The organism is Skermanella rosea (genome assembly GCF_016806835.2).
Classification (GTDB): Bacteria; Pseudomonadota; Alphaproteobacteria; order Azospirillales; family Azospirillaceae; genus Skermanella; species Skermanella rosea.
In genome coordinates, this window is record NZ_CP086111.1 from 1,685,001 (window position 1) to 1,742,671 (window position 57,671).

The 57,671-nt window shown below is 68.2% G+C and carries 45 protein-coding genes and 2 rRNA genes (2 of these 47 cut by a window edge); 14 read left to right on the forward strand and 33 right to left on the reverse strand.

All coding sequences use genetic code 11. The annotated features are described in order from the left end of the window. The 4 genes from JL101_RS07785 to JL101_RS07800 form a co-directional block, all read left to right on the forward strand. Nucleotides 1-2,261: ribosomal RNA gene (locus tag JL101_RS07785) — 23S ribosomal RNA — on the forward strand; it begins 483 nt to the left of the window's first position. Between the two features lie 130 nt (nt 2,262-2,391). After that, nucleotides 2,392-2,506, forward strand: a 5S ribosomal RNA gene (rrf, locus tag JL101_RS07790). Nucleotides 2,507-2,728: 222 nt separating this feature from the next. Next, on the forward strand, nt 2,729-3,226 hold the full coding sequence (locus tag JL101_RS07795; RefSeq protein WP_228435344.1) for a TRAP transporter small permease subunit: 498 nt from the start codon (nt 2,729-2,731) through the stop codon (nt 3,224-3,226). A gap of 52 nt (nt 3,227-3,278) precedes the next feature. Further along, nucleotides 3,279-4,631, forward strand: coding sequence for a TRAP transporter large permease (locus JL101_RS07800; protein ID WP_228435476.1), 1,353 nt, complete (start codon nt 3,279-3,281; stop codon nt 4,629-4,631). A gap of 5 nt (nt 4,632-4,636) precedes the next feature. Here JL101_RS07800 and JL101_RS07805 read toward each other — a convergent pair whose 3' ends face one another. The 13 genes from JL101_RS07805 to tsaE form a co-directional block, all read right to left on the reverse strand. After that, on the reverse strand, nt 4,637-5,977 hold the full coding sequence (locus tag JL101_RS07805) for an ABC transporter permease (protein ID WP_203099266.1): 1,341 nt from the start codon (nt 5,975-5,977) through the stop codon (nt 4,637-4,639). Continuing rightward, nucleotides 5,974-6,657 carry an ABC transporter ATP-binding protein gene (locus JL101_RS07810; RefSeq protein WP_228435345.1) on the reverse strand — a complete coding sequence of 228 codons (684 nt, stop codon included), beginning with the start codon at nt 6,655-6,657 and terminating at the stop codon, nt 5,974-5,976. The genes JL101_RS07805 and JL101_RS07810 overlap by 4 nt, the downstream gene beginning before the upstream one ends. After that, the gene (locus JL101_RS07815) at nt 6,654-7,976 is read right to left on the reverse strand and encodes an efflux RND transporter periplasmic adaptor subunit (protein ID WP_203099265.1); all 1,323 of its coding nucleotides are present in this window, start codon (nt 7,974-7,976) and stop codon (nt 6,654-6,656) included. Before JL101_RS07815 ends, JL101_RS07810 begins: the two co-directional genes overlap by 4 nt. Before the next feature lie 97 nt (nt 7,977-8,073). Continuing rightward, nucleotides 8,074-8,838 carry an arginyltransferase gene (locus tag JL101_RS07820; protein ID WP_203099264.1) on the reverse strand — a complete coding sequence of 255 codons (765 nt, stop codon included), beginning with the start codon at nt 8,836-8,838 and terminating at the stop codon, nt 8,074-8,076. 10 nt (nt 8,839-8,848) lie between these two features. Next, nucleotides 8,849-9,823, reverse strand: a complete 975-nt coding sequence (locus JL101_RS07825) for an alpha-E domain-containing protein (protein ID WP_202682579.1) — start codon at nt 9,821-9,823, stop codon at nt 8,849-8,851. Next, entirely contained in the window at nt 9,816-11,273 is a 1,458-nt protein-coding gene (locus tag JL101_RS07830; protein WP_203099263.1) for a circularly permuted type 2 ATP-grasp protein, read from the reverse strand. Before JL101_RS07830 ends, JL101_RS07825 begins: the two co-directional genes overlap by 8 nt. Before the next feature lie 336 nt (nt 11,274-11,609). Then, a complete protein-coding gene (gene trxA, locus JL101_RS07835) occupies nt 11,610-11,930 on the reverse strand; it encodes a thioredoxin TrxA (RefSeq protein WP_203099262.1) in 321 nt (106 codons plus the stop codon). 226 nt (nt 11,931-12,156) lie between these two features. Beyond that, nucleotides 12,157-12,816 carry a terminase small subunit gene (locus JL101_RS07840; protein WP_203099261.1) on the reverse strand — a complete coding sequence of 220 codons (660 nt, stop codon included), beginning with the start codon at nt 12,814-12,816 and terminating at the stop codon, nt 12,157-12,159. A 225-nt stretch (nt 12,817-13,041) separates the two neighbouring features. After that, nucleotides 13,042-16,512 (reverse strand): double-strand break repair helicase AddA, encoded by a 3,471-nt coding sequence (gene addA, locus JL101_RS07845; RefSeq protein WP_203099260.1) that lies wholly within the window; start codon nt 16,510-16,512, stop codon nt 13,042-13,044. Nucleotides 16,513-16,695: 183 nt separating this feature from the next. Next, on the reverse strand, nt 16,696-19,683 hold the full coding sequence (gene addB / locus JL101_RS07850; protein ID WP_203099259.1) for a double-strand break repair protein AddB: 2,988 nt from the start codon (nt 19,681-19,683) through the stop codon (nt 16,696-16,698). Nucleotides 19,684-19,879: 196 nt separating this feature from the next. Further along, nucleotides 19,880-20,608, reverse strand: a complete 729-nt coding sequence (locus JL101_RS07855; protein WP_203099258.1) for a nucleotidyltransferase family protein — start codon at nt 20,606-20,608, stop codon at nt 19,880-19,882. Then, a complete protein-coding gene (locus tag JL101_RS07860; protein WP_203099257.1) occupies nt 20,608-21,642 on the reverse strand; it encodes an aminoglycoside phosphotransferase family protein in 1,035 nt (344 codons plus the stop codon). The genes JL101_RS07855 and JL101_RS07860 overlap by 1 nt, the downstream gene beginning before the upstream one ends. After that, nucleotides 21,639-22,133 (reverse strand): tRNA (adenosine(37)-N6)-threonylcarbamoyltransferase complex ATPase subunit type 1 TsaE, encoded by a 495-nt coding sequence (gene tsaE, locus JL101_RS07865; RefSeq protein ID WP_203099256.1) that lies wholly within the window; start codon nt 22,131-22,133, stop codon nt 21,639-21,641. Before tsaE ends, JL101_RS07860 begins: the two co-directional genes overlap by 4 nt. 118 nt (nt 22,134-22,251) lie before the next feature. Between tsaE and JL101_RS07870 the strand changes: the two genes are divergently transcribed. Together JL101_RS07870 and JL101_RS07875 are read left to right on the forward strand one after the other, a co-directional pair. Further along, entirely contained in the window at nt 22,252-23,274 is a 1,023-nt protein-coding gene (locus JL101_RS07870; protein ID WP_203099255.1) for an NAD(P)/FAD-dependent oxidoreductase, read from the forward strand. A 64-nt stretch (nt 23,275-23,338) separates the two neighbouring features. After that, nucleotides 23,339-23,500 carry a hypothetical protein gene (locus JL101_RS07875; RefSeq protein WP_202682570.1) on the forward strand — a complete coding sequence of 54 codons (162 nt, stop codon included), beginning with the start codon at nt 23,339-23,341 and terminating at the stop codon, nt 23,498-23,500. Between the two features lie 10 nt (nt 23,501-23,510). Here JL101_RS07875 and JL101_RS07880 read toward each other — a convergent pair whose 3' ends face one another. The 12 genes from JL101_RS07880 to purD all read right to left on the reverse strand — a co-directional run bounded on the left by JL101_RS07880 (nt 23,511) and on the right by purD (nt 37,545). After that, nucleotides 23,511-25,022, reverse strand: coding sequence for an AMP nucleosidase (locus tag JL101_RS07880; protein ID WP_203099254.1), 1,512 nt, complete (start codon nt 25,020-25,022; stop codon nt 23,511-23,513). A 7-nt stretch (nt 25,023-25,029) separates the two neighbouring features. Next, entirely contained in the window at nt 25,030-26,139 is a 1,110-nt protein-coding gene (ftsY, locus tag JL101_RS07885) for a signal recognition particle-docking protein FtsY (protein WP_203099253.1), read from the reverse strand. Then, nucleotides 26,133-27,392, reverse strand: a complete 1,260-nt coding sequence (gene mtaB / locus JL101_RS07890; RefSeq protein ID WP_203099252.1) for a tRNA (N(6)-L-threonylcarbamoyladenosine(37)-C(2))-methylthiotransferase MtaB — start codon at nt 27,390-27,392, stop codon at nt 26,133-26,135. The genes ftsY and mtaB overlap by 7 nt, the downstream gene beginning before the upstream one ends. Further along, nucleotides 27,389-28,237, reverse strand: coding sequence for a diaminopimelate epimerase (dapF, locus tag JL101_RS07895; protein ID WP_203099251.1), 849 nt, complete (start codon nt 28,235-28,237; stop codon nt 27,389-27,391). The genes mtaB and dapF overlap by 4 nt, the downstream gene beginning before the upstream one ends. Before the next feature lie 89 nt (nt 28,238-28,326). Further along, complete coding sequence (locus tag JL101_RS07900) at nt 28,327-30,009, reverse strand: methyl-accepting chemotaxis protein (RefSeq protein WP_203099250.1); 1,683 nt, start codon at nt 30,007-30,009, stop codon at nt 28,327-28,329. 124 nt (nt 30,010-30,133) lie between these two features. Next, nucleotides 30,134-30,973, reverse strand: a complete 840-nt coding sequence (locus JL101_RS07905; protein WP_203099249.1) for a DUF4344 domain-containing metallopeptidase — start codon at nt 30,971-30,973, stop codon at nt 30,134-30,136. An 80-nt stretch (nt 30,974-31,053) separates the two neighbouring features. Beyond that, nucleotides 31,054-31,857, reverse strand: a complete 804-nt coding sequence (locus tag JL101_RS07910; protein WP_203099248.1) for an undecaprenyl-diphosphate phosphatase — start codon at nt 31,855-31,857, stop codon at nt 31,054-31,056. Nucleotides 31,858-31,928: 71 nt separating this feature from the next. Further along, complete coding sequence (locus JL101_RS07915) at nt 31,929-32,333, reverse strand: GtrA family protein (RefSeq protein WP_203099247.1); 405 nt, start codon at nt 32,331-32,333, stop codon at nt 31,929-31,931. After that, nucleotides 32,330-33,400 carry a glycosyltransferase family 2 protein gene (locus tag JL101_RS07920; RefSeq protein WP_456115342.1) on the reverse strand — a complete coding sequence of 357 codons (1,071 nt, stop codon included), beginning with the start codon at nt 33,398-33,400 and terminating at the stop codon, nt 32,330-32,332. The genes JL101_RS07915 and JL101_RS07920 overlap by 4 nt, the downstream gene beginning before the upstream one ends. 23 nt (nt 33,401-33,423) lie before the next feature. Continuing rightward, complete coding sequence (locus JL101_RS07925; protein WP_203099246.1) at nt 33,424-35,088, reverse strand: hypothetical protein; 1,665 nt, start codon at nt 35,086-35,088, stop codon at nt 33,424-33,426. Between the two features lie 97 nt (nt 35,089-35,185). Beyond that, nucleotides 35,186-36,145, reverse strand: a complete 960-nt coding sequence (locus JL101_RS07930) for an Rpn family recombination-promoting nuclease/putative transposase (protein WP_203099245.1) — start codon at nt 36,143-36,145, stop codon at nt 35,186-35,188. A 110-nt stretch (nt 36,146-36,255) separates the two neighbouring features. Continuing rightward, nucleotides 36,256-37,545, reverse strand: a complete 1,290-nt coding sequence (purD, locus tag JL101_RS07935) for a phosphoribosylamine--glycine ligase (protein ID WP_203099244.1) — start codon at nt 37,543-37,545, stop codon at nt 36,256-36,258. 121 nt (nt 37,546-37,666) lie between these two features. Here purD and xseA point away from each other — a divergent pair, with 121 nt between their 5' ends. Next, nucleotides 37,667-39,238: an exodeoxyribonuclease VII large subunit gene (xseA, locus tag JL101_RS07940; RefSeq protein WP_203099243.1), complete on the forward strand. Its 1,572-nt coding sequence runs from the start codon at nt 37,667-37,669 to the stop codon at nt 39,236-39,238. 12 nt (nt 39,239-39,250) lie between these two features. Here the strand turns inward: xseA and JL101_RS07945 are convergent, their stop codons facing one another. The 5 genes from JL101_RS07945 to JL101_RS07965 all read right to left on the reverse strand — a co-directional run bounded on the left by JL101_RS07945 (nt 39,251) and on the right by JL101_RS07965 (nt 44,301). Next, nucleotides 39,251-40,141 carry an LpxL/LpxP family acyltransferase gene (locus JL101_RS07945; RefSeq protein ID WP_203099242.1) on the reverse strand — a complete coding sequence of 297 codons (891 nt, stop codon included), beginning with the start codon at nt 40,139-40,141 and terminating at the stop codon, nt 39,251-39,253. Continuing rightward, nucleotides 40,131-41,132 carry a tetraacyldisaccharide 4'-kinase gene (lpxK, locus tag JL101_RS07950; RefSeq protein WP_203099280.1) on the reverse strand — a complete coding sequence of 334 codons (1,002 nt, stop codon included), beginning with the start codon at nt 41,130-41,132 and terminating at the stop codon, nt 40,131-40,133. The genes JL101_RS07945 and lpxK overlap by 11 nt, the downstream gene beginning before the upstream one ends. Then, nucleotides 41,129-42,409 (reverse strand): 3-deoxy-D-manno-octulosonic acid transferase, encoded by a 1,281-nt coding sequence (locus JL101_RS07955; RefSeq protein WP_203099241.1) that lies wholly within the window; start codon nt 42,407-42,409, stop codon nt 41,129-41,131. Before JL101_RS07955 ends, lpxK begins: the two co-directional genes overlap by 4 nt. 78 nt (nt 42,410-42,487) lie before the next feature. Beyond that, on the reverse strand, nt 42,488-43,510 hold the full coding sequence (locus JL101_RS07960) for a glycosyltransferase family 4 protein (protein ID WP_228435346.1): 1,023 nt from the start codon (nt 43,508-43,510) through the stop codon (nt 42,488-42,490). Beyond that, the gene (locus JL101_RS07965) at nt 43,507-44,301 is read right to left on the reverse strand and encodes a UDP-2,3-diacylglucosamine diphosphatase (protein WP_228435347.1); all 795 of its coding nucleotides are present in this window, start codon (nt 44,299-44,301) and stop codon (nt 43,507-43,509) included. The genes JL101_RS07960 and JL101_RS07965 overlap by 4 nt, the downstream gene beginning before the upstream one ends. 321 nt (nt 44,302-44,622) lie before the next feature. Here JL101_RS07965 and hppD point away from each other — a divergent pair, with 321 nt between their 5' ends. Further along, nucleotides 44,623-45,702 (forward strand): 4-hydroxyphenylpyruvate dioxygenase, encoded by a 1,080-nt coding sequence (hppD, locus tag JL101_RS07970; protein ID WP_203099239.1) that lies wholly within the window; start codon nt 44,623-44,625, stop codon nt 45,700-45,702. On the opposite strand, the gene JL101_RS07975 is transcribed toward hppD, so the two are convergent. Beyond that, complete coding sequence (locus JL101_RS07975) at nt 45,687-45,878, reverse strand: hypothetical protein (RefSeq protein ID WP_203099238.1); 192 nt, start codon at nt 45,876-45,878, stop codon at nt 45,687-45,689. The two genes, hppD and JL101_RS07975, sit on opposite strands and share 16 nt — an antisense overlap. 96 nt (nt 45,879-45,974) lie before the next feature. Between JL101_RS07975 and JL101_RS07980 the strand changes: the two genes are divergently transcribed. Both JL101_RS07980 and JL101_RS07985 read left to right on the forward strand, forming a co-directional pair. After that, nucleotides 45,975-47,606, forward strand: coding sequence for a sensor histidine kinase (locus JL101_RS07980; RefSeq protein WP_203099237.1), 1,632 nt, complete (start codon nt 45,975-45,977; stop codon nt 47,604-47,606). Next, the gene (locus tag JL101_RS07985) at nt 47,603-47,989 is read left to right on the forward strand and encodes a response regulator (RefSeq protein ID WP_203099236.1); all 387 of its coding nucleotides are present in this window, start codon (nt 47,603-47,605) and stop codon (nt 47,987-47,989) included. Before JL101_RS07980 ends, JL101_RS07985 begins: the two co-directional genes overlap by 4 nt. 21 nt (nt 47,990-48,010) lie before the next feature. Here JL101_RS07985 and JL101_RS07990 read toward each other — a convergent pair whose 3' ends face one another. Continuing rightward, complete coding sequence (locus JL101_RS07990) at nt 48,011-48,847, reverse strand: polyphosphate kinase 2 family protein (RefSeq protein ID WP_203099235.1); 837 nt, start codon at nt 48,845-48,847, stop codon at nt 48,011-48,013. A 185-nt stretch (nt 48,848-49,032) separates the two neighbouring features. Between JL101_RS07990 and JL101_RS07995 the strand changes: the two genes are divergently transcribed. The 3 genes from JL101_RS07995 (at nt 49,033) to JL101_RS08005 (ending at nt 55,453) form a co-directional block, all read left to right on the forward strand. Next, on the forward strand, nt 49,033-52,389 hold the full coding sequence (locus tag JL101_RS07995) for a maltotransferase domain-containing protein (protein ID WP_228435348.1): 3,357 nt from the start codon (nt 49,033-49,035) through the stop codon (nt 52,387-52,389). A gap of 157 nt (nt 52,390-52,546) precedes the next feature. Next, the gene (locus JL101_RS08000) at nt 52,547-54,676 is read left to right on the forward strand and encodes a bacteriohemerythrin (protein ID WP_203099234.1); all 2,130 of its coding nucleotides are present in this window, start codon (nt 52,547-52,549) and stop codon (nt 54,674-54,676) included. Between the two features lie 96 nt (nt 54,677-54,772). After that, nucleotides 54,773-55,453: a DedA family protein gene (locus tag JL101_RS08005; RefSeq protein ID WP_228435349.1), complete on the forward strand. Its 681-nt coding sequence runs from the start codon at nt 54,773-54,775 to the stop codon at nt 55,451-55,453. A 376-nt stretch (nt 55,454-55,829) separates the two neighbouring features. Here JL101_RS08005 and JL101_RS08010 read toward each other — a convergent pair whose 3' ends face one another. Beyond that, complete coding sequence (locus JL101_RS08010) at nt 55,830-56,462, reverse strand: TIGR02466 family protein (protein ID WP_203099232.1); 633 nt, start codon at nt 56,460-56,462, stop codon at nt 55,830-55,832. Between the two features lie 249 nt (nt 56,463-56,711). Here JL101_RS08010 and lepA point away from each other — a divergent pair, with 249 nt between their 5' ends. Further along, on the forward strand, nt 56,712-57,671 hold the 5' portion of the coding sequence (gene lepA, locus JL101_RS08015) for a translation elongation factor 4 (RefSeq protein ID WP_203099231.1). Its footprint extends 843 nt past the window's final position; 960 of the gene's 1,803 nt are visible here — the first part of the coding sequence; it begins with the start codon at nt 56,712-56,714; its stop codon lies beyond the right edge, outside the window.

The following is a 57,671-nucleotide window of genomic DNA, read 5'->3' on the forward strand; positions in this document are numbered from 1 at the left end:
TGAAACAGACCTGAAACCGGATGCCTACAAGCAGTCGGAGCGGCCCTGTGCCGTGACGGCGTACCTTTTGTATAATGGGTCAGCGACTTAGAGTATGCAGCGAGCTTAAGCCGGTAGGTGGAGGCGCAGCGAAAGCGAGTCTGAACAGGGCGTTTCAGTTGCATGCTCTAGACCCGAAACCTGATGATCTAGCCATGGGCAGGTTGAAGGTGCGGTAACACGCACTGGAGGACCGAACTCACGCCTGTTGAAAAAGTCGGAGATGACCTGTGGCTAGGGGTGAAAGGCCAATCAAATCAGGAAATAGCTGGTTCTCCGCGAAAGCTATTTAGGTAGCGCGTCGGATGATTGCCCACGGGGGTAGAGCACTGGATGGGCTAGGGGGCCTCACCGCTTACCAAACCTAACCAAACTCCGAATACCGTGGAGCACAGTCCGGCAGACAGACGGTCGGTGCTAAGGTCGATCGTCAAGAGGGAAACAGCCCAGACCGCCAGCTAAGGTCCCCAAGTGGTGGCTAAGTGGGAAAGGATGTGGGAAGGCCATGACAACCAGGAGGTTGGCTTAGAAGCAGCCATCCTTTAAAGAAAGCGTAATAGCTCACTGGTCTAGACAAGCCGGCCTGCGCCGAAAATGTACCGGGGCTCAAGCCACCCACCGAAGCTGCGGGTGCACGCAAGTGCGCGGTAGCGGAGCGTTCCGTAAGCCTGCGAAGGATGTCCGCGAGGCCATCTGGAGGTATCGGAAGTGAGAATGCTGACATGAGTAGCGACAAAGAGTGTGAGAAACACTCTCGCCGGAAGTCCAAGGGTTCCTGCGCACGGTTAATCCGCGCAGGGTGAGCCGGCCCCTAAGGCGAGGCCGAAAGGCGTAGTCGATGGGAACCTGGTTAATATTCCAGGGCCTGGCAGAGGTGACGAATCCCGAAGTGCGTGCGGCCTTATCGGATTGGCCGTGCGCTGGAGGGGTTCCTGGAAACAGCCCTGCCATACAGACCGTACCCGAAACCGACACAGGTGGACAGGTAGAGCATACCCAGGCGCTTGAGAGAATGGTGTTGAAGGAACTCGGCAAATTACCCTCGTAACTTCGGGAGAAGAGGGCCCCGTTCCTGCGCAAGCAGGGGCGGGGGGCACAGACCAGGGGGTGGCGACTGTTTACTAAAAACACAGGGCTCTGCGAAGTCTGGCATGACGACGTATAGGGTCTGACGCCTGCCCGGTGCCGGAAGGTTAAAGGGAGGGGTGCAAGCTCCGAACTGAAGCCCCGGTAAACGGCGGCCGTAACTATAACGGTCCTAAGGTAGCGAAATTCCTTGTCGGGTAAGTTCCGACCTGCACGAATGGCGTAACGACTTCCCCGCTGTCTCCAACACCAACTCAGCGAAATTGAATTCTCCGTGAAGATGCGGAGTACCCGCGGTCAGACGGAAAGACCCCGTGCACCTTTACTCCAGCTTTGCAGTGGTGCCAGGGTTCCCATGTGTAGGATAGGTGGGAGGCTATGAAACGCAGGCGCCAGCTTGCGCGGAGCCATCCTTGAAATACCACCCTTGGGATCTCTGGCATCTAACCGCGCTCCCTGAACCGGGAGCCGGGACCCTGCATGGCGGGGAGTTTGACTGGGGCGGTCGCCTCCCAAAGAGTAACGGAGGCGCGCGAAGGTTGGCTCAGAGCGGTCGGAAATCGCTCGACGAGTGCAATGGCATAAGCCAGCCTGACTGCGAGACCGACAAGTCGAGCAGAGACGAAAGTCGGCCATAGTGATCCGGTGGTCCCGCGTGGAAGGGCCATCGCTCAACGGATAAAAGGTACGCCGGGGATAACAGGCTGATCTCCCCCAAGAGTCCACATCGACGGGGAGGTTTGGCACCTCGATGTCGGCTCATCACATCCTGGGGCTGGAGCAGGTCCCAAGGGTTCGGCTGTTCGCCGATTAAAGTGGTACGTGAGCTGGGTTTAGAACGTCGTGAGACAGTTCGGTCCCTATCTGCCGTGGGTGTCGGAGTGCTGAGAGGCGCTGTCCCTAGTACGAGAGGACCGGGATGGACGCACCTCTGGTGTACCGGTTGTGGCGCCAGCCGCATCGCCGGGTAGCTAAGTGCGGACGGGATAACCGCTGAAAGCATCTAAGCGGGAAGCCCCCCTCAAAACAAGCACTCCCCTTAGAGCCGGGATAGACCATCCCGTCGATAGGAGGCGTGTGGAAGCGCGGCAACGCGTGAAGCTAAGCCTTACTAATCGCTCGATCGGCTTGATCCCGACCGAGCCCTCCGGACGCCATACGCAGCGGCAAGGCCGCACGGCGGCGATCCATCGAGGACATGCATCACTTCCGTCCAAGGTCACTTGAACTCATCCTCGACAGCCCGGCGCCCCTGCGCCTGGCCGACCTGGTGGTCATAGCGAGGGGCCCGCACCCGATCCCATCCCGAACTCGGCCGTGAAAACCCTCCGCGCCAATGGTACTGCGTCTCAAGACGTGGGAGAGTAGGTCGCCGCCAGGTCCGCCAGACGCAGACGTGCCGCAAGGCAATCACGATCGGATCCGACACCACCAAGGGCGGGAAGCTTCAGGCTTCCCGCCCTTTTTGTCTGGTCATGCCCCGTCCGTTCCGCTACGACCACGGCCAAACCGTTCAACATCGTGATGGGGGAGGGCGCGTTTGTCGGCGCTGGCTTTCTTTGTGCGCGGAGTCAATCAGCTCAACGAATGGATCGGGCGGGCCGTGTCATGGCTCACCCTCGGAGTCGTGCTGATCTGCTTCTCGGTGGTTGTGCTTCGCTATGTCTTCAACATCGGCTTCATCTGGATGCAGGACATGTATGTCTGGCTCCATGCGGCTGCCTTCACTCTCGGCGCCGGTTACGCACTCCTCCACGACCACCATGTCCGCGTCGACATCCTCTACAGACCTGCCAGCGAGCGCTACAAGGCCTGGCTGAACCTGCTCGGCGTCCTCGTGCTGCTCCTTCCGTTCGTCACTCTTCTGGTCTACTGGGGCTGGGGTTACGTGATCCGCTCCTGGGAGTTGCAGGAACGCTCGCAGAATGTCGGCGGCATGCCGGGCCTGTTCATCGTCAAGAGCTGCCTGATCGGGTTCGCGGTGCTGGTCGGCCTCCAGGGCCTGTCCATGGCGGCCCGGAGCGTCCTGATCCTCACGGGCAATGCCGCATTGCTGCCGGCCAGGGATCTGCCGCCCGCCGAAAACCTGGAAGGGGCATGATCCCGTGGAGTCCCTCGATCCGATCCTGATCGGCGAAATCCTCAGCGTCGCCATGTTCTTCGGCGTGATCGTCGTCCTGATGCTGGGATTTCCCGTCGCCTTCACCCTTGCGGGCACGTCGCTGATCATCGCCGGCATCGGCTGGCTGCTGGATGCCTTCCAACCTGCGCTGTTCGGCACCCTGGCCTCGCGCTATGTCGGCGCCATGACCAACGAGGTGCTGGTCGCGGTGCCGCTGTTCGTCTTCATGGGCGTGATGCTCGAACGCTCCCGGATCGCCGAGCAACTCCTCGTCACCATGGCGCAGCTGTTCGGCACCTTGCGCGGAGGGCTCGGGCTGTCGGTCATCATGGTCGGAGCCCTGCTGGCCGCCTCGACCGGCATCGTCGGCGCGACCGTCGTGACCATGGGCCTGCTGAGCCTGCCGGCGATGCTGAGGGCCGGCTACGACCCGAAGCTTGCCTGCGGCATCATCTGCGCGTCCGGCACCCTCGGGCAGATCATCCCTCCCTCGACCGTCCTGATCTTCATGGGCGACATCCTGCAGGGAGCCAATGCCCAGGCACAGATGGCGCTCGGCAATTTTGCACCGAACCCGGTCTCGGTCGGCGACCTGTTCGTCGGCGCCTTCATCCCGGGCTTCATCCTGGTCGGCCTCTACATGGGGTGGACCATCCTCCTTGCGGTCGTGCGGCCCAAATCCGCCCCCGCCATGGTGATGTCCTCCGACGACCGGCGGGACCTGCCGAAAAACGTGGCCGTGGCGCTCGTCCCGGCGCTGGCATTGATCGTGGCGGTGCTCGGGTCGATCCTGGCCGGCATCGCCACGCCGACGGAATCCGCGTCGGTCGGCGCGGTCGGCGCCATGGTCCTTGCCGCCGCGCGCCGGCAGTTCAGCTACGCGATCCTGCGCCATTGCATGATGGCGACCATGCAGATCACCTCGATGGTGTTCGTCATCCTGTTCGGCGCGTCCATGTTCGCCCTGGTCTTCCGGACGCTCGGCGGAGACGCCCTGCTGGAGGAGTTCCTGACGGCGCTGCCGGGCGGGGCCACCGGGGCGATGCTGTTCGTGATGGGCCTGATGTTCGTCCTGGGCTTCATCCTGGACACGTTCGAGATCATCTTCATCGTCATGCCGCTGACCGCGCCGATCCTGCTCCAGATGGGAGTCGATCCGGTCTGGCTGGGCGTGATGGTCGGCATCAATCTCCAGACCAGCTTCCTGACCCCGCCGGTAGGCTTCTCGCTGTTCTACCTGCGGAGCGTCGCCCCGCCGTCGGTCACGACGAGCCAGATCTATCGCGGCGTGATCCCCTTCGTCCTGCTTCAGATGGTCGGGCTGGCGATGGTGTGGTGGATCCCGCAACTCGCCACTTGGCTGCCCGGCATCGTCTTCGACTAGGAAGCTCAAACCCGGCGCAGGGCCACGATCGGATCGAGCCTGGAGGCCTGCCACGCCGGATAGAGGCCGAAGACCACCCCGATCGCGCCGGCGCCGGCGAAGGCGCCGAGCGCGGTCAGAGGATCGATCGCCGGCCCGATCTCGGTCAGGGCATCCACCGCCAGGACGCCGCCGAAGCCCAGCAGCACGCCCAACAGGCCGCTGACCAGGGCCAGCGCCGCCGCCTCGATCAGGAACTGGGACAGGATATCCCGCCGGCCGGCGCCGACCGCCAGCCGCAGCCCGATTTCCGCCGTCCGTTCGGTGACGGATACCAGCATGATGTTCATGATGCCGATGCCGGCGATCAGGAGCGACAGCGCCGCGATGCCGATCAGCAGGACCGTGAGCATCCGGGCGGAGGCTGCGCGGGCCTCGGCCACCTCCGACAGGTTCCGGATGTCGAAATCGTCCGGCTCGTCGGGCGTCAGGCCGTGCCGCTGGCGCAGCAGTTCCCGGACCTCCGCGGTGGTCGCCTTCAGGCTCGCGGCGTCTTGGGTCTGGATCATCAACGCGTTGACCGCCCCGGCGAAGATCACCGACGGGTTGGCTTTCAGCTGCTCGACCTTCTGGAAGCCGCTGGTGCCGGTCCCGTCGAAGCGCTTCTTGCCGGTGATGGCGCTGACCGCCTGCACCTTGGGCGCCGGCTTGTTGTTCAGCCGCATCCGCGCCGTCGTCAGGGGAACAAAGACGACGTCATCCTGATCCGTGCCCTGGGCCGACTGGCCTTTACGCTCCAGGACGCCGACGACCTGGAACGGCACGTTGCGCAGCCGGATCACCCGGCCGACCGGGTTCTCTCCGGGCTCGAACAGCCGCTCCAGGACGGTCTGCCCGAGCAGCGCCAACTTGGCGACCGCGGCATCGTCCTCCTCCGTCAGGGTGCGCCCGGCGATCACCGGCCATTCCCTGACGTCCAGGTAGCCGGCCGAGATGCCGTGCATCCGGGACCAGGAATTCCTGTTGCCATTGATCGACTGGCCGCTCCCCCACCACATGGCGCCGACTTCCCGCACCGACGGGATCTCGGCGCGGATCGCTTGCCCGTCGTCCTCCGTCAGAAGCACGTTGGCATCGCCGCTCAACCGGACGCCGCCCGGCCCGATCCGCTGCCCGGGCACCACCATGATCAGGTTGGCGCCCAGGTTCTGGATCTGGGCGATCACCTTCTCCTGGGTGGCCGTGCCGATCGCCACCATCAGGATCACCGCGGCGATGCCCACCGCGATGCCGGTCATGGTCAGGAGGCTGCGCAGCCGGTGGAGCCAGAGGGCGCGGACCGCGGTCCGCAGGGCCATCAGGTTCATGACGCGCTGTCCTCCACCACCTGCCCGTCGCGGAACGCGATGCGCCGCGTCGCATGCTCCGCCACGCCGCGGTCGTGGGTGACCAGCACGATGGTTCGCCCCTCCTCGTTGAGGGAGCGGAACAGCGCCAGGATCTCCTCCCCCGTGGCCTGGTCGAGCGCGCCGGTCGGCTCGTCCGCCAGGAGGATGCGCGGGTCGTTGACCAGCGACCGGGCGATGGCGACGCGCTGCTGCTGCCCGCCGGACAGCTCGGCCGGCCGATGGTGAGCCCGCTCGGCCAGCCCGACCGAGGCGAGATGGCGGAGCGCCCTTTCCCGGCGCTCCCGCTTGCCTACGGCCGCATAGGTCAGCGGCAGTTCGACGTTCTCCAGCGCGGTGTGGGTCGGCAGCAGGTGGAAGCTCTGGAAGACGAAGCCCAGCTTGCCGTTTCGGATGCGGGCGCGCTGAGGCTCGGGAAGGCTGCCGACCTCGTCGCCGTCGAGCCGGTACTGCCCGCCGCTGGGAGTGTCCAGGCAGCCCAGGATGTTCATGAAGGTCGACTTGCCGGACCCCGAAGGGCCCATCACCGCGACATACTCGCCGGACTCGATCGCGAGGCTGACGCCGCGGAGCGCGTGGACGGTCTGGCCGGCCATGCTGTAGGTCTTGGCCAGGTCGATCGTCCGGAGCAGGGCGGTCACGTTCCCGCTCCGGCGCGGCGGCCGATCACGACCTGCTGGCCCTCGCTGAGGTTGCCACCGGTGATCTGGGTGAAGCCCAGGTCGGCGATCCCGGTGGAGACCGGCACGGCGGTGAAGGTGCCGGCCTTGTCGAGCACATAGACCTCCCCCTGGTTGGCCGGCCGCGGCGAGCGGGGCAGGCCCGCCGGGCGGGACCCGGGCTCCGCCGGGGCCGGCCTGAACCGCAGCGCGGCCGAGGGCACCCGGAGCGCGTCCGACTGCTCGGTCACCCTGATATCCACGGTGGCGGTCATGCCGGGATAGAGCTGGAGGGAATCGTTGGCCGCGGTGATGATCACCACGTAGGTGACCACGTTCTGGATCACCTGCGGCGCCTTGCGGACCTGGGACACGGTGCCGTCGAACCGCTGGCCCGGAAAGGCCGAGACCGTGAATCCTACGGACTGGCCGGGCTGGACCGCGCCGATATCGGCCTCGTCCACGAAGGTCTCCACCTGGAGCCGGCGGAGGTCGCGCGCGATGGTGTAGAGGACCGGAGCCTCCAGGCTGGCGGCGACGGTCTGCCCGACATCCACGTTCCGCTCGATCACCACGCCGTCGATCGGCGAGCGGATCGTCGTCCGGTCCAGGTCCACCCGGGCCTGGGCCAGGGCCGCCTCCCGCTGCGCCAGGGTCGCCCGGGCGACCAGCACTTCCGCCTCGGCCTCGCTGACCGAGGCGTCGGCCCCCTGGATCACGGTCGCCTGGGCCGCTTCCTCCGCCTGGGCCGCGGCGAGTGCCGCCTGGGCCTGGTCGAGCGCGCTGGCGGCCCGCTCCCGCTCGGCCACCGCGACGAAATCGGCGCGGCCCGAGGCGAAGGCGCGCTGATGGTCGCGCCGGGCCTGCTCCGCGACCGACTGCGCGCTGAGCGCCTTGGCCTTGAGGACCTGCCGGGCCGCCCGCGCGTTCTCCGCCTCGGCCCGCGCGCGGGCCAGCTTGGCGGTCGCCGCCGCGATCCCGGAGGCGGCGACGTCCCGCTCCGCCGTCGCCTCCGCGACCTTGGCGGCGAAGCCGGCGGGGTCGATCTGGGCGACCGTCTGGTCACGGGTCACGGTCGAGTTGAAATCCGCGTCGAGCGACTGGACGCGGCCCGACACGGCGGACCCGACCTGGACCAGCCCCACGGCGTTCAGGGTACCGGTCGCCGAAATGGTCCTGACGATGGTCCCGCGATCGACCGTCGCCAGCTCCACGTCGGGAATGTCGTGCCGGTCCTCGTCAAGGGCGGCATAGCCGCCGACCGCTCCGGCCAGCACGGCCGCGCCGACGGCTATCCACATTACGACGGCACGTCCCACGCTCTCGTCCTCCGCCTGATCAGGAGAGCATCATCCTGAAGGAACATGGCGTTGGCATGGCGGTATCAAGGTGGCGGTGTCAAGGTGCCGCTGCCGCGGGCGCCTGGGTGACGTCGTCGAGATCGAGGCGGAACCAGCCTTCCGGCCCCAGCGCCTCCAGAGGTTGGAAGCGCGCCTTGTACGCCATCTTCCGGCTGTTGCGGATCCAGTAGCCGAGATAGACGTACGGGATCCCCTCGGACAGCGACTGGGCAACCAGCGACAGGATCATGAAGGTCCCGAGGCTGCGCTTCTCCTGGTCGGCGTCGTAGAAGCTGTAGACCGCCGACAACCCGTCGCGCAGCCGGTCGGTCAGGATCGCGCCGACCAGCCGGTCCCGCCGGTCGCGGACTTCGAACAGGCAGGTCTCCGCGCGCCCCTCGTCCACCATCGCGCTGTAGTCGCCCAGGCTCATCCGCGCCATGTCGCTGTCGCCGTGGCGCGACGACTGGTAGGCGTGGAACAGCCTGAACTGCTCGTGCGTCGCGATGGCCGGGACCTCCGCGACGCTGAGATCGGCATTGGCCTTCAGGATCTTGCGCATGCTGCGGCCGGGCCGGAAGTCCGCCACCGGGATGCGCACCGGCACGCAGGCATTGCAGCCGGGGCAGACGGGCCGGTACACGATGTCGTGGCTGCGGCGGAACCCGGCCCGGGACAGGGTCGAGTTGACTTCCGACGCATAGGGCGTGCTGAGACGGGTGAACAGTTTACGCTCGACCCGGCCGGGCAGGTAGGGGCACGGCATCGGGCCTGAGCGGAAGAATTGCTGCAACGGCCGCGGCGGCGGCGGAATGACGGACATCGCTCCTGACCTATTGCTCCGCCATCGCCTCGGCCGGAACCGCGCCGAAGTAGGCTTTGCTGATCTCCGACGTTACGGCGTTCAGATGCAACTGCAACCAGTCCAGATACTCGTGAAGACCGGTCCTGATCACGTCCTCCACCGTCCGGGAGTGGAGCGCGGCCTGGACCTCGTCGACCCGCTCCATCGCCACGCTTCCCCCCTTCAACATATAGCGCGACTTCAGCCTGACCAGCAATCCGTCGATCTGACGGACGCAGGTGGTCACGGACCGGGGGAAGCTCTCGTTGTAGAGCATGAAGCCGGCCACCGCCGCCGGCGTCATGCCGCGCGGGTAGACCCGGCGGAAGGCGTGGTAGCCCGCCGCCGAGCGCAGCACCGCGTTCCACTGGCTGACGTCCAGGGCGGACCCGACGTCGTCGGAGACCGGCAGGAGGGTGTGGTACTTGATGTCGAGCAGGCGGGTGGTCTGGTCGGCGCGCTCCAGGTACTTGCCGAGCTGGTAGAAGTACCAGCCCTGGTCCCGGTAGAAGGTGCCCTCGGTGATGCCGGTATGGGCCTGGCACGCCTCCTTCACCATGCTGCACAGCCGGGTCAGGTTGTGCGGCGCTATGTCGGACGGGCCGAGCGCCAGAAGCCGGTTGTAGAACACATTGATCTGCGTCCACATCTCCGTGCTGATCAGGGGCCGCAGGGTGCGGGCGTTCTCCCGCGCGGACCGCACCGCCGACACGATCGAAGTCGGGTTCTGGGTGTCGAGCACGTAGAAATTGACGACGTTCTGGGCCGTCGCGGACTGGTACCGGGCCAGGAAGCGCTTCTCGTCGGCGTTGAGCTGGACGATCGACATCCAGTTCTTGGCGCCGCGGGTATCGCGCGAGAAGGTTTCGTGGACGTCGAGGATGCGGGCGAGATTCTCGGCGCGCTCCATGTAGCGCGCCATCCAGAAAATGCACTCCGCGTAGCGGGCAAGCAGACTACTCAAGGACCCACGTGTCTTTCGACCCGCCCCCCTGCGAGGAGTTGACGATCAGCGTGCCCTTGCGCAGGGCGACGCGGGAGAGGCCGCCGGGAAGCACCCAGGTGCTGCGCCCGGTGATGGCGAACGGCCGGAGATCGACGTGCCGCGGCTCGATGCCTTCCTCCACCAGGGTGGGGCAGACCGACAGGGGGATCATCGGCTGGCTGATATAGTTGGCGGGATCGGCCAGCAGCTTGGCGCGGCAATCCTCCAGCTCAGCCTTGGTGGCGCGCGGCCCGATGGTGATGCCGTAACCGCCGGCTTCGCCGACCGGCTTGACCACCAGCTCGGACAGCCTGTCCAGGGTCAGCGCCAGTCCCTCCGGCTCCCGGCAGATGTTGGTCTCGACGTTGGGGATGATCGCGTCCTGGTCCAGGTAGTACTTGATCATGCGCGGGACGTAGCAATAGACCGCCTTGTCGTCCGCCACGCCGGTGCCGATCGCGTTCGCCAGCGTCACGTTGCCCTTGCGGTAGGCCTCCATGATGCCGGGCACGCCCAGGTGGCTGTCGGGCCGGAAGGCCAGGGGATCGAGGAAGGCGTCGTCGACCCGGCGGTAGATGGTATCCACTCGCGCCAGCCCGTTGGTCGTCTTCATGTAGACCCGGTCGTCGCGGACCACGAGGTCGCGCCCCTCGACCAGCGGCACGCCCATCTCGCGCGCCAGGAAGATATGCTCGAAATAGGCCGAGTTGTAGGAGCCCGGCGACAGCAGCACGACCTGGGGGTCCTGGATGTCGGCCGGCGCCACCTCGCTCATGGCTTCCAGCAGCTTGACGCCGTAATTGTCCACCGGCCGGATGCCGATGTCGCTGACCAGGTCGGGGAACGCGCGCATCATCATGTGCCGGTTCTCGACCACGTAGGACACGCCCGACGGCACGCGGGCATTGTCCTCCAGCACGCGGAAGATGCCCTGGCCGTCGCGCACCAGATCGACGCCCATGATGTGGACATAGGTGTTGAACGGCACGTCGATGCCGATCATCTGCGGCCGGAAATTCTGGTTGCCGGTGACCAGGTCGGCCGGGATGATCCCGTCCTTCAGGATCTTCTGGTCATGGTAGATGTCGTGGAGGAACAGGTTGAGCGCGGTGACGCGCTGGATGACGCCGGCTTCCACCGCGGCCCATTCCCGGGCCGAGATCACGCGCGGAATCACGTCGAAAGGCAGGATCCGGTCCACGGCGTCCTGGTCGGAATAGACCAGGAAGGTGATTCCGAGGTTGTAAAGCTCCCGCTCGGCATCCTTGGCCCGGCGCTGGAGATCCGCGAAATCAAAACTGGAGAGACGTCCCCGGATCGCCGACGTATGCTCGGCCGGACTTCCCGGTCCGCCGAACAGCTCATCGAAGAATCCACCTGGGTCGTAGTTCGCGAGTAAGTCCGTGGGGACGGTACCGGATGGGTTCACGCTTGTTCCTCGGGGCTTGGACGCACGCAACGGGTGAAAGGCCCGCAGCCGAGCTGTTGTTCCCCAATTATGACCCGATTTTTTGGGTATTGACCAGAGTTTCTAAAAGGATTCTGCGGTGCAGCAAAAGTGCCGCAACCGACCCTTCTAAATGCTGGCAGGGGAAACCATCGAGCGTGGGAACAAGGTGTGTCGTCGAGCAAGCAGCCGAGCTTGCCGAACCCAGGTATCCGGGTCCACAAGGCAGCGATCGCCGGGACGGATCGCGGGACTCGGGTTGCTCCCACCGGCACGGACAGCCGGAGGGAGCAGCCGCGAAGGAAGATCAGGTCCGGCTTACAGGACCGATTCGACCCACTGGTACAGGGCGCCCTTCGGCAGGGCGCCGATCTTGGTGGCGGCGACCTTGCCGTCCTTGAACAGCATCAGGGTCGGAATGCCGCGCACGCCGAACTGGCCGGGGGTCTTGGGGTTCTCGTCGATGTTCAGCTTGGCGACAGTGATCTTCTCGCCGTATTCGGTGGCCAGATCCTCCAGGGCGGGAGCGATCATCTTGCAGGGTCCGCACCATTCAGCCCAGAAATCGACCAGAACCGGGCCGGGCGCCTTGAGGACGTCAGACTCGAAGCTGGCGTCGGTGATCTTGGTGGTGCTCATGTTACCTCATCTTCGTCAATGGTGCGGCGGCCAGAACATCCGGCAGGGATGGTGGCGGCACCCTCGTCTTCGTTGAAATGTAGGGGTGCCCCGTGCCCCGGGTCAAGCAGCGGGGCGTTCCCCATTTCCGCATGTGTGGAATGCCCTGACGGCGTGACGATTGTCACTGTGGAAATTCACCTGAGGGAGAATGCTTCCGGTCGGGACTCCGCCCAGCGGCGCGGGCTCATCGCGCAACGGCGGCCGGCGTCCGGAAGGGCGGCACCGGCGCCGAAAGGAAGGTGGAGCCGAACAGGGCCGCCGCCTTGGGGGAGGTCACTATCGGGAGGGCCGAAAGGTCACTATTCCGCTTGGCGGCGGGCCGGAGAGGGTTGGGAGCCTTGCCCCGCGCCGGCTCGGGCCGTGGCGCCGAGGGCTTCGCCGGGACGGCGTGGTCGGCCTCTTCCTTTGGGTCGCAGTCCAGGTTCTCCAGGTCGGCGTCGGGATGCGGCCCATTGCCGAGATAATGGTGCGGGATGCGCTTGTCCTGCACCACGCCGCGCAGTTTCGTCCATAGTTCGACTGCGCGCAGCGTCAGCCCGAGGCTCTTCCGCTCCAGCGCCTCGTACATGATCGTCTTGACCAGGGCGGCCGCCTCGTCCAAGTCCGCCTGATGGCCGGCGCGGCGGTCGGCGCGGAGCTGGTCGATGCGGACGCGGATCTCCGGCTGGCCCATCAGGACAGTGCCGCGCTGCTTCGCGCCCTTCGGCGAGTAGCCCGCCCGCCGCGCCGCCTCGGCCCCGCCGACGCCGCAGGCCATTGCTTGGCAGAAAGCTTCCTGTCGGGGCGGCAGCACGATCACGGGTTGGGTGGAGGCGGCGGGTGTCGAGGGCTGATGGTCGAGCATGGCTGGAACGCCTTGGTCGGGAGGGGAACAATGCATGAACATTAGCTCGAACTCGTGCTAGATGCAATGCATGGTGGAGGGTGCGCGTCCCGCGCACCGTGGGCGGCGTCCCGCCGCCCCTCCGCGTGGTTCCCGCTGACTTGGTGCTGACCCCCCTCACCCCGACCCTCGCCCCCTTTGGGGGCGAGGGTCGGGGTGAGGGGGCGGGCGGAAGAGTTTCGCGGGTCAGGGGGCGTGGGCGTCCAGGAGGGCTTCCGAGAGTTCCATCAGGCGGGGGCCGTCGGTCCAGAGCAGGACGCAGCGGACGGGGCGGTCGGGGTAGATCGCGCCGATCGCGGCGCGGTAGGCGGCCATCTGGCGCAGATAGACCGGCGAGACCTGGGATTCCACCAGCGGCGGCGGGCGGTTGGTCTTGTAGTCCACGATCCAGACCTCCTTGTCCGTCACCAGCAGGCGGTCGATCTGGCCGGACAGGGCGCGGCTGGAGACAAGGCCGACCACCGGCACCTCCGCCCGGCTGCCGGGGCCGAACAGGGGGGCGAAGGTCGGGTCGGACAGGACGGCCAGGGTTTCCGCGGCGATCATCTCCTGTCCCTCGGCCGTCAGGTTGTGGGCCGGGCGGGCGAGGAAGCGGCGGCAGGCGGCTTCGCGCAAGGCGGGGTCCAGGTCGGGCAGGGTCTGGAGCAGGCGGTGGATCAGGGTGCCGCGCAGGAAGCGGGCGCCGTCGTCGTTGCCCAGGGGAGAGCGGACGGCGGGTTCGGCCTCCTCCGGGCGGGAGGGGGTCAGCGGGCGGGAGGGGGTCGGCTCCTCCGGGGCGGTGGCCCGCGCCCATTGGGGCAGCGGGGCCGCGTCCAGGGCGAGGTCGTCGTCGCGATAATCGTCCTTGGCCGGCACTGTCTGGGGGCCGCGCAGCCGCCAGCCCTCGCCGGACCAGCCGTCCTGCGGGGAGATCGCGGTGAAGTCGAAGCCGCAGGGCTCGCCGATCTCGCGCATCGCCTGTTCGGCCAGCCGGTACCAGCAGGCGTCGGCCGGGTCGCGCTTGCCCTGCCAGCCGCAGATATACAGCCGATCCTCGGCCCGGGTCAGGGCGACGTAGAGCAGCCGGCGGTATTCCTGGTCGCGCTTCTGGTCGGCGACGGCGCGGATCCGGGCGCACATGCCATCCTCCAGCGCGCGGCGGGGGGCGAACAGGGGCACGCCGTCGGCGCTTTCCGGCCACAGGATGCGGGGGCTCTGGTTCGGGACGCCCATGCTGTCGGGCAGGAAGACGATCGGCGCCTGCAAGCCCTTGGAGCCGTGGACGGTCATGATGCGGACGCGGTCGCCGCCCTGTTCCAGCTCGCGCTTGATCTCCGCCTCGCTGGCGTCGAGCCAGTGCAGGAAAGCCTGGAGCGAGGGCGGGTGGCTGCGCTCGAACGCCAGGCAGGCGGACAGGAACTCGTCCAGCGGGTCCTGGGCGTCGGGTCCCAATCGCTTCAGGATGGCGCGCCGGCCGCTGACCGGGTCGGCCGGGCAGGGCGCGCTGAGCACGCGGGCGAACAGCTCGAACGGCCGGATGAAGTCGGTCTCGTTCTGGAGGGCGCGCAGATAGTCGCGGGCCGGGCGGAACAGCAGGTCCGCCTCGGCGCGCTTGCGCAACGCCTCCCACAGGTGGCCGCGCCGGCCGTGGGCGATGTCGAAAAGCTGCTCCTCGGTCAGGCCGATCAGGGGACTCTTCAGGATCGTGGCGAGCGTCAGGTCGTCTTCCGGAAGCAGCAGGAAGTTGGCGAGCGCCATCAGGTCCATGATGCTGAGCTGCTGGGTCAGCACCATGCGGTCCACGCCGGCGACCGGCACCTCGCGCTCCTTCAGGGCGCGGACCAGCTCCTCGACGAAGCCGGTGCGGCGGCGGACCAGAACCATCACGTCGCCCGGCCGGATCGCCCGGCCGCGCGCCGGCAACTCCTCCCCGCGCGCCAGCCAGTCGCGGACCGTGTCGGCGATCACGGCGGCCAGCCGGGCGGGCGGGCTGTCGGTGCGCTGGCGGGTCAGCGGCGGCTCCCACGGTGCCGGGGCCTCCTGCTCGCGCGGGGCGACGGGCGGCCAAAGCTCGACCAGCCCGGCATGGCCGCGCCGGAAGGCGACGTGCCGGATCGTGGTCGCCGTCTCGAAGGCGACGCCGTCGCGGGCGGTCTGGAGCGAGAAGACGGCGTCCACCGCGTCCAGCACGGCTGATGTCGAGCGGAACGAGATCTCCAGGTCGATCTTCTCCCAGCGGCCCGCCGCGATCCGCACCCGCTCCTGGAAATGGGAGCGCATGCGGGTGAACTCCGCCGGGTCGGCCCGCTGGAAGCTGTAGATCGACTGCTTCTCGTCGCCCACGGCGAACAAGGTCCGCGCCCGGTCGGAGCCGGCGGCCCCGGCGAAGAACTCCTCCGCCAGGGCGGCGACCACCTGCCACTGCTCCGGGTTGGTGTCCTGGGCCTCGTCGATCAGGATATGGTCGAGGCCGCCGTCCAGCTTGAACAGCACCCACGGCGCCACGCCGGGCTTGGTCAGCAGGTGCTGGGCCGCCAGGATCAGGTCGTCGTAGTCGAGCCGGGAGCGATCCTCCTTGAGCCGGGCGTAGGTCTCGATCAGGGCTTCGGCGAGCACCAGCAGGGCGGCGGTGGAGTTGGCGACTCCGGCCGACTTGATCCGGTCCAGCACCTCGCACAGCCGCTCCGCCTCGGCCACGAGGGCGGCCAAGGCGGCCGGGTTGGCGGTGGCGGGCTTCTTGGTCAGCAGGGTCTTGCGGGGGGCGCCCTCGGCGGTCAGGAAATGCCTGACATAGTCGCGGAAACGCTCGACGCGATCCTCCGCGGCGTCCAGCCAGGCCTGGACCGCGATGCCGCGCTCCTGGTCGGTGCCGCTGCCGCCGGACAGGGCGCGGCAGGCGTCGCGCAGGCTCGGCACGTCGAAGATGTCGTCGCGGCAGGCGCGTTCGAGGATCGCCGCCTCGTCGGCGCCGGGCGGGACCTTGAGGTGGCCGAAGACCTCGGCGATCGTGGCGCCCAACCCGCCGTGGCGGTCGATGATTCGGCGGATGCGTCCGCGCTCCATCGCGATGGACTTCAGGATATCGCCGAAATCGTCCTGCTGGATCTCGTTGGTCAGGCGGGCCAGCGCCTTGCCGAGGTCGCTGTCCGGCTCGAACCGGGAGCGGGCCAGGACGGTGTCGCGCGCGGCGGCCAGCAACTCGTCGGCGGTACGCTCGTCCATCACGTCGAACTGGGGCGCCAGGTCGGCTTCCAGCGGGAAGCGGCGCAGCAGCGACTGGCAGAAGGCGTGGATCGTCTGGATCTTCATGCCGCCGGGGCAGTCCACGACCTGGGCGAACAGCCGGCGGGCGCGGGTCCGCATGTCGGCGTCGGGCCGGGCGCCGGTCAGGTCGGCCAGGCGGTCCTCCAGCCGGGCGTCGGTCAGGGTCGCCCACTGGGCCAGCGTGTTGTTGATGCGGATCGACATCTCCGCGGCGGCGGCCTTGGTGAAGGTCAGGCATAGGATGCGCGAGGGCTGGGTGCCGGCCAGCATCAGCCGCAGCACGCGGTCGGTCAGGACCTTGGTCTTGCCGGTGCCGGCCGACGCGCCGACCCAGACCGAGCATTCCGGATCGGACGCGCGGCGCTGCTTGACGTTGGGGTCCATCGGGCGGGAGGGGAGCTCGACGACGTTCATGGGCTGGTGCTCATGCCGGGGGCAGGTCGGAGGAGGGCATCGGGCGTTGGCGCCGACAAGGGAAACCGGGGTCAGCCCACCATTTCCAAGTTGCTTTTCCATCCGCCGGCCTTCCGGGGAAATGGTGGTCTGACCCCGGTTTCCCGGCTCCGGCCATCCTGTCGAACGGGATTCCCATCGGTGTCACTCCACGGGCTCGCCGCCGGCGGACCATTCCTGGACGCGGGCCAGATGGCCGTAGTCGGTGTAGCGGGGCGCCCAGTCCGGGCGGGGGCGCGAGCGGTAGGGGGTCGCCGGATCGTCGAAGGTGCGGATCAGGTCGATCAGGCCGGCGCGGGCCTGCTCGGCCAGCAGGGCGAGGTCGCCCTTGACGGGGATCTCGGCGCCGGCCGGGTCGCCGCCCGACAGCTTCCAGAAGGCGAGGTCGCCCACCGGAGCTGCGTCCACCGTCTCGAACCCGCCGGCAGCCGCCATGACGGCTTCCAGCGGCAACTGGGGCGCGAAACCCAGGGCGACCTCCAGGTTCGACGGGGGCGTGCCGGTCTTGTAGTCGATGATGGCGAGGCCGCCGTCGGGCAGCTTGTCGATGCGGTCGGCCTTGGCGCGCAGCGTGAAGGGGCCGGCGGGGCCTTCCAGCTCCAGCTTGCCCTTGATTTCGGTCGCCAGGGGGCGGACCGTGCGGCGGCGCTCCGTCTCGAACTGGATGAACCAGGCGGCGACCCGCTCGAAGCGGGGCCACCAGAAGGCCCAGACCTCGGGCTGGCTCAGCAGCTTGCCGAAGGCGTCGCGGCCCAGCTCGGTCAGTTTCTCGACCGCCGCGCCGGGCAGGGCGCTGGGATAGGTCTTGGTGAAGGCGTCCAGCGCCTGGTGGATGAACTGGCCGCGCTCGGAAGCTCCCGGATCGGCGGCGATCGGCTCCAGCGCCTCCAGCTTCAGGATCCGGCGGGCGTAGATCGCGTAGGGATCGCGCATCCAGGTCTCGATCTCGGTGACCGACAGGCTGCGCGGGCGGGCGGAGAGCGGCGGGCGCGGCTCGGGCGCCGGGAGCGGGCGGACGGCGTCGGGCCGGTCGAGCTGGTCGACCCAGGACAGCCACTGCTCCGTCTCCATCTCGATGATGCCGTTCAGGTCCAGGCCGCGCAGCACGGTGTCGAGTCGCAGCAGCCAGCGGGACGGCACGGTCGGCGTGCCGTCCACCCGCTCGGCGCGGGACAGGACCACCCGGGCGCCGCCTGCGGCCTGGACGAAATCATGGGCGGCGACGCCGACCAGCCGCTCGGGCACGGGCAGCCCGAAGGCCTTGCGCATCGGCCGCGACAGCCAGGGGTCGGAGGCGGCATCGGGCGGCCAAGTGCCCTCGTTGAGGCCGCCGAGGATCATCACGTCGGCATGCTGCAACCGGGCTTCGAGCAGTCCCAGGATGCTGAGGCGCGGGTGCCGGCCGTAGCGCGGGCGGACCACGTGGGCCGCCATCAGGGCTTCCAGGAAGGCCGGGTACTGGGACGCCGCGATCGGCGGGAAGTCGCCGGCCGCCTGGCGCAGCTCGTTCACGAAACCGGCCGCCGCCTCGCCGTCCTCGTGGCGCCACAGCCGGTCGGGGCCGGACAGGTCATCGCTGGCGGCCAGCCGTTCGGCAAAGGCGACGTGCAGGGTCAGCCACTCGGCCGGGGGCTGCGGGTCGGGCGCTTCCATGGCGTCGAAGAAGGGGGCGGCCATGGCGTGCAGGTGCTCGACATACTGGACCAGCTCGCGCCTCGTGTCGCCGCCGCGGTCGAAGCGGTTGTTCTCGGCCTCGTCCAGGGCGGCGAGAAGGCCGCGGAAGCCGGGCGCCGGGCGGGGGCCGCGCAGGACGGCGCGTTCCAGGTCGCGGGCCTGGGTGCGGAACCACAGCGGGTTGAGCCCGCCGCCCGCCAGCGGGTGCTTGAGCACGGCCAGGAGCGGCAGCGGGTCGGCCCGTTCGACCGCGCAGGCGGCGGTCAGGCGCAGGTAGGTGCCGACGGCGGTGTCGGCCAGCGGCCGGCCGCCGGAATCGTCCACCGCGATGTTCCAGCGCTCCAGCGCGGTGGCGACCCGGCGGGCGAGGTTGCGGTCGGGCGTCACCAGGGCGGCGGTGCGGTCGGGGACTTCCAGCGTCTGGCGCATCATCAGGGCGATGACGGCGGCCTCCTCCTGGGAGGTCGGGCAGTCGATCCGGGTTATGCCGTCGAGCGCGCCTTCGTCGATGCCGTCTAGCCCCCGCCAGGCCTCGGTCGTCGCCGCGGGCCGCATCGCCTCGCTGAGCAGGCGGGTGCGCGCCGGGTTGCCGGGGGTCAGCGGGCAGTCCCAAGGCTCGACCCGGTCGCGCGGCAGGTCGAGCTTGCGCAGCAGGCTGGCCATGCCGTGCTGGGGGTGGCCGTCGTCGGACGCCGCCGCGTCCCAGCTCGTCTCGTCCATGTCGGTGTCGAGGCCGGGAAGGACGACGCAGCCGTTGGGCATGGTCGCGACGACGGCCAGGAGTTCGGCGGTCGCCGGGATGGTGCCGGTCGAGCCGGCGGCGATCACCGGGCCGGCCGGCGGGTTGGCCCGCCACGCCTCGGCCTGGGCCTTGAGGACGAGGTTGCGCCGCTCGGCGGCGTCGATGGCGCCTTCCAGCTCCAGGATGGTCGGCCAGACATGGGTCAGGATCTTCAGGAATTCCAGCGTGACCTGCCAGTGCTGGGCGTATTCCTCCGGCACCAGCCCTTCGAGCCGGTCGAACGGCACGCCCTCGGTCTGCACCTGGTCGAGCAGGCGGGCGAGGTCGGCCGCCAGCCGGGCGGCTTGGTCGGCGGTGATGGACTTGCCGTCCTTCCTGAGGATGGCCTGGGCCAGGAGGAGCTGGCGGCGCAGGCTGGTCAGGGCGGGAGGCAGGTCGAGCGCGCCGGCGAGGCCGGGGATCTCCTCGATCGCGAGGCTGAGCTCGTCGGCGTCGATGTCGCCGAGCGGGCTCATGCGCGGCAGGAGCTGGGGAGCGCCGCCGGAGAGGCGGAGGAAGGCTTCGCGCAGGGTCCGGCAGGCGCGCCGGGTCGGCAGCAGGACGGTATGGCCGGCAAGGGCCAGCGGACCGCCGTCCGCCTCCACGCGGGCGAGGATGCCGGTCGCCAGGGCATCGACGAACGGTACGCCCGAGGGGATGTTGAAGACTTGCGCCATGGGTCCGGGGCCTGTGGGTTCCTGGTGCGTCGGGCGGAGGCGTGCTGGAGAACCGTAGGTCGGGTAGAGCGCAGCGGCACCCGACGCGGATGCACCGGCCCGTCGGGTGCCGCTGCGCTCTACCCGACCTACAGGAGTCTTGAAACCCTACTATAGGTGGGACGCGGAACGCAAATCTTTCCAAGATATGGTATCGTCAGGACTCGCTGTGGTGCGGCCGGACTTCCAGGTGCTCGTCCACCTTGGCGATGCTGGCCGGGGTCCCGACGTGGAACCACAGGCCGTCATGGCGCATCCCGTAGAGCCGCTCGCTTTCCAGCAGCCGGTCCCAGATCAGGTTGGTCGAGAAGGCGCCCGATGGCACGTCGGCGAACAGTTCCGGCTTGAGGATCTGGACGCCGGCGAAGACGAAGGGGGCGATCTCGCCGCTGCGGCGGCGGGTCAGGCGGCCCAGCGGGTCCATGTGGAAGTCGCCCTTGCCGTCGTAGCCGAAGGCGGCGACGGCCGGGTGGAGCAGCAGCAGGGCGTCCATGGTCTCCGGGTTCCAGGCCCGGGTCAGGCGGTCGATGGCCGGGGTGGGGCCGTCGAGCCACAGGATGTCGGAATTGACCGACAGGAACGGGTCGGTGCCGAGCAGCGGCAGGGCCTGCCGGATGCCGCCGCCGGTCTCCAGCAGGTCCGCCTCGGGCGACAGGACGATGCGGGGGGACGTGCGGCCCGCGAGGTGGTCCGCGATCATCTCGCCCTTGTAGTGGGTGTTCACGACGGCGGTTCCGATGCCGGCGGCGGCGATGCGGTCGAGCGCGTGGTCGAGCAGGGGTTTCCCCGCCACGGGGATCAGCGGCTTGGGCCGTTCCAGCGTCAAGGGCCGCATGCGCAGGCCGAGCCCGGCGGCCAGCACCATGGCGTGGGTCAGGGTCGTCATTATTCGGGTGCTTTCGAAAGGTCGGTGGGCGGGTTGAAAAGGGGAGCGCGGACAGGGGGCGGCAGGGTGCGGTCGAACCAGTCGCGCACCGGCGCCAGGGCCGGATGCTCCAGCTTCGCCTCCAGCAGGCGCCAGACGCGGGGCAGGTGGCGCAGATAGCCGGAACGGCCGTCGCGGAGATGCAGCCGGGCGAAGACCGCCACGATCCGGGTGTGCCGGACGGCGCCCAGCACGGCGTAGGAACGCAGGAAGGCGTCGCGGTCCAGGCCGGGGAACGCGTCCAGGTAATGGCCCAGCATGGCAGCCGCCAAGTCGGACGGAACGTCGCGCCGGGCATCCTCCAGCAGCGACACGAGGTCGTAGCTGATCGGCCCGAGGCCGGCGTTCTGGAAGTCCAGCAGCCCGCAGGCGGATGCGCCCGGACGGCCGTCGAGCCGCATCAGGTTGTCCACATGGTAGTCGCGGTGCATCAGCGACGTGCCGAATCCTACCGCGTCGGGGACGGTCGCCCACCAGGCCCGCTCCAGGTCGGCGCGCTCCTCGGCGGTGGCGGCGCGGCCCAGGGCGGCCGGGACGTAGACGTCGGCCAGCAGCATCACCTGCTCGATGAACAGGGCGGCGTCGTAGCGGGGCAGGCCGAGCGGAGTTGCCCGGGCGGGGTCGAAGCGCCGGTGCAGGGCGACGAGGGCGTCCACCGCCAGGCGGTAGAGGTCCGCGGGGTCGGCGCCCTGGTCCATCAGGCGGGTGAAGGTCGCGTCGCCGAAATCCTCGATCAGCAGCAGGCCGGCCTCGGGCTCCCCGGCGAGGATGTGCGGCGCCGAGAGGCCGAATCCTTGCAGCAGGCCGGAGATCGCGACGAAGGGGATCACGTCCTCCGCCGGGTTCGGCGAGTCCATCAGCAGGGCGCTGTCGGTACCGCGGCGGAGGCGGAGGTAGCGCCGCGCCGAGGCGTCGCCCGCCAGGGCCGTGCGGTCGGCATCGCCCCAGCCCTGCGCGGCCAGGAAGCCGGTGATGGTGTCTTCGCGGGGGGTCACGGCTGCTCCAGGCTCCCCAGGCGGTCGGCCCAGCCGCCGTGGCCGGTCAGGGTGGCGCGGCGCGCGGTCGCTTCCGGGCCGAAGGACAGGGCGATGTCGAGCCGTTCCGGCGGCAGGAGGGATCCCAGCCGGTCGGGCCATTCGACCAGGGCGATGCCGCCGGAGCGGACCTCGTCCCAGCCGAGCTCGATCACCTCGTCCGGGCCGCCCAGACGGTAGAGGTCGAAATGCCAGACCGGGGCCGCCGGGGTGTCGTAGGTCTGGACCAGGGTGAAGGTCGGGCTCGGCACCTCGTCGTCCGGGTCTCCCAGCGACTGGATCAGCGCGCGGGCGAACGCCGTCTTGCCGGCGCCCAGGTCGCCGCGCAGCGCCACCATGTCGCCGGCGCGGAGCAGGGATCCGACGCGGCGCGCGAGGTCCGCCGTGGCGGCCTCGTCCCCGAGGTCGATGACCAGGTCAACGGAGGGGGCTTGCTGACGCTGTGCCGTCATGGTCGTGCGCTTGCTTCCTTTACCCGGCCCCGCGGAAGGCGGGGGTTTGATCGTGCCCGGAAATCCGCTAATGAGGGGCTGGCAGTGCAAAACTCTTCCTAGCTTTTCCGGAGTCCCCATGTCGAGCCCCGAGCAGCATACCGATGTCGCCATTATCGGTGCCGGTCCCGTTGGTCTGTTCGCCATCTTCGAATGCGGCATGCTTCGCATGAAATGCCATGTGATCGATGCCCTCGACATGGTCGGCGGGCAGTGCGCGGCGCTCTACCCGGAGAAGCCCATTTACGACATTCCCGGTTACCCTTCCATTGACGCGGCCGACCTGATCGACCGGCTGAGCGAACAATGCGCCTCCTTCGGGCCGGTCTTCCACCTGGGCCAGCAGGTCACCGGGCTGACCCCGGCGGAAGGCGGGCGCTGGCTGGTGGAGACTTCGACCGGCACGCGGATCAACGCCCGCGCGGTGATCGTCGCGGCGGGTGTCGGCGCCTTCGGCCCGAACCGGCCGCCGCTGGACGGGCTGGAGCGGTTCGAGGGCACGTCGGTGCATTACCTGGTGCGGCGGCGCATGGACTATGCCGGCAAGCGGGTGGTGATCGCCGGCGGCGGCGACTCCGCCGTGGACTGGGCGATCAGCCTGGCCGAGGTCGCGGAGCAGATCATGGTGGTGCATCGCCGGCCCAAGTTCCGCGCCGCCCCGGAAAGCGTCGCCCGGATGGAGCAGCTGACCCGGGAGGGCCGGATCGAGATGGTGGTGCCCTACCAGCTCTCCGGGCTGGAGGGAGCCGACGGCCAGCTGACCGGCGTGCGGGTCGCGACCCTGGACGGCGAGGAGAAGGTGCTGGACGCCGACGTGCTGCTGCCGTTCTTCGGGCTCGCCATGAACCTGGGGCCGATCGCGGAGTGGGGCCTCGACCTGGAGAAGCACCATATCCGGATCGACCAGGCGACCTGCGCCACCAGCGCGCCGGGCATCTTCGCGATCGGCGACATCGCCACATATCCGGGCAAGCTGAAGCTGATCCTGACCGGCTTCGCGGAAGCCGCGTCGGCCGCCCATTCGGCCTTCCCGCTGGTCCATCCGGGCGAGGTGCTGCATTTCGAGTACTCGACCACCAAGGGGGTGCCGGGAGCGGCCTGACGGGCGACGGGACGAAACCCTTGGCTGTTTAAGCTGTTGTCCTACCACGCACTGGAGGATGACCATGAAACAGCCGCATACCGAACAGACGGTCAAGCACACCGAAGACCAGCAGAACACCGGCAACCACCATAAGCCGGACGCTCCCGACGCCGGCGGACCCGACAAGTTCGGCGGCACCCGGAAGGGGGCGGAGAACGTCGAGTCCGAGGGCGGGAAGAAGTAACCTTCCTCCCTTACTGGAAAGCTGCCTCCGCGAAGCTGCGGAGCTTGCGCGAGTGCAGCTTTTCCAGCCCGTTTTTCCGAAGAAGCTCCATCGCCAGCACGCCGATCTTCAGGTGCTGGTCCACCTGGTTCCGATAGAAATTGTTCGCCATGCCCGGCAGCTTCAGCTCGCCGTGCAGCGGCTTGTCGGAGACGCACAGCAGCGTCCCGTAGGGCACCCGGAAGCGGAAGCCGTTGGCCGCGATGGTGGCGCTTTCCATGTCCAGCGCGATCGCGCGGCTCTGGCTGAAGCGCTGGACCATCTCGCTGTGGTCCCGCAGTTCCCAGTTCCGGTTGTCGATGGTCGCGACCGTTCCGGTCCGCATCACCCGTTTCAATTCATAGCCGGTCAGGCCGGTGATCTGCCCGACCGCCGCCTCCAGGGCCACCTGGACCTCGGCCAGGGGCGGGACCGGGACCCAGATCGGCAGGTCGGCGTCCAGCACGTGGTCCTCGCGCACATAGCCGTGGGCCAGGACATAGTCGCCCAGCCGCTGGGTGTTGCGCAGGCCGGCGCAGTGGCCCAGCATGATCCAGGCATGCGGGCGCAGCACGGCGATGTGGTCGGTTATCGTCTTGGCGTTGCTGGGGCCGACGCCGATATTGACCATGGTGATCCCGGAGCCGTCCGGGCGCTTCAGGTGGTAGGCCGGCATCTGCGGCAGGCGGCCTACGCGAGTCCCCTGCGGGTCGGCCGGACCCAGGTTCTGGTTGGGGATGACGAAGTCGCCAGGCTCGACGAAGGCGGTGTACTGGCGGCGGTAGGCCTGCTGCTCCGGATCGTCGGTCGGCGACATCACCTCCATGCCGAGGCGGATGAACTCGTCGATATAGAATTGGTAGTTGGTGAACAGGACGAAGTTCTGGAAATGCTCCGGCGCGGTCGCGGTGTAGTGCTTCAGCCGGTGCAGCGAATAATCAACCCGCGGCCCGGTGAACAGCGCCAACGGCTCCGGCTCGTCGGCCGCCAGCCGGTGGGTTCCGTTGACGATGCTGTCGTCCATCTGCGACAGGTCGGGCAGGTCGAAGCTGTCGCGCATCCGGCCGAGCCGTTCCGGTGTCAGGTCGCCCTCGACGTGCAGTCCCTCGGGAAAGGCGAAATGGACCGGGATCGGCTGCCGGCTGACGCCGACCTCCAGCACCACGCCATGGTTGCGGCGCAGCAGCTCGAACTGCTCCAGGTAATAGTTGTGGAACAGGTCGGGGCGGGTCAGCGTGGTGGCGTAGGTGCCGGGACCGGCGACGAAGCCGTAGGACAGCCGGGTGTCGACCCGCGTGCTGGTGTCGGTATGGACGCGCAGGAACGGGTAGCAGGCGTGGACGCGTTGCTGCATCTCCTCGCCCTTGGCGAAGCGGCCGAAGCAGTCGCGCAGGTAGGCGGTGTTCGCCTCGTAGATCTCGCGCACCCGATCGACCGCCGCGGCGGGATCGGTGAAGTGTTCCGCCGCGAAGGGAAGGCCGATATGGCTGTACGAGTTCTGCATCGTTACCTCAAGATTCAAGACCCATCAGGGAGCGGGCGAAGGAGCCCGCCTCGAAGGGGCGCATGTCCTCTATGCTCTCGCCGACGCCGATATAGTGGACCGGCAGCTTGTACTTCTCCGCCAGGGCCACCAGGACGCCGCCGCGCGCCGAACCGTCCAGCTTGGTCAGGATCAGCCCGTTCACGCTGACCATCTCCCGGAACACCTCGACCTGCGAGTGCGCATTCTGGCCGGTCGTGGCGTCGAGCACCAGCAGGACCGAATGGGGCGCCTCGGGATCGAGCTTCTTCACGACGCGGATGATCTTCTGGAGCTCGGCCATCAGGTTGGCCTTGTTCTGGAGCCGCCCCGCCGTGTCGATCAGCAGCACGTCGGTCTTCTCGCGCCGCGCCCGCTCCAGCGCGTCGAAGGCGAGGCCGGCGGCGTCGGCGCCGGTCTCCTTGGCGATCACGGGGCAGCCGGAGCGTTCGCCCCAGACCTGGAGCTGCTGGACCGCCGCGGCGCGGAAGGTGTCGCCGGCGGCGATGATGACCGACTTGCCCTCCTGCCGGAACTGCTTGGCCATCTTGCCGATGGTCGTCGTCTTGCCGGCGCCGTTGACGCCGACCACCAGGACGACGTGGGGCTTGGCGGCGGCGTCGATCTCCAGCGGCTCGGCGACCGGCTCCAGGATCTGCGCGATGCTGGCGGCCAGGGTGCGCCGGACCTCATCGGGCGAGACCTCCTTGCCGAAGCGGGTGCGCGCCAGCTCGGCGGTCACCTTGGCCGCCGTCACCGGACCCAGGTCGGCGGTGATCAGCAGCTCCTCCAGCTCCTCCAGCGCCTCGTCGTCGAGCTTGCGCTTGGTGAAGATGCCGGTGATGCCGTCGGTCAGCTTGGTCGTGGACTTGGTCAGCCCCTCGCGCAGGCGCGACAGCCAGCCCTTGCGGGCGGGTTGCTCGGGTTCGGGGGTGAGCGCCGCGACGGGCTCCGGCTCCGGTTCCGGGACCGGTTCGGGTTCCGGCTCGACCTCGGCGACGGGTTCAGGTTCCGGCGGAGTGTCGAAGACCTTGGGTCCGACGTCCTCGGGCTTGGTCTCGGTCGGCTCCTGCTTGTTGCGGCGCCAGAATTTCAGCATGAAGTGCTCCGCTCGATCCGGCCGACCAGATGCTCGCCGTCGACGCCGACGATGGCGGCGCGCACGATGGCGCCGGGTTCGACCGGCTGGTCCAGGCGCACTTCGGCGAATTGCTCGGTACGGCCGATGGTTTCCTTTTCCGCCAGCACGGCGGCATGGGTTCCGACGCGCCCGGCCAGGAAGCGGCCGACCGCGCGCGCGCCGGCCTCGCGCAGGCGGGCGGCGCGCTCCTTGCGCAGGCCGCCGTCGACCTGCGGCATCTTCGCGGCCGGCGTGCCGGGGCGGGGGGAGTAGGGGAAGATGTGCAGCCAGGTCAGGCCGCAGTCGTCCACGGCGCGCAGCGTGTTCTCGAACATCTCGTCGGTCTCGGTCGGGAAACCGGCGATCAGGTCGGCGCCGAACACCATGTCCGGACGCAGGTCGCGGGCCCGGCGGCAGAACTCGATCGCGTCGCCGCGCAGGTGGCGACGCTTCATCCGCTTCAGCACCATGTCGTCGCCGGCCTGGAGGCTGACATGGAGGTGCGGCATCAGGCGCGGCTCCTCCGCGATCAGGCGCCACAGGTCGTCGTCGATCTCCACCGGGTCGAGCGAGGATAGGCGCAGGCGCTTCAGGTCCGGCACCTGGGCCAGCAGCCGGCGGATCATCTGGCCGAGCGTCGGGCCGCCGGGCAGGTCGGGGCCGTAGGAGGTGATGTCCACCCCGGTCAGGACCACCTCGTTGTAGCCGGACTGGACGAGCAGCCGGACCTGCCGGACCACCTCGCCGATCGGGACGGAGCGCGAATTGCCCCGGCCGTAGGGGATGATGCAGAAGGTACAGCGATGATCGCAGCCGTTCTGGACCTGGACGAAGGCGCGCGCCCGGCCTTCCAGCCCGCCGATCAGGTGGCCGGCGGTCTCGGTCACCGACATGATGTCGTTGACCAACACCCGCTCGGTCGGGGCGGCGAGGCCGAAGCTTTCCGGCCTCAGCTTCTCCTCGTTGCCGAGCACCTGGTCCACCTCGGGCATCGCCGCGTACTTGGCCGGGTCGATCTGGGCGGCGCAGCCGGTCACGATGATGCGGGCGCCGGGCCGCTCGCGCCGCATCTTGCGAATCGCCTGGCGGGCCTGGCGCTCGGCCTCGGAGGTGACGGCGCAGGTGTTGAAGATGACCGTGTCGGTCATGCCGGCGGCCGAGGCGTTCTCGCGCATCACCTCGGACTCGTAGGTGTTCAGCCGGCAGCCGAACGTGACGATATCGGCGCTCATGCTTCCACCGGATCCAGGGCCACCAGATCCGGCGCCAGGTGGCCGGTGAAGCTGAGGGTGACGGGACCGGTCATCAGGACGTGACCGTCCTCCCGCCATTCGATGACCAGGCTGCCGCCGTCGAGCATCACTTCGGCGCGCCGCTCCGTCAGGCCGCGGCGGACGGCGGCGACCTGCACGGCGCACGCGCCCGAGCCGCAGGCCCGGGTGATGCCGGCGCTCCGTTCCCAGACCCGCATGCGGATCCGGGTCGGGGAGAGGACCTGGGCGAACTCGATATTGGCCTTCCGGGGAAAGGCGGGGTGGTGTTCCAGCCGGGGGCCGACGCTTTCGAGCGGCACCGCCGCGACGTCGTCCACGAAGAACACCGCGTGCGGGTTGCCCATGCTCACCGCGACCGGTCCGGCGTAGCCGCCCTCGGAAACATCGAGCCTCAAGGTGTCGGCGGGACCGGCCAGGGGAATGTCGCTCCAGTCGAGCCGAGCCGGACCCATATCCACGGTGACCATGCCGTCCTCGGCGATCGTGGAGGGCAGGAGCCCCGCGATCGTCTCGACCACCGCGCTGGACTGCCCCGTTTCCCGCATCAGGAGATGAGCGACGCAGCGCGTCGCGTTGCCGCAGGCTCCGGCCTCGCTGCCGTCGGGATTGCGGATGCGCATGAAGGCGGTGGCGCCGGGCGTCCGCGGCGGCTCGATCACGATGAACTGGTCGCAGCCCACGCCCGTGCGCCGGTCCGCGATGGCGCGGGCCTGCGCTTCGTTCAGGGACAAGTCGGTGCCGCGGGCGTCGATGACGACGAAGTCGTTGCCGAGCCCGTGCATTTTCAGGAACGGGATGGTCATGGTGCGCCGTTATATGGCGATCGCGGCTCCCAAGTCCATGGCCGCAGACCTGACCGGCTTTGACGGCGGGGCGCGGCGCCCCGGCCGGCTCACCCCGCGCGGACCTTGTGCATGAAGGTGCCGACCTCGCGGTTGAGGGATTCCGACTGTTTGGACAGCTGGCCCGCCTCGGACAGGACTTGGCTGGCGGCGCGGCTGGCCTCGTGGGCGGCTTCGGAGACGCCGGCGATGTTCGCCGAGACCTCCTGGGTGCCGCGGGCGGCCTGCTCGACGTTGCGGGCGATCTCGTCGGTCGCGGCGCGCTGCTGCTCCACCGCCGAGGCGATGGCGGTGGAGGCGTCGCTGACCGCGGCGATGGTCGCCGCGATGTCCTGGATGGCCGCGACCGCCTGTCCCGTGGCGCCCTGGACCGAGGAGATCTGGCTGGCGATCTCCTCCGTCGCCTTGGCGGTCTGGTTGGCGAGGTTCTTGACCTCGGACGCGACGATGGCGAATCCCTTGCCGGCCTCTCCGGCCCGGGCCGCCTCGATCGTGGCGTTCAGCGCCAGCAGGTTGGTCTGGCTGGCGATGTCGTTGATCAGGCTGACCACCTCGCCGATCTTGTGGGCGGCGTCGGACAGGCCCGCGACGATGGAGTTGGTGCGCTCGGCCTTGGTCACGGCCTCGCGGGTGGTGCCGGTCGCCTGGGCGACCTGCCGGCCGATCTCGGCGATGGAGGAGGAAAGCTCCTCCGCCGCGGAGGCGACGGTCTGGACGTTGCCCGACGCCTCCTCGGCGGCGGCGGCCGCCGCGGCGGACTGGCGGGTCGCCTGCTCCGCGCAGGCGGACATGGAGCTGGCCGTCGCGGTCATCTCCGTCGCGGCGGAGGCGACGTGCTCGACCACCGCTTCCACGTGGGACTCGAAATCGTCGGCGAGCGCCATGATCTGGCGCTTGCGCTCCGCCTCCGCGGCTGCCTTGGCGGACTCCTGCTCGGCGCGCAGCCGCTCGACGGCCAGACCGTTCTCCTTGAAGAATTCCACGGACTTGGCCATCCGGCCGATCTCGTTGGTGCGGTCCGCGTAGGGGACGGCTACGCCGTAATCCTGCCGGGCCAGCCGTTCCATGGTGTCGCGGAGGCGTCCGATCTGTCCGCTGACGTTGCGGGTGATCGCCAGCGCGATGGCGACGCCGACGGCCACCATGACGGCGAGCGCCCCGAGAATCAGCGTCCAGGCCTCGTTCCCGGTCGTCTCCGCGGCGGCGGCGGCGGCGGCGGCGCGCGTGCGCGCGGCCTCGGTCAGGCTCTCCATCCGCTCGCCGATCAGCCTGACCTGCTCGGCGCCGATGGTGCGGGTGATCTCGGAAGCTTCGGCGCGATTGCCGGCCTTCATGGCGGCGATCAGGCGCGCCCGGATCGGCTGCCAGTCCCGAACCGATTTCAGCGCGGCTTCCACGTCGGTCCGGTCGCCGAGGTAGCGTTCCTGGACCATGGCCATCGCCGCGAAGACGCGTTTTTCCTGGAGGTCCACCGCCGCGACGGCGGTGTCGATCGCGGCCGAGTCGGGAGCCAGCGCCACGTCCTTCATGGAGCGGTGCATGGCGATGATGCCTGCGTTCGCCTCCAGCGCCGCGGTCGAGACCGCGAACGAGTTGTGATAGAGGCGCGTCGTGAGGCCGGTGACGGTCTCGAGCTGGTTCAAGGCGAGCAGGCCGAGCAGACACGCCAGCGCCAGGACCGCCGAGAAGCCTGCCAAAAGGCGGGTCAGAAGGCTGCTGTTGCTGAGTGTCATGGTCTTTCCCCGGTTATCGGCCTTATAGGCGGCTTGGTTCGAATTGAGGAGCGTGCCGCCCTCCTTACCGGATTGCGATGATCCACATCAAAAGTAGTAGTTGACCCAAGCGCCGTTACGTCGGCTAGCGCCTGGAAATATCCCGCAGGATCAGGTCGTTATAGAACGCGACGAGTTCGTAGCAGACGGATACGGCAGCGGCGCCACTGTCGTAAAAGGCGTTGGCATTGCTCCCGCCGCACGGATGGAACCGGACGTGCAGGTCGCGCGGCAGCTTGAACCCGGTCCCGATATCGCGGGCGACGGCTTCGATGAGGCCCGACTCGTGCAACAGGGATGCGACATAGTCCTGGCCGGCCGCCGGCGGCTCGAAATCGAGCGTCACGGCGCTTCGCCTGTCGGCACGGGTCTCCGCGGGAAGCAGGTGCGGGGCCAGCAGGCGGCTCCAGCTGGCGCGGGCCTGCTGGTAGTCCCCGGCGCACGAGGTGCGCCGGTCGGAGGGCAGGTTGACGCTGTCGGCCAGTTCGGCGAAGCCTGCGGGATCGCTGCCGTACATCAGGCAGACGACGGAATAGAACCGCTGCATGTCGAGCGAATGCTCGCCCCACCAGGACGGCTCGGCATTGCCGGCCTCCTGCTGCCAGAGATTGCCGAGGTACCAGCCGTCGGCCGCGGCGACGATCAGCTCGTCCATCACCGGGTCCGGCTCGTCCGGGATCATCATGATGCTGGCGAGGTTGTCGGCGGCGTCCTCCTCGTGGCCCAGGACGGGAAGGCCGAGCAGGTCGATCAGGGCATGGCCCAGTTCGTGATACAGGATGAAGAGGGTGTTGCCGAGGATGAACAGGTCGGCTTCCCGGCGCTCCTCCGCCGTGACCTGGCGGGCGGTGGCGGGGAAGGCGAGGGACAGGATGACGGCGATACACGCTACCAGGCGGCGGAAGCCGCCCCGCACCCCCATCATGTCCGGACCTCCCCAGGGGATGGATTCCCCATACTCCACCCGGAAGTATTGCTTGGAGGCCCGGTCTTACTCAAGCATTCTCAGCGCATCGACAAGATCACCAGCATCGCGGCGCCCACCGCGATGCGGTACCAGCCGAAGGGCGTGAAGCCGTAGCGGCTGACGAAGGCGACGAGGCTCCTGACCACGAGAAGCCCGGCCAGGAACGCGGCGATGAATCCGATCGCGATCACCAGCGAACCGTCGGAGGTCAGGGTACTGTAGTTCTTGTAGGTGTCGTAGACCACCGCGCCCGCCATCGTCGGGATCGCGAGGAAGAACGAGAACTCGGCCGCCGTCCTGCGCTCGACGCCCATCAGCAACGACCCCAGGATCGTGGCGCCGGACCGCGAGACGCCCGGGATCATGGCCAGGGTCTGGACGAAGCCGATGCCGAGCGCCAGCTTCGGCGAGAACGCCTCGACTTCGAAATGGCGCGGCTCGGGCAGGTTCCGTTCGATCACGAGGATCGCGATGCCGCCGACGATCAGCGCCACGGAAACCACGTAGGGCGAGAACAGCACGCTCTTGATGAAGCCGTGGGCGAACACGCCGATCACGACGGCCGGCAGGAACGCCAGCAATATGGCGACCACGAAGCGGCGCGACGCGGCGCTGGTCGGCAGCGTCACCGCGATGTGCCAGAGGCGCTGGAAATAGACGACGCAGACCGCGAGGATCGCGCCGAGCTGTATCACCACCTCGAACAGGCGTCCGGGCGGACCCTGGAATCCCAGCAGGTCGCCGATCAGGATCAGGTGCCCGGTGGAGGAGACGGGTATGAATTCGGTCAAGCCTTCGACCACGCCCATCACCAGGGCGCTTATCAGGGTACTGTCGTCCATGGTCTTCACAGATCCGTGTCAGGCCGGCCGGAAAATGCCGGCGTGACCGCGCACCTCCGGGGGGAGGGGCGTCACGCGCGGCGGAATACCAGCTTCTTGGAGGCGGTGAAATTGAAAAAGAGCCCCGACAGGGATCCGGCCGCCACGGCAAGGGCGGGGTGGGCGGTGAAGGGATCGCCCGATGCGACCAGCGCCGCGTAGACCGCGTAGTTCACGGCACCGCCCAGGGCGTTGACCGCGACGAAGCGGGCCCACTGGTGGTGGATCTTGCCGGCATGGGCGCCCGTGAAGGTGAAGGCGCGGTTGAGCGCCCACGTGGTCGTCGCCGCCGCCAGGTACGAGACCACCCGCGACGCATAGAGGCCGAGGCCGCTGATATCCAGGCACAGGTACAGGACCGCGATGTCGACCAGCAGTCCGACCACCCCGACGATGCCGAAGCGGATGAATTCCGCCCGGAACAGCCTTCGGATCATCGCCTGTCCTTCGAGTCGCGCGCCGGGTCGCGGACGCCGGGGGCGGGGATCCTGAGATACTGCATGCGCTTGATCTCGCGCCGGCCGCGGGTCACCGTCTCCAGGATGAGGCCGCAGGTCAGGCTGAGGAACCCCAGCAGCATCAGCCCGGTGGATAGGACCGCCGTCGGCAGGCGCGGCACCAGGCCGGTCTGCATGTAGGTGGCGACCACCGGCCAGGCGAGCACGATCGACAGGAACGCCAGCACGCCGGCGATCGCGCTGAAGAACTGGAGCGGGCGCTCCTCCTTCACCAGCACCATGATCAGCTTCAGGATGCGGAAGCCGTCGTAATATGTCCGCAGCTTGCTGGCGGAACCCGGCGGACGGTCCTTGTAGGGGGTAGTCACGTCGGACATGGGCATGCGCAGTTCAAGCGCGTGGACCGTCAGTTCCGTCTCGATCTCGAAGCCGCCGCTGAGGGCCGGGAAGCTCTTGACGAAACGGCGCGAGAACACCCGGTAGCCCGACAGCATGTCGGCGACCCGGTTGCCGAAGATCTTCGCGACGATGCCGGTCAGCATCATGTTGCCGAAACGGTGCCCGGGACGGTAGGCGGCGGCGATGTCGGTCACCCGCGCGCCGTTGACCATGTCGAGCTGCTGGTCGACCAGCTTGGCGACCAGGGCCGGAGCGCTGGGCGCATGGTAGGTGTCGTCACCGTCGACCAGGACATACACGTCGGCCTCGATGTCGGCGAACATCCGCCGAACCACGTTGCCCTTGCCCTGGAGGGGTTCGGTACGGACGATGGCGCCCGCTTCGCGCGCCAGCTCGACCGTGCGGTCCTTGGAATTGTTGTCGTAGACATAGATGGCGGCGCCCGGCAGCGCTGCCCGGAAATCGCGGACCACGGAGGCGATCGACGCCTCCTCGTTGTAACAGGGGATCAAGACGGCGATCTCCAGGCCCGTCAGGCCGGGTAAGGCCGCCTCGAGCGAGCCGCTGTCCGGAACGGCGACGGCGACGGGGGAGCGCTTGGCTGCCGTGCTGAGATCTTGGCTGGCGTCGGAGAACTGGTCTATCAATTGTCACCTGATGACGAAGTAATTCACTGTCGATCCACCGTCGGCCGCCGGACCGCGCAGAAACTGTGCGGTTCGCCCAGGTTGTTGTGGATCACCTGGCAACTTTCCCAATCGAGCGTCAATCCGTAGAACGCCGCGGCGTCCGCCGCAATATCGGTATCCGGGACCGTCGCGATCATAAAGTAATCTCCGCGATGGTCCATCACTCTACGCCGAAGCACTTCAGAATACCCGTTGTCGGTCGAATCGGGCTGGACGAAATTGCTCTGCAACCTCACGAAGGGGATCTGCGGCGGGAACGAGGGGATCAGGTGGCCGACCGGCTGGTATCCGCCGATCAGCACCATGGTCCGGTCCGGGTCGGGGATCGCGGGCATGTCGAATTCCACCACGTTGCTTGTCCAGGCCGACCGCCCCCAGGTCCCCCAGACCGTCGTCGCCTGGAGGACGGCCAGCACCGAGGCCGTCACGGCGACATGCACGTTGCGGGCCAGCGGAAGCGCCCCGAGCGCCAGGACGATGCAGAGGGGGGCCAGCATCTCGAGCGGGACCGCGTAACGGTAGATGCAGAACATCCAGGCCCAGGCCGCGTAGGAAAGCGCCGCCACCGTCAGCAGCCAGCGGGCGACGCCGGGGCGGGAGATGGCATGGGACGCGCCGGAGCGCCGGGACGCCGGGGCGGCCAGGACGCCTGCCAGTGCCGCTACCGGAAGCAGGACGTAGAGCGTCAGGATCCGGTGGTCGCGGAAGTCGATCTCGCCCGCGACCTGCGGATCGGCGCTGATCCTGAACGGGAGCGTCAGCCTTTCCCAGGCGGATTTCGGCTGGTAGGCCAGGTCCTTGTAGTCGCTGATGGCGCCCAGCGGCGATTTGAAGAGGTTATTGTAGTAGGGGTGCAGGGGATTGCCGTGGGTCTCCCACAGGAACCACATCCAGTGCCCGGATAGCATCGCCACCGCCGCGACGATGCCCAGGCCACAGGCGACCGACAGCAGCAGCCGGCGGCCCGGGGCGGCGGGAGCAGCCAGGAAGCCGAAACAGACGCCGATGCAGTAGATGACCGAGGGCTGCTTGAGCCCCATGGCGGAGCCGACCAGCAGACCGGACACGAAGGCGAGTCCAAGGGCCGCCCGCCGGGGACCGGCGAACAGGCGGTCCTGCGTCCCCGCGATCAGCGCCAAGGCCCCCAGGAAGCCCAGGCCGACGGTGTTGTCATGGAAGGTGGTGCCGAGCTGCGCCACGCTCCCGCCGCCCAGCACGCCGACCAGCGCGATGGCGCCGGCGGCCCAGACCTTGCGCACGGGATCGTCGATCAGGAGAACGGCACGGGCGAGGGCGAACAGCAGGACGAAGTTGAGGCTCTGGACGAAGGCCAGCACGCCGTAGGCGACCGGGGCGGGCACCGCGTTGCCGAGCAGGAAAAAGGGGATGTCGAGCGTCGGGTTATAGAAGCTGGGCGTCTGGGCCGGCACGACGTCGAAGAAGAAGCGCCCGTTGAGGAAGCTGTAGGGATTGTACCAGTGATAGTTCCGCAGGTCCCAGTTGGCGTCCTGACCCAAGGCGACATTGAGCAGGACGAGGCCGAAAGGGACGGCGCACGCCAGCACCAGGGCCGTCAGCCTTGCCGTCCGGTCCCCCGCGGAACGGGCCGGCGTGATCGGGATCGAAAGCGCCAAGGGAACCGGCATGGGATGGTTGGGCCCTGACGGGCGATGGCGTCTAGTTACCCGCCGGTCGCCGCGCGATCAAGGCTTGGCGGCCGGAGAGACCGCTTTCCGCCGGAGCTCAGCCGGGATCGATATCCGGAAAGACGTCGGCGAGCTTCCTGGCGTCCATCAGGCGGTCCATGTAGGTGTCGAGTTGATCCATGGTCGCCGAGGCGATCAGGTCATCGACCTCTGCCGGCAGGTCGCCGAACCGGCGCCTGAGCTGCCGAGACAGCATGTCCGCTCTGCCCTCGGCCCTGCCTTCGGCCCGCAGTTCGCGCTCCCAGATCTTGATCCGTTCCGACAGCATGTCCTGAACCTCCCCTAGTCCCGACGGGACCGCCACCGGCCCGTCCCCGCCAACCAGCGCCGCCACGGCCTGGGCCACCACCTCGCCGAAGGCCAGCTTCAGCGAGTCGTGGTCGGCATGCCTCCGGAACCAGCCGATCACCTCGCCGACCAGTCCGGGCAGCTCGGCGGGCCGGGTGCAGGTCTCGATCCGGAAGAGCAGCGCCACCAGCCCGTCCTTCCGGGCGAGGTCCTCGGCGCCGAGCCTGCCCTCGTCGATGAGATGATAGCGGATGCCCGGCTGCCAAGGCCAGAGCGCCGCGTTGGGGGCCAAGCCCATCAGGCCGGCGGCGTCGAGCGGCGCGTTCCACGGGGCCTCGCCGTTGTAGAGCACCACCGGCAGCACCGGCGGCAGGGGCGAGCCGGGCGGCAGCTTCAGCTCCCGGATGAGATGCTGCCACAGCAGGCCGACATAGACCATGACCCGGATCGCCATCCACCAGTCGGAGCGCGACTGGAACTCCAGCATCAGGTAGATGTGGACGACCTCGCCGGACAGGGTCGGCACGCGCCAGATCAGGTCGCCCTCCCGCCGGCGGCCGTCGCGGGCGTGGAACTTGGCGTTGACCCGTTCCATGCGGGTGAAGTCCAGCCCGGCGGCGACGTCCTCCGGCACGAAGCCGCGGATCAGCTGCTCGACCATCAGCGGGTGCGCGAAGAGGCGGTGGTACAGGCTGTCTGAGGCAGGCATCGGGGCGGGTATCCCGTGGGATGGAACAGCCCCTCTCTGCATGCGCCCGCAACCTTGCGCAAGCGGGCGACGCGGCCCGCGACCCTATGCCCCGGGGAGCAGGAAGCGACTCACACCCGCCCGACGGCGCGCCAGCCGATGTCGCGGCGGCAGAAGCCTTCCGGCCAACTGATCCTATCCACCGCCTCGTAGGCCAGGCCCTGGGCTTCGCGCACCGTCGGGGCGATGGCCGTGACGCCCAGCACCCGGCCGCCGTCGGCCAGGACGTGGCCGTCTTCGGACAGGACCGTGCCGGCGTGGAAGACGGTGACGTCGGGCAGGGCGCCGGCCTCGTCCAGCCCGTGGATCTCGGTCCGGCGGACATAGTCGCCGGGATAGCCCTTGGCGGCCATGACGACGCACAGGGCCGTGTCGTCGTACCAGCGGAGCTGGAAATTCCTGAGGACGCCGTCGCGGGACGCGATCAGGGCCGGCAGCACGTCCGACATCATCCGCTTCATCAGCACCTGGGTTTCCGGGTCGCCGAAACGGGTGTTGTATTCCAGCAGCTTCGGGGCCGGTCCCTGGGGCGAGTCCACGATCATCAGGCCGGCATAGAGCACGCCCTTGAACGGCCTGCCCTCTGCCGCCATGCCGCGCACCGTCGGCTCGATGATCTCCCGCATGACGCGCGCCTCAAGCGCCGGAGTCATCACCGGCGCCGGGGAATAGGCGCCCATGCCGCCGGTATTGGGGCCGGTGTCGCCGTCGAACGCGGCCTTGTGGTCCTGGGCCGAGACCAGGGGCAGGGCGGTGGAACCGTCGACCAGGGCGAAGAAGCTGGCCTCCTCGCCCGCCAGGAACTCCTCGATCACCAGTTCGGCGCCGGCATCGCCGAACCGCGACTCGACCATCGCCTCGTCGATCGCGGCCATGGCCTCCTCGACGGTGCGGGCGATCGTCACGCCCTTGCCGGCCGCCAGCCCGTCGGCCTTGACGACGATGGGCGCGCCGCGCCCGCGGACGAAGGCGCGGGCCGATTCGGCGTCGGTGAAGCGGCCGTAGGCGGCGGTCGGGATGCCGTACTTGGCGCAGAGATCCTTCATGAAGCCCTTGGAGCCCTCGAGCGCCGCGGCCGCCGCGGTCGGGCCGAACGCCTTGATGCCCGCGGCCTCCAGCCGGTCCACCAGGCCCAGCACCAGCGGCTGCTCCGGCCCGACGACGACGAAATCGACGGCGTTCCCCGTGGCGAAGCGCACCAGGCCGTCGAGGTCGTCGGCCTTGATCGCGACGCATTCGGCCTCGCGCGCGATGCCTGCGTTGCCGGGCGCGCAGTAGAGCTTGTCGCAGAGGGGGGACGCCGCGATCGCCCAACAGAGCGCGTGCTCGCGTCCACCCGAGCCGACCACCAGTACCTTCATGAGCCTCTTGTCCTCTACGACGTCCTTTTGAAGCCCTGTTTCCAGGGCGTGGGCCTTACAGTCTTGTTGCGAAGGCGAAGGCTTGTATCATGCCGACGCCATGACACAAGACCAACCCCTAATGGATCGCGACCCGGTCCCCAGCCGCCCCGGCTCGAACCTTGCCGAGTTCACCGTGACAGAATTGTCGCGGGCGCTGAAGCGCACGGTCGAGGAGTCCTTCGGGTATGTGCGCGTCCGGGGCGAGGTTTCCCAGCCCAAGCGGCACGGCTCCGGCCACGTTTACCTGCGCCTGAAGGACGAGACCTCGGTCATCGAGTCGGTCTGCTGGCGCGGGACCGCCGCCAAGCTGGCCGTCCGTCCCGAGGAGGGGATGGAGGTCATCTGCACCGGCCGCCTGACGACATATCCCGGCCGGTCGCAGTACCAGCTGGTGATCGAGACGATGGAACTGGCCGGCGAGGGCGCGCTGCTCAAGCTGCTGGAGGAGCGCAAGCGCCGGCTGGCCGCGGAGGGGCTGTTCGACCCGTCGCGCAAGCGGCCGCTGCCGTTCCTGCCCGGGGTGATCGGGGTCGTCACCTCGCCGACCGGAGCGGTGATCCGGGACATCCTGCACCGGCTCGCCGATCGGTTCCCGCGCCACGTGCTGCTGTGGCCGGTCGCCGTGCAGGGGGAAGGGGCCGCGGGGCAGGTCGCCGCCGCGATCAGGGGGTTCAACGGCATCGCGCCCGGCGGGCCGGTGCCGCGGCCCGACCTGATCATCGTGGCGCGCGGCGGTGGGTCGCTCGAAGATCTGATGGCCTTCAACGAGGAGATCGTGGTGCGTGCCGCGGCCGACAGCGCGATCCCGCTGATTTCCGCCGTCGGGCACGAGACCGACACCACGCTGATCGACTTCGCGTCGGACCGCCGTGCGCCGACGCCGACCGCCGCGGCGGAAATGGCGGTGCCCGTCCGGGCGGAGCTGATCGCCCTGGTGCTCGAGTTCCAGCGCCGGCTGCATGGCGGCACCGGGCGGATGATCCTGGAGCGGCGCAACCTGGTCGAGGGGCTGGCGCGCGGCCTGGGCGATCCGCAGGCGCTGCTGGAAGGCTGCGTCCAGCGGCTGGACGACCGCTGGGAACGGCTCGGCATCGCGGTCGCCGGCACGATCGAGCGCCGGCGGACGCGGGTCGCCGAATTGGGCGCCAAGCTGCGCCACCCGCGCGAGGTGATGACGGCGGCGCGCGGGCGGCTGCAATCGGAGGCGCGCGCGCTGGGCGCGGGCCTGCGCCATGTCGTCGCGGCGGAGGAAAGCCGGTTCGGCCGGATCGCCTCGCGGCTGACGCTGCTGCCGGTCCGCATCCGCGTCGGGGACGGCGACAGGAGGCTTGCCGAGCTGGGCGAGAGGATGGATGCCGGCTATGCGCGGCTGGTCGCCGAGCGGATGAGCCGCCTGAAGGCGGGAGCGGCCCTGCTGGAGAGCTATTCCTATCGCGGCATCCTGGGGCGCGGCTTCGCCCTGGTGACCGACGACGCCGAGCAGCGGGTCACCTCCGCGGGCGACGCGAAGGCCGGCATGCCGGTGACGCTGGAATTCCATGACGGCAAGGTCGATGCCGTCGTCGGCGGCGGCGGGCTGGCGCGCAGGGCGGAAACGCCGAAGCAGCCGCGCAAGACGGAAGCGAAAGCCAAGCAGGGGTTGCTGTTCTGAACCTTGCCCGGCTCAGTCCGGCCAGCGCCGGTGGAGCCAAAGCCACTGCTCGGGCCGGGCGCGGACCCACTCCTCCACCACGGCATTGATCCTGGCCATCATGGCGCGGATGTCGGCGTCGCGGTTGCCGGACTTAGGCACGTCCATCGGCGGGAAGACGGTCAGCCGGAACCTGGCGCCGCCCAGCCGCTCGGTCAGGACCGGGACGATCGGACAGTCGAACCGCAGGGCGAGCTGGGCGATCGCCGGCGCGGTCATGGCGTCTCGCCCGAAGAACGGGACCGGAATGCCGTCGTTCATCTTCTGGTCGATCATCATGCAGACGCTGCCGCCGTCCCGCAGGGTCGCCATGATCTCGCGAGCACCGGTGCGGCCCTTGGCGACGAAGCGGCTGCCGGTGACTGCGCGGACATGGTCGATGAGGCGGCCTACCGCCGGGTTGTTGGGGCGGCGGTAGACGGCCGTGATTGGCAGGCCGTTGCGGGTCGCCCCCATGGTGTTGAGTTCCCAATTGGCGAGGTGGGCGGAAAAGAACAGCGTGGGAGTCCTGGCCTTCGCCATTCGCAGGACGCTGTCCGCACCGATCATCTCGGTACGGCGCCAGACCTCGTCGAGATGGGGATACTCGGCCATCACCCGGCCCAGATTGTCCCACATGCCGCGCAGGATCTCCTTCCGCCGCTCCGGCGTGGCGTCAGGCAAGGCGCGGTCGATGTTGCGCAGGGCCTTGCGCGACGTACCCAGGCGTGGGCCGACCGTACGGCCGATCCAGCCGCCCAGCCCCGAGGCGGCGTCGAGCGGCAGGACCGCGAAGATGCCATAGATGAAATACAGGAGGGCCGCTTCGAGCGGGTATCCCAGGTAGCGCCGGCGCAGGCGGGCGAAATTGGTTCTAGTGGCCATCGGGATTCGCGGACGGGATCGGGGAGGAGACGTAGCGGGACAGCAGCCGGCCGGCCGCCGACGGGTCGTCCCAGACGACGGAAACCGGCACCACCCGGACCATCGCGCGGGCATCCGGGGGAAGCCGCACGGCGTCCTTCGCGGTGGTGACCAGGGAGGCGCCGAGGCCGGCGGCATGTTCGACCAGGCGCATGACCTCGTCCGGCAGATAGGGATGGTGGTCGGCGAATGCGATCCTGCCGACGAGCCGGGCTCCCATGTCGTCGAGCGTCTGGAAGAACTTGGCCGGCCTGCCGATGCCGGCGAACGCGACGACGCGCTGGCCGCGCAGGGCCCGCGCGGCGGCGGGGTCGGGCTCCAGGCGGGCCTGGAGAAGGGGAAGGCGGCCGCCGACGCGCCGCGCCACGCCGGCGGTGTCGCGGCCCAGCACGACCACCGCGTCGGCCCTCGCCAGCCCGCTGTCGACAGGCTCCCTCAGGGGACCGGCCGGAATGGTATTGCCGTTGCCGAACCCGGCCCCGCCATCGACCACCAGGATCGACAGGTCTTTTTCCAGGCGGGCGTTCTGGAAGCCGTCGTCCATCACGATGACCTCGGCCCCGGCCGCGGCGGCACTCCTGGCTCCGGCCAGGCGGTCGCGTGCCACCCAGGTCGGGCGGGACTGGGCCAGGAGAAGCGCCTCGTCGCCGACGGCGGCGGCGTCGTGGCTGGCAAGGTCGACCAGGACGGGGCCTTTCTCCCGCCCGCCGTAGCCGCGGGTCAGGAAGCGGACTTCACGGGTCCCCAGGAGGGCGGAGACGGCCAGCGCCACAGGCGTCTTGCCGGCGCCGCCGGCGACCAGGTTCCCGATGCAGATGACAGGAACCCCGGCATGCTCCGGATGCGCCGACGCCCGGCGGGCCCGGCCGACCGCGGCGAACAGCCGCCCGGCCGGCGACAGCAGGCGCGACGCCATGCCGGGCGGCGCATACCAGAAGGCCGGTGTCTTCAGGGGCATGGAGCGACGCCGGCGGCGAGGGTGGGGACCAGGGCGTCGAGCACGGCATCGACCACCCGCCGGTTCCGGTCGGCCACGGCCGCGGCGGCCGTCGCCAGCCGAGACCGTTCGGCGTCGTCGGTCAGCAGCCGACCGACCTCCCGGGCGAGCCCGTCGGCGTCTTGCACGGTCACGGCGGCATCGTCGGCCCGCAGCTGGGCCGCTACCTCGGAGAAGTTCGTCATGTGGGGACCGTGGATCACGGCGCAGCCGAGCTGGGCCGGCTCGACCGGGTTGTGGCCGCCGATCGGCACCAGCGAACCGCCGACGCAGACGACGGGCGCCAGCCGGAAGAACAGCCCCAGTTCGCCCACGGTGTCGGCGACATAGACCTCGTGCCCCGGGCTGGGCAGGTCGCCGGCCGAGCGAAGCGCCCGGGCGAGGCCGCGTTCTTCCAGCAGGCGGGAGACTTCGCCGCCCCGTTGGGGATGACGCGGGACGATCACCGTCAGCAGGCCGGGCAGGCGGTCGCGCAGGGCGGCGTGGACATCGGCCGCCATGGCCTCTTCGCCGGGATGGCTGCTCGCCATCAGCCATGAGGGCCGGTCGCCGAAGGCGTCGCGCAGCCCGGCCAGGGCCGCGGGGTCGGCCGGCAGGGGCTCCGCGGAGAACTTCAGGTTGCCGACGCAGCGCACGTCGCGGGCACCCAACCGGCGCAGCCGGTCCGCCTCGGTCTCCGTCTGGGCCAGGCACAGGCCGAAAGTCCGCAGCAGCGGCCGGATGAAGCCAGGCACCCGGCTCCAGTTGCGGAACGATCCGGCGGACATTCGGGCATTGACCAGGGCCGCGGGGATCCGGCGGCGGCCGATCTCGCACAATAGGTTGGGCCAGATCTCGGACTCGATCCAGAGCGCGAGGTCGGGCCGCCAGTGGTCCAGGAAGCGCCGGACATAGGGCATCCTGTCCACCGGCACATACTGGTGGATCGCGCGGGCGGGCAGGCGCCGCGCCATCAGTTCGGCCGAGGTGACGGTGCCGGTCGTGACGAGCACGGTGAGGTCCGGATACCGTTCCAGCAGGCGGTTGATCAGGATCAGGACCGACAGGGACTCCCCGACGCTCGCCGCGTGGAACCAGGCGAGCCGTCCGGGCGGGCGATCCGCGGAGGCGCGGCCGAGCCGTTCCGGGGCCCGGGCCGGATCTTCCTTTCCGGCTGCACGGCGGCGGGCGAGATACAGCCGTATCGCGGGCCCGCCGATTTCCGTCAGCCCGCGATAGATCGTCTGCAACATCTGAGAACGGTGACCAGTCCGGCGTGAAAAAGCGCGGCACCTTACCACGATCGCCGGGGAGGGCTAAGGCTTTTCGACTTAGGACTGTACCAATCGGTCCGAGCAGCTCAAAGGCTTGAGGTTGTTGATGAATTGTTCGGCCGAGGCGCGCCAGGACCAGGTCAGGGCATGTTCGCGGCAGCGTTCCGGCGAAATGGCGAGGGCGGAATTGACGGCCCTGCCCAGATCCTCGTCCAGGCAGCCGACCGCCGCGCCGTCCATCACGTCCAGCGGCCCCGGCACCGGAAAGGCGGCGACCGGCACGCCCGACGCCAGCGCTTCGAGCAGGACGAGACCGAAGGTGTCCGTCCGGGAAGGAAAGACGAAGACGTCGGCCGCCGCGTAATACCGCGCCAGCTCCTCCCCGTGGCGGGCTCCCGCGAACTTCACGCCCGGATAGCGCCGGCGGTACTCCTCCAGCTGCGGGCCGTCGCCGACCACGTACTTGGTCCCGGGAAGATCCAGCCTGAGGAAGGCCTCGAGGTTCTTTTCAACCGCGACGCGGCCGACATACAGGGTGATCGGCCGCGGATCGTCCAGGAAGGCTTTGGACCGCGGCCGGAACAGCTCGGTATCGACCCCGCGGGACCAGCGGCGGATGTTCCGGAAGCCGCGGGCCTTGAGCGCGTCCTCGATCGACTGCGTCGCGACCATGACCGCGGCGGCCGGGGCGTGGAAACGCCGGACGACCGCGTAGCTGAGGGCCAGCGGCACCGGGGCGCGGTCCCGGACATATTCCGGGAAACGTGTGTGGTAGGCGGTCGTGAAGGGGATATCGTGCTTCAGGCAATAGCTTCTGGCGGCGAACCCCAGCGGCCCCTCGGTCGCGATGTGGATGGCCCCGGGGTTGCTGGACTCGATCATGCGGGCGAGCTTCCGCCCGGCACCGAGCGCCAGCCGGATCTCCGGGTAGCTGGGCAGCGGAACGGTACGGAAGCGGTCCGGGCCGATGATCTCGACCGTGTGGCCGAGTTTCTCCAGTTCTTCCCGAACGGTCGTCAGGGTCCGGACGACGCCGTTGACCTGCGGGTACCAGGCATCCGAAACGATCAGTATCTTCACGCTGCCGCCCTGGCTGAGACCCTGACTGGCAGCAAGCGACGTGAAGCCGCCCAGTTTATGATTTCCAGCTCGCCGCTCTCGTGCTCGACGAGAGCCGTGCAGGATTCGACCCAATCTCCGTCGTTGCAATAGAGCACCCCCTCCATGGGACGCATTTCGGCGCTGTGGATATGCCCGCAGATGACGCCGTCGACGTTGCGGCGGCGAGCCTCCTCCGCCAGCGCCTTTTCGTAGTCGCCGATATACTCTACCGCATTCTTGACGCGGTGCTTCAGATAAGCCGAGAGGGACCAGTATGTGAAGCCCAGCTTTCGACGCACATAGTTGAACCAGGTGTTGATCCCGAGCAGGGCCGTGTAGGCGCCGTCCCCCAGGTGGGCGAGCCATTTGGCGTATTTGACGACGGCGTCGAACTGGTCGCCATGGATCACCAGGAGCCGCCGGCCATCGGCCGTGGTGTGGACCGCGTCCTCGACCACGGCGACACCGCCGAAGTTCAGCCCGATATATTCCCGGAACGCCTCGTCATGGTTGCCCGGGATGTAGAAGACCTTGGCGCCCTTGCGCGCGCGGCGCAGAAGCTTCTGGACCACGTCGTTGTGGGCCTGCGGCCAGTACCAGCTGCGCTTCAGCCGCCAGCCGTCGACGATGTCGCCGACGAGATACAGGTACTCGGACTCGTGACAGCGGAGGAAATCCAGAAGAAGGTCGGCCTGGCACCCGCGGGTTCCCAGGTGAACGTCCGAGATCCAGATGCTTCGATAGTGCCGCACACCAATGTCTGGCTGCATGCGCCGGCTCCTCTAGGGCTTGCGAAGTCGGCGCCGATATACATCTGAATAGAGGCCGCTGACAATGCTTCGGTGGAATGAGGGTTCCCGGGCAGTCCAATCTTATTATTTCTGTAATGTTGATGCCTTTGGCTTGTAACAATTCAGGAAAACTACATAACTCTATAAATTATGTTGGGACTCATTGCCGCAGCGGCGATGCGTGCCGGACCCTGCGCGCTCCGGCTCGATGAATTTTCGGCGGCGGGCGACGATCCCGCGCCCCATATGGCTATACAGGTCTTTCTTGCTCTGCCTGAAAAGCCATTAGGGGAGGAAACCATGCCGAAGTCAGACGGCCGGATCACCGACCAGAACCCGATGGGCACCGACGGGTTCGAGTTCGTCGAGTACACCGCTCCGGATACCAAGGAATTGGGCGCCCTGTTCGAGCGGATGGGCTTCACCGCCGTGGCGCGCCATCGTTCGAAGGACGTGACCCTGTACCGTCAGGGGGGAGTCAATTTCATCGTCAACGCGGAGCCCGACAGCTTCGCCCAGGCCTTCGCCCGGGTCCACGGCCCCAGCGTCTGTGCGATCGCGTTCCGCGTCGCCGATGCGGCCTATGCCTTCAAGAGGGCGGCGGAACTGGGAGCCAAGGGCGTGGCCGGCACCGCCGGGCCGATGGAACTGAACATCCCGGCGATCCAGGGCATCGGCGGCAGCCTGATCTACCTGGTGGACCGTTACGGCGACCGCAGCATCTACGACGTCGATTTCGAGTTCATCGAGGGCGCCGAGAGCGCGCCGAAGGGACTCGGCCTCACCTCGATCGACCACCTGACCCACAACGTGCATCGCGGCCGGATGACCGAGTGGTCCGATTTCTATACGAAGCTGTTCAATTTCCGCGAGATCCGGTATTTCGACATCGAGGGCAAGCTGACCGGGCTGAAGTCCAAGGCGATGACCAGCCCCTGCGGCAAGATCCGGATCCCGATCAACGAATCGTCCGACGACAAGTCGCAGATCGAGGAATATCTCCGGGCCTACAAGGGCGAGGGCATCCAGCACATCGCGCTGGCGACGGACGACATCTACGAGACTGTCGAACTGGCCCGCAGCCGGGGCGTCGAGTTCCTGGCGCCGCCCCCCGACACCTATTACGAGATGCTGGCGGAACGGCTGCCGGGACACGGCGAGGACGTGGAACGCCTGAAGCGGGACCACCTGCTGATAGACGGCGCGCCCGGCGGCGGCCTGCTGCTCCAGATCTTCACCAACACGGTGATCGGGCCGATCTTCTTCGAGGTGATCCAGCGCAAGGGCGACGAGGGGTTCGGCGAGGGCAATTTCCGGGCGTTGTTCGAGAGTATCGAGCGCGACCAGATCCGCCGCGGCGTGCTTCAGGAAGACGGGTGAGGCGTCCGGCCGATGCCGGTTGGCTTACCCAGGCGCACCGCCGCGATCAGCGCGTCGGTTCGGTGTGGTGCGCAGCGTTCCCAGACCTGGTCCACGCTCTCCCGCGCGTAGCCGAACAGGACCCAGCCGAGCGGGGCGCGGTCGCCGGCCGGGTTTGCCATAGCCCGGCTTGCCATGGATGGCCCGGCTTGCCATAGGATGATCAGCCAAGATTCGACCGCTGCGCTGGTTGGGTCCGGTGGTCCTGCAAGTAACGGGAAAGGCATGCCGAATTGACGGACTTGGCGCGGGAAGGAACCGCGGACGCCGGAGGCGGGGAAGCCTTCCTGGGCGAGTTCATCCGTGTCATAGCGCTGACGATCCTGCCGGTGCTGCTGTTTGCGATCGTGGTCGCCGTGATTCTCACCGATCGCCAGCAGAGGCTGGTCCTGGAGACGCTGGAGAGCCGGGCCGCCGCCGCCGCCATGGAACTGGACGGCATCTTCACCAGCCAGATAGCGCTGCTGACGACGCTTGCCGGGTCGCGTTCCCTCGACGACGCCGATCTTTCGAGCTTCTATGTCGAGGCCCAGCGCGCGGCGCGGACCCAGCCCGACTGGTTCACGATAATCCTGTCGGATCCGGCGAACGGCCAGCAACGCCTGAACCTGTTGCGGCCCCTCGGCGCGGCGCTTCCGGTATTCCCCGATCTCGACAGCCATGAGCAGGTGGTCCGCACCGGCAAGCCGATGATCGTCGCCCGCCCCACCGCCCTGGGTCCCGTCTCCGGCCGGCCGGTGTTCGGCATCCGGGTTCCGGTCCTGCGGGACGGCCGCGTGATCCATGTCATCAGCGCCGCGCTCAAGCCGGAAACCGTCATGCGGGCCTTGCAGCGGCTCGAACTGCCTTCCGGCTGGGGCGGGGTCATCCTCGACGACAAGCGGACCGTCGTCGCGTGCGCGGGCTGCCCCGAGAACAGCATCGGCCGTCCTGCCCTGCCCGCGGTCAGGGAGCACATCGACGAGGTGCAGGCCGGGGTCGGCGTGCTGACCACGCTGTCCGGGGTGAAATCGTACTTCGCGATCGGCCGGGCGCGGGCATCGGGCTGGATCGTCGGCGCCCGGGTGCCGACGTCGGATGTGACCGCCCTGTGGCTGGGGGAGCTTTGGATCGTCGGGCTCGCGGGCCTGATCAGCATCGTCGTGGCGTTCGGCGCGGTGGCGCGGCTAACCCGTCGCCGCCGCGAGGAGCATGGGGTGCTCGAAGCCCGGGTGCGCGAGCGGACGGCCGCCCTCGAGCTTTCCCTGGCGCAGCGCGACCTGCTCCTCCGGGAGGTCTACCACCGCGTCAAGAACAATCTCCAGGTCGTGGACAGCCTGATGGGCTTCCATGCGTCGCGCCTGAAGGATGCCGAGGGCCGGAACGCCTTGGAGCGGCTTCAACTGCTGGTGCATGCGCTGGCGCTGGTTCATCAGCGGCTTATGGAGTCCGAAGACCTGGCGCGGTTCGACATCCGTCCCGTGCTGGAGGAACTCGGTGCGAGCCTGGAGGCTTCCACCGGCGCCGCCGAGCGCGGCATCCGGGTCTCCGTCGAGGCGGATCCCCTGGAAACGTCGCTTGATTTCGCGATCCCCCTGGGCTTGCTGATGACCGAACTGGTCACCCGCGCGTTGAAGCACGGCTACCCGGCCGGTTGGAAGGGCGTGGTGACGATTTCCTTCCGCGCCGGTTCTTCCAACCATGCCGCCCTGACGGTGGCCGACGACGGCAGTGCGGACGGGCATCGATCCGCGATCTGCTCCGACACCGTCGGGTCGAAGATAATCCGGGCCCTGGTCGCACAACTGGAGGGAGAGATACAGGTCATGCATGAATACGGCACCAGGGTGACCGTCACGGTCCCGAACACCGGAGTTCCGGGATGACGGGACATGGCGGATGCGTGCTGGTCGTCGACGACGAGATGCTGATCGCGCTGTCGCTGACCGACACCATGGAAAGAATGGGATTCGACGTCTGCGGCACCGCAGCCACCGCCCGGCGGGCGATCGAGCTTGCGGACGCCCATCGGCCGATCCTGGTCCTCATGGACGTGCGGCTGAAGGGCGAGGAGGATGGCGTGGACGCCGCCATCGCGATCCACCAGCGCCAGGGCATACCGGTGATCTTCATCACTGGCTCGCGCGAGCAGGCGACCATCGACCGCATCCACCGGGATCACCCGTCCGGCCTCCTGATCAAGCCGGTCCTGCCCCACCAGCTGAAGGCTGCGGTGGAAAAGGTGCTTGGTCCCCTGAGCGCGCCGTAAGCCTTCGTCCGGCTTCGGCTTCTACGCCTCCTTCCGGCCGCTGAAGTGGATGCCGAGCATTTCGGCGGCGGCGTCGAGCACGGCCGGGTCGACCGGCGGCGGCGCGATGTTGACGTCCCTGCGCAGGGCCTGGGTGATGATCTCCAGCGAAGCGATCCGCGCGTGCCACTTGCTGTTCGCCGCGATGGCGTGCCAGGGGGCGGCCACCGTCGAGGTCTTGTCGAACATCTCCTCGGCCGCCCCGACATAGTCGTCCCAGTGCACGCGGTTGCGCAGGTCCTCCTCGGTCAGCTTCCAGCGCTTGTAGGGGTTGGTCAGGCGTTCCCGGAAGCGGTCGAGCTGTTCCTCCTGCGTGATGTGGAAGAACAGCTTCACGATCCGCACGCCGTCGTCCACCAGAAGGCGCTCGAACTCGTTGATCTCGTCGTAGGCGCGTTTCCATTCCTTGGGCTTGGCGAACTCCTGGATCCGCTCGACCAGCACCCTGCCGTACCAGGAGCGGTCGAAGATCGCGAAGGTGCCGGGACCCGGCAGGCGCTGCCAGAAACGCCACAGGTAATGCTGGCCTATTTCCTCCTGCTTGGGGGCGCCGATCGGCCAGACATGGAATCCCCGCGGATCGAGCGGTTCGGTGATCCGGCGGATGGCGCCGCCCTTGCCCGCGGCGTCCCAGCCCTCGAACACCAGCACCGCCCGCCGCTTCTCGTGCCAGTAGGTCTGCTGGATGTGGAGCAGCTCGGTCTGAAGGGCGTCGAGCCGCTTCTCGTAGGTCGACTTGTCGGCGAATCGGTCGCCGTCCTGGATCAATTTGTCCAGGCGGATCTTCGACTTGTCGGGCTTGATCTCGGTACGGCTCATCTCGGACGTCTCGTTTGCGGCGGCAGGGCTTGTGCGGAACTCAACGCGTGGAACCTAAGTTCGGTCGCATCGGTTTAATCCGCAACCGGCGGGCAGGAAGCAGGCGGCCGGAGCGTGGAACCACGCCGGGCCGGTATCCCCGCCTGAAGCTACCCGCGAAAGTTCAACGTTGCGAGGATGGGCTAGTGACTCTCGGACCACGCATCTACAATCTCTTCCCGCTGCTGGTCGGCTCAGTCCATGATTGGTCCGGGCATCTGGCGCGCATCGCCGGAATGCAGTTCGACTGGATCTTCCTCAACCCCATCCATTATCCGGGGTTCTCCGGCAGCCTGTACGCGGTCAAGGACCCGTACCGGCTGCACGACCGTTTCCAGGGCGGCGCTTCGGAACATCCCGACGACCTGATCCGGGGCTTCTGCCGGAACGCGCGGGAGAAGGGCCTGCGGGTGATGCTGGACCTGGTGGTGAACCACACCGCCAAGGACGCGGTCCTGGCCGAGCAGCATCCCGATTGGTACCGCCGCGAGGCCGACGGCAGCCTCTACAGCCCACGCGCGGTCGATCCGGTCGATCCGAGCAACGTCACCATCTGGGGCGACCTGGCCGAACTGGACTACGAGAACGAACAGGCCCGCGCCGGGCTGGTCGAGTACTGGGCGAATTATGTCCGCCACCATGTCGGCCTGGGCGTCAAGGGCTTCCGCTGCGACGCCGCGTACCAGGTGCCCGCCCCGGTCTGGCGGGCGCTGATCGACGCCGCCCACGAGGTGGATGGCGAGGTCGAATTCTACGCGGAAACCCTGGGCTGCACGATCGAGCAGGTCGATGCGCTGGGCGACGCCGGGTTCGACTATCTGTTCAACAGCGCCAAATGGTGGGACTTCCAGGCCCCCTGGCTGCTCGACCAGTACAACCAGTTCCGCCACATCGCCCCCTCGGTGGCCTTCCCCGAGAGCCACGACACCGACCGGCTGGCCGCCGACGTGGGCAGCCAGGACCGGGAGCGGTTGGCCGCGCACCTGAAGATGCGCTACCTGTTCTCGGCCTGCTTCTCCTCGGGCGTGATGATGCCGGTCGGCTACGAATACGGCTTCACGCGCAAGATGGACGTGGTCAAGACCACGCCGGAGGACTGGGAAGAGCCGAAGGTCGACATCAGCCAGTTCGTCGCCGACGTGAACGCCATGCGGGCCGCGACGCCGGCCTTCAACGTGGAAGGCCCGCAGTTCCGCATCACGGCCCCGCACAGCCCGCTGGTCGGCCTGTGCCGCAAAGGGACCGGCGACGTCGAGGACTGCGCGGTCATCCTGATCAACCCCGACGAGAACCGGTCCCACACCATCGATCCCGGCCCCCTGCTGGCGGAGACCGGCGGGCAGTTCGACGGGTTCCGCGACGTGACGCCGCAATGCTCGCCCCAGCTGTTCCGGCCGGGCGAGCCGATCGTGCTGGCGCCCCTGGAGATGAGGGTGTTCCGCGGCAATCCCGAAGCCCGCGCCAAGGTCTCGAACGGCGTGGACAGCGCCGAGCGCAAGGAGGCCTCGGGACGGCTGCTGGAGAGCCTGGCCGCGGACCGCATCGCCATCGAGGGGGTCTATCCCGAACTGGACGGCGGCCGCTTCGCGATCAAGCGCGAGGTCGGCGACGTGCTGGAGGTCTGGGCCGACGTCTTCTCCGATGGCCACGAGAAGATCAACGCGTGCCTCAAGTACCGTGTCCAAGGCGACGACGCCTGGCACGAGGAACCGCTGGTCTTCTTCGACAACGACCGCTGGACCGGCCGGATCCCGCTGACCCAGAACGGCCGCTATTGGTACACGGTCGAGGCGTGGCGCGACCTGTTCGAGACCTGGCGGGGCGACTTCATCAAGAAGCGCGACGCCGGCCAGGTGATCTCGCTGGAGCTGATCGAGGGGCGGGAGCTGGTCGAGCGGGCCGCCGCCAAGGCCACCGGCCCCGACCGCGAGGTGATGGACACCACGCTGAACCGCCTGGCCCACGGCGGGGAGGACGGCGGACGGGCGGATGACGAGCTGGCCACGCGGCTGCTGCTGTCGAACGACCTGCACATCGCCATGCGCCGGTCGGGCGAACGGGTGAACCGGTCGCGCTACAAGAGCGAGCTGGAATGCTTCGTCGACCGGACCGCGGCGCGCTACGCCGCGTGGTACGAGGTGTTCCCGCGCTCCATGAGCGACGACCCGAACCGCCACGGCACCTTCGACGACGTCATCAAGAAGCTGCCCTATGTGCGCGACATGGGCTTCGACGTGCTGTACTTCACGCCGATCCATCCGATCGGGCGAACCTTCCGCAAGGGCAAGAACAACACGCTGAACGCCGGCGAGGGCGATGTCGGGAGCCCCTACGCGATCGGCTCCGACGAGGGCGGCCACGACGCGCTCCATCCCGAGCTGGGCACCTTCGAGGATTTCGAGCGGCTGGTGAAGGCGGCCCATTCCCACGGGCTGGAGATCGCGATCGACTTCGCGATCCAGTGCTCGCCCGACCATCCCTGGATCAAGCAGCATCCGGACTGGTTCGACTGGCGCCCCGACGGCACCATCAAGTATGCCGAGAACCCGCCCAAGAAGTACCAGGACATCGTGAACGTCCATTTCTACCGCGGTGCCATGCCCGACATCTGGTACGCGCTGCGCGACATCGTGCTGTTCTGGGCGGACAGGGGCGTCAAGATCTTCCGGGTGGACAACCCGCACACCAAGCCGCTGCCGTTCTGGGAATGGATGATCCGCGAGGTCCAGGACCGCTATCCCGACGCGCTGTTCCTGGCCGAGGCCTTCACCAAGCCGAAGATGATGAAGCGGCTGGCCAAGGTGGGGTTCACCCAGAGCTATTCGTACTTCACCTGGCGCAACTTCAAGCAGGAGATCACGGACTATCTGGTCGAGCTGACCTCGCTGGAGCCCAAGGAGTACATGCGGGCCAACTTCTTCGCCAACACGCCCGACATCAACCCGCCCATCCTCCAGACCGGCGGCCCGCCGGCGTTCAAGATGCGCGCGGTGCTGGCGTCCACCCTGTCCAGCGTCTACGGCCTCTACAGCGGGTACGAACTGTGCGAGGGCACGCCGATCCCGGGCAAGGAGGAGTACCTGAACTCCGAGAAGTACGAGATCAAGGCGTGGGACTGGAACCGGCCGGGCAATATCCGGGACTACATCACCCGGATCAACAAGATCCGGCGGGAGAACCCGGCGCTGCACGAGTACGAAAACCTGCGCTTCTACAACGCCTTCGACGACAACATCCTGTATTACGGCAAGATGACGCCGAACAAGGACAACTTCATCCTGGTGGCCGCCAACCTGGACCCGCACAACGCCCACGGGGCGACAATCGAGGTCCCGCTGTGGGAACTGGGCCTGCCGGACAGCGCCCACGTGGAGGTCGAGGACCTGTTCACCGGCGGTCGCTTCTTCTGGTACGGCAAGCTCCAGCAGATCCATCTCGACCCGTACCGGAACCCCTGCGGGATCTGGCGGATCATTCCGCCGGGGCTCGGCCTGCGGCCATAGGGGAGCGGAGAGCGGGTGCCCGGATCCGGCTGCGTCAATTCGCCTGCACCGCAGCCACCGATCCGGGTTTCCAGATGTAATTTTTTAAATCTCTGATGCTCAGATTCTTGCCGGACGCGGCCTTCCGCCGGGTCCGGTCGTGTCCGGGGGATCAGTGATGTCGGTTCGGTTGGGATTGCCGCAAGTCAGGCTTCAAGGCCGCCTCCTGGCCCTGGTTTTCCTGGCATCCGCCGGCATGATCGTCATCGGCGTCATCGCGTTGGTCAATCTCCGCTCCGAACTGCTGCATGACCGCGTGCTGAAGGCGCGCGACCTCGTGGATGCCGCCGCCAACATCGCGGTCACCCATGCGGAGATGGCCGCCAGGGGCGCCATGCCGCAGGACGCGGCCAGGCGGGCGGCGGTCGAGGCGATCGCCATGCTGCGCTACGAGAACACCAACTATTTCTGGATCAACGACCTCGACGGCATCCTGATCGGTCATCCGACCTTGCCGGAGCGGATCGGCCGAAGCGTCCTCGACATCAGGGACGCCGACGGCATGGCGATGTTCGAGGCGTTCAACCGCGTCGCGCGGGAGCAGGGCAGCGGGTTCGTCCGGTACCGCTGGACGAAGCCCGGGGAAGCCGAGCCTCTGCCGAAGATTTCATACGTGAAACGGATCCCCGGATGGGACTGGGTCGTCGGCACCGGGATCTACGTCGATGACGTCGACCGCGTCTTCCGGCAGAAGGCCCTGTTCCTGGCCGCCATCTTCGCGGCGGTGATGGCCGTCGTGCTGGCCGGGGCGGCCCTGGTCACCCGCTCGATCGTGCGCCCGCTTTCCGGCCTTCGGCTGGTGATGACCCGCCTGTCCGAGGGCTCCGTCGACATCGCGGTGCCGGCCACAGGGCGGGCGGACGAGATCGGCGACATGGCCCGGACGGTCGAGGTGTTCAAGGACGGGTTGATCCAGGCCCGCATGCTGTCCGAAAACCAGGAGAGCCAGCGGCTGGAGAAGGAGCGCAAGCAGCGGCAGATGGAGACCTTCATCCGGGAGTTCGAGGTGACGGTCGTCGGCATCCTGGACGGCCTGACCGCCGCCGACCAGGCCATGCGCGCCAACGCCCGGCGGATGTCGGCCGGCGTGCGGGAGACCCAGGCGCAGGTCGCGACCGTCTCCGCCTCCTCGGGGGAGGCGCTGGCCAGCGTGCAGACGGTTGCGGCCGCCGCGGAGGAGCTGAGCAGCTCGATCCACGAGATCTCGCGGCAGGCGACGCAGGCATCGGCCATGGCGGTGACGGCGGTGAAGGAGACGGCCGTGACCAGCGACGCGATCCGCCTCCTGGAGGAGAAGGTCGGCGGGATCGGCGCCGTCGTCCAGCTGATCGCGGACATCGCCGGGCAGACCAACCTGCTGGCCCTCAACGCGACCATCGAGGCCGCGCGTGCCGGGGAGGCCGGCAAGGGCTTCGCCATCGTCGCGTCGGAAGTGAAGGCGCTGGCCACCCAGACCGCCCGGGCGACCGAAGAGATCACCCGCCGGATCTCCGAGATCCAGGGGGGAACCCACGCGTCGGCCGAAGCCATCACGGCGATCGTGCAGATCAACCGCGACATGAGCGGGGTCGCCGCGGCGATCTCTACCGCGGTCGAGCAGCAGCACTCGGCCACGCAGGAGATCGCGCGCAACGCCGACCAGGGAGCGGCGGGAACGGCGGGCGTGACCGACGCGATCGCCCTGGTCGAACTGGCCGCGACGGAATCGGCCGGCGCCACCGAGGAAATGCACCGGACCGCCGAGGCGCTCGGGGAATATGCCGAGGTGCTGAAGCGGAAGGTCGACGGCTTCCTGAAGCAGGTCCGCTTCGAGGAGGACGAGGTCGGCGCCCTGGTCGAGTGGGGAGCGGACCTGGAGTTCGGCATCCCCCGCATCGACGCCGAGCATAGGAAGCTGCTGGAGCTTGCCAACCGCGTCTACGCCAGCGTGAAGCGCGGAGAGGACCCGCGGGCCCTCTCCGCCGCCTTCAACGAACTGCGCTCCTACGCCTTCGAGCATTTCAGCGAGGAGGAGGAGTTCATGACCCGCATCGGCTATCCGGACGCGGGCGAGCACCGCCGCCAGCACCAGATGTTCATCTCCCGCCTCGACGCGCTTTCCGAGACCTACCGCAAGGGCGCCGAGATCCGGGGGATCGACGTGGTCGGACTGCTGGGCGGATGGTGGCAGACCCACATCAAGGGGGCCGACGGGGCGGTGGCGCGCTTCGCCGCGGAGCGACGGCCGGAGCTGCGGCGGGCTGCGTGACCCGGTCCGCCTCCCGCGGATCGGGGCATCTTCCGACCATCCCGATGGTGCAGTGCGACGGGGCGGGCATATTGATCCAAATGTCACCAACGCGGTATGCAACCGCTACGATTCCCGATAGAGTGGGGCCAACACATAAGAATCGGCCTGTCCCAGGAGCGCGCGGTGGATATTCTGGAAACCATCAAGGATTATGGTAACTATTACTATGCCGTTGTTTTTGCATGGACATTTCTCGAAGGTGAAACGTTCGTCATTTTCTCCGGCGTGGCTGCACGCGAGGGCATCCTTGACCTTCCGACGCTGATCGGTTTCGCCTGGGCGGGCAGCTTCCTCGGGGACCAACTCTACTTTCTGATCGGCAGGCGCTACGGGGCCAGGCTGCTGCTGCGCTTCCCCCGATGGAAGCCGGGCGTCGACCATGCGCTGAACCTGCTGAAGCGGTACAGCACCGGCTTCATCCTCAGCTTCCGCTTCATCTACGGCGTGCGGAATTTCAGCTCCTTCGCGATGGGCATGAGCGGGCTGGCGTGGTCGCGCTTCGCCTTCCTCAACTTCATCGCCGCCGGCGTCTGGGCCATATGCTTCGCCGGGGCCGGCTATCTGGCCGGCATGGCGCTCCAGCACGTGCTGGGCGATCTGGCGACCGGGTTCGGCCTGCTGATGCTGGCGGCGTTCCTGATCGCGATCCTGGTGCTGTTCAAGATGTCGCGGAAGCGGCCCGCTACGCCGGAGCCGACGGTGTCGGGCCGGAACGTGCCGGCCCAGGCGGAGTGAGAGGCGGAAAAACCCTCGGTCATAGCTGAGCGAGCCGCAGCGACGCGGCTTGTTATGCTTTTTCCGCAGTTGCAGGACTGTTGTTCGATGTCCTGTGCAAGGACCGGCCCCACGACATGGCCGACTACTGGCCCGGCACAGTGGTTTTGATTGATTTATCTTAGGTCGGCCTCGGCCGAAGGCCGACGCCGACAGCATGGCCGGAGCGTTGACGCAGGGTGTCGGCGTTCGCCCTAACGGGCGAAGGCCGACCTGCCGCACTCCGGTCCGCAGGACTTATCAGGACCATTTTGCAGCACCGCTACTGGGAAGACCTCTGCGAGCGCGGCCCTCGACGGCGGGACCTTGCCGAGGCCGCCTCCGGTCCGGCGGTCGGTCAGTCGTCGACGCGGATCATGGCGTTGAAGGCGATGGAGATCCGCTCCGCCGGGCCGTGATAGGGGTGGACATAGTGGTTCAGCCAGCCGGGGAACAGCAGCATCAGCCCGTTCTCCGGCTTGATCGTCAGGCTGGGCAGCATCGAGAATTTCGGATGATGGAAGGCGGTCGGGAAGCTGCGGGGGTCGACGAACTCGATGCAGCCGTTCTCCGGCCAGTCGCCCTCGATCTGGTCGACATCGATATAGTACACGCCGCTCCAGTGCGATTTCGAGTGGTTGTGCAGCTTGGTGTAGCCGCCGCTCGGGATGATGTTTCCCCACATCTCGCCGTTCACGAAGCACTTGGCCGGGTCGAGCGGCTGGCCGAAATAGGTCTGGGTGACGGCGATCACCGCCTTGGCCACCTGGCCCTTCAGCCGGTTCAGCGCGGGGTGATCGTGTTCGAACAGATCCTTCCGGCCCTGCCAGCCCCTGACGGCCGACATGTGCTTGTCCGGCGTGGCGTCGCGTTCCTTCCGGAGGAACGCCGCCAGCTCGGCGTTCATCGCGGCATGGTCGCGGATGCGCGCCTTGAACAGCGGCGTTCCGAAACAATACATCACCGCTTCGTTCAGCTTGATCGACTGCATGCGGATACCTTTCGCCTGTCGTTGCGGGGATCGGTCTCGGATCCCCGATACGGGACGCGATACGGAACGGAGGCCGGGCCGCTTCCCGCCTCCGCCTGCCGGCTACGTCGTTAACACCTGATAACATGGTTAACACAGCCGGGGCCTGGACAGAATTGCCTGTCGCGGCGACGATCGACATGTCTCCGTTGCGCGGACCGTGCCTCGGCCCTATGGTGCTGCCCTGATCCCCAGGTTTTTGGCGCAGGCATGTCCGACCTCAAGCATATCCGTAACTTCTCCATCATCGCCCATATCGATCACGGCAAGTCCACCTTGGCGGACCGGATGATCCAGATGTGCGGCGGCCTGGACTCGCGGGAGATGCGCGAGCAGGTGCTGGACAGCATGGACATCGAGCGGGAACGCGGGATCACGATCAAGGCGCAGACCGTGCGCCTGCTCTATACCGCCAAGGACGGCCAGCAGTACCAGCTGAACCTGATGGACACCCCCGGCCACGTCGACTTCGCCTACGAGGTCAGCCGGTCGCTGGCCGCGTGCGAGGGATCGATCCTGGTGGTGGACGCCAGCCAGGGCGTCGAGGCGCAGACGCTGGCCAACGTCTACCAGGCGATCGACAACAACCACGAGATCATTCCCGTCCTGAACAAGATCGACCTTCCCGCCGCCGAGCCGGACCGGGTGAAGGAGCAGATCGAGGACGTGATCGGACTGGACGCGTCCGACGCCGTGATGATCTCCGCCAAGACCGGCCTCGGCATCCCCGACGTGCTGGAGGCGATCGTCCAGCGGCTGCCGCCGCCCAAGGGCGATCTCGACAGCCCCGTCAAGGCGCTGCTGGTCGACAGCTGGTACGACCCGTACCTGGGCGTCGTCATCCTGGTGCGCGTGGTCGACGGCCAGCTCAAGGTCGGCATGAAGATGCGCATGATGGCGAGCGGGGCCGCGCGCGAGATCGACCGCGTCGGTGTCTTCACGCCCAAGCCCCTGCTGACCGGCGTGCTGAACCCCGGCGAGATGGGCTTCATCACCGCCGGCATGAAGGACATCACGGAGACCAAGGTCGGCGATACCATCACCGACGACAAGCGGCCCGCGACCCAGATGCTGGCCGGCTTCAAGCCGTCCGTGCCGGTGGTGTTCTGCGGCCTGTTCCCGACCGACGCCGCCCAGTTCGAGCATCTGCGCGACAGCCTGGGCAAACTG

Excerpts from the sequence above, each read along its gene's own strand:
- JL101_RS07800 (WP_228435476.1), top strand. The coding sequence starts at position 3,279 with ATGTTCTTCGGCGTGATCGTCGTCCTGATGCTGGGATTTCCCGTCGCC.
- JL101_RS07805 (WP_203099266.1), bottom strand. The coding sequence starts at position 5,977 with ATGAACCTGATGGCCCTGCGGACCGCGGTCCGCGCCCTCTGGCTCCAC.
- JL101_RS07815 (WP_203099265.1), bottom strand. The coding sequence starts at position 7,976 with ATGTGGATAGCCGTCGGCGCGGCCGTGCTGGCCGGAGCGGTCGGCGGC.
- JL101_RS07820 (WP_203099264.1), bottom strand. The coding sequence starts at position 8,838 with ATGTCCGTCATTCCGCCGCCGCCGCGGCCGTTGCAGCAATTCTTCCGC.
- trxA (WP_203099262.1), bottom strand. The coding sequence starts at position 11,930 with ATGAGCACCACCAAGATCACCGACGCCAGCTTCGAGTCTGACGTCCTC.
- JL101_RS07840 (WP_203099261.1), bottom strand. The coding sequence starts at position 12,816 with ATGCTCGACCATCAGCCCTCGACACCCGCCGCCTCCACCCAACCCGTG.
- addA (WP_203099260.1), bottom strand. The coding sequence starts at position 16,512 with ATGAACGTCGTCGAGCTCCCCTCCCGCCCGATGGACCCCAACGTCAAG.
- addB (WP_203099259.1), bottom strand. The coding sequence starts at position 19,683 with ATGGCGCAAGTCTTCAACATCCCCTCGGGCGTACCGTTCGTCGATGCC.
- JL101_RS07855 (WP_203099258.1), bottom strand. The coding sequence starts at position 20,608 with ATGACGACCCTGACCCACGCCATGGTGCTGGCCGCCGGGCTCGGCCTG.
- tsaE (WP_203099256.1), bottom strand. The coding sequence starts at position 22,133 with ATGACGGCACAGCGTCAGCAAGCCCCCTCCGTTGACCTGGTCATCGAC.
- JL101_RS07870 (WP_203099255.1), top strand. The coding sequence starts at position 22,252 with ATGTCGAGCCCCGAGCAGCATACCGATGTCGCCATTATCGGTGCCGGT.
- JL101_RS07875 (WP_202682570.1), top strand. The coding sequence starts at position 23,339 with ATGAAACAGCCGCATACCGAACAGACGGTCAAGCACACCGAAGACCAG.
- JL101_RS07880 (WP_203099254.1), bottom strand. The coding sequence starts at position 25,022 with ATGCAGAACTCGTACAGCCATATCGGCCTTCCCTTCGCGGCGGAACAC.
- ftsY (WP_203099253.1), bottom strand. The coding sequence starts at position 26,139 with ATGCTGAAATTCTGGCGCCGCAACAAGCAGGAGCCGACCGAGACCAAG.
- mtaB (WP_203099252.1), bottom strand. The coding sequence starts at position 27,392 with ATGAGCGCCGATATCGTCACGTTCGGCTGCCGGCTGAACACCTACGAG.
- dapF (WP_203099251.1), bottom strand. The coding sequence starts at position 28,237 with ATGACCATCCCGTTCCTGAAAATGCACGGGCTCGGCAACGACTTCGTC.
- JL101_RS07900 (WP_203099250.1), bottom strand. The coding sequence starts at position 30,009 with ATGACACTCAGCAACAGCAGCCTTCTGACCCGCCTTTTGGCAGGCTTC.
- JL101_RS07905 (WP_203099249.1), bottom strand. The coding sequence starts at position 30,973 with ATGATGGGGGTGCGGGGCGGCTTCCGCCGCCTGGTAGCGTGTATCGCC.
- JL101_RS07910 (WP_203099248.1), bottom strand. The coding sequence starts at position 31,857 with ATGGACGACAGTACCCTGATAAGCGCCCTGGTGATGGGCGTGGTCGAA.
- JL101_RS07915 (WP_203099247.1), bottom strand. The coding sequence starts at position 32,333 with ATGATCCGAAGGCTGTTCCGGGCGGAATTCATCCGCTTCGGCATCGTC.
- JL101_RS07925 (WP_203099246.1), bottom strand. The coding sequence starts at position 35,088 with ATGCCGGTTCCCTTGGCGCTTTCGATCCCGATCACGCCGGCCCGTTCC.
- JL101_RS07930 (WP_203099245.1), bottom strand. The coding sequence starts at position 36,145 with ATGCCTGCCTCAGACAGCCTGTACCACCGCCTCTTCGCGCACCCGCTG.
- purD (WP_203099244.1), bottom strand. The coding sequence starts at position 37,545 with ATGAAGGTACTGGTGGTCGGCTCGGGTGGACGCGAGCACGCGCTCTGT.
- xseA (WP_203099243.1), top strand. The coding sequence starts at position 37,667 with ATGGATCGCGACCCGGTCCCCAGCCGCCCCGGCTCGAACCTTGCCGAG.
- JL101_RS07945 (WP_203099242.1), bottom strand. The coding sequence starts at position 40,141 with ATGGCCACTAGAACCAATTTCGCCCGCCTGCGCCGGCGCTACCTGGGA.
- JL101_RS07955 (WP_203099241.1), bottom strand. The coding sequence starts at position 42,409 with ATGTTGCAGACGATCTATCGCGGGCTGACGGAAATCGGCGGGCCCGCG.
- JL101_RS07965 (WP_228435347.1), bottom strand. The coding sequence starts at position 44,301 with ATGCAGCCAGACATTGGTGTGCGGCACTATCGAAGCATCTGGATCTCG.
- hppD (WP_203099239.1), top strand. The coding sequence starts at position 44,623 with ATGCCGAAGTCAGACGGCCGGATCACCGACCAGAACCCGATGGGCACC.
- JL101_RS07975 (WP_203099238.1), bottom strand. The coding sequence starts at position 45,878 with ATGGCAAGCCGGGCTATGGCAAACCCGGCCGGCGACCGCGCCCCGCTC.
- JL101_RS07985 (WP_203099236.1), top strand. The coding sequence starts at position 47,603 with ATGACGGGACATGGCGGATGCGTGCTGGTCGTCGACGACGAGATGCTG.
- JL101_RS07990 (WP_203099235.1), bottom strand. The coding sequence starts at position 48,847 with ATGAGCCGTACCGAGATCAAGCCCGACAAGTCGAAGATCCGCCTGGAC.
- JL101_RS08000 (WP_203099234.1), top strand. The coding sequence starts at position 52,547 with ATGTCGGTTCGGTTGGGATTGCCGCAAGTCAGGCTTCAAGGCCGCCTC.
- JL101_RS08005 (WP_228435349.1), top strand. The coding sequence starts at position 54,773 with ATGCAACCGCTACGATTCCCGATAGAGTGGGGCCAACACATAAGAATC.
- JL101_RS08010 (WP_203099232.1), bottom strand. The coding sequence starts at position 56,462 with ATGCAGTCGATCAAGCTGAACGAAGCGGTGATGTATTGTTTCGGAACG.